The organism is Novosphingobium sp. PhB165 (genome assembly GCF_004341845.1).
GTDB lineage: Bacteria > Pseudomonadota > Alphaproteobacteria > Sphingomonadales > Sphingomonadaceae > Novosphingobium.
Genome location: NZ_SLVB01000001.1, coordinates 275,036 through 331,288 on the forward strand (window position 1 = coordinate 275,036; position 56,253 = coordinate 331,288).

At 65.0% G+C, this 56,253-nt stretch carries 53 protein-coding genes and 1 tRNA gene (2 of these 54 only partly in view); 23 read left to right on the plus strand and 31 right to left on the minus strand.

The window, feature by feature from the left end; all coding sequences use genetic code 11:
- Window positions 1–1,391 carry the 5' portion of an EAL domain-containing protein gene (locus EDF56_RS01445; protein ID WP_243652322.1) on the minus strand. Its footprint begins 307 nt before the window's first position, so the window shows 1,391 of its 1,698 coding nt (coding positions 1–1,391); its start codon is at window positions 1,389–1,391; its stop codon lies off the left edge, out of view.
- A 147-nt stretch (window positions 1,392–1,538) separates the two neighbouring features.
- On the minus strand, window positions 1,539–2,474 hold the full coding sequence (locus EDF56_RS01450) for a 2-oxoglutarate and iron-dependent oxygenase domain-containing protein (RefSeq protein ID WP_132384959.1): 936 nt from the start codon (window positions 2,472–2,474) through the stop codon (window positions 1,539–1,541).
- A gap of 157 nt (window positions 2,475–2,631) precedes the next feature.
- On the opposite strand from EDF56_RS01450, the gene EDF56_RS01455 reads away from it, so the two are divergent.
- The 3 genes from EDF56_RS01455 to EDF56_RS01465 all read left to right on the plus strand — a co-directional run bounded on the left by EDF56_RS01455 (window position 2,632) and on the right by EDF56_RS01465 (window position 3,780).
- On the plus strand, window positions 2,632–3,045 hold the full coding sequence (locus EDF56_RS01455) for an EVE domain-containing protein (RefSeq protein ID WP_132384960.1): 414 nt from the start codon (window positions 2,632–2,634) through the stop codon (window positions 3,043–3,045).
- A 122-nt stretch (window positions 3,046–3,167) separates the two neighbouring features.
- Window positions 3,168–3,350, plus strand: coding sequence for a CsbD family protein (locus EDF56_RS01460; protein WP_132384961.1), 183 nt, complete (start codon window positions 3,168–3,170; stop codon window positions 3,348–3,350).
- 211 nt (window positions 3,351–3,561) lie between these two features.
- Window positions 3,562–3,780 (plus strand): hypothetical protein, encoded by a 219-nt coding sequence (locus tag EDF56_RS01465; protein WP_243652323.1) that lies wholly within the window; start codon window positions 3,562–3,564, stop codon window positions 3,778–3,780.
- Between the two features lie 43 nt (window positions 3,781–3,823).
- On the opposite strand, the gene EDF56_RS01470 is transcribed toward EDF56_RS01465, so the two are convergent.
- Window positions 3,824–5,137 carry an MFS transporter gene (locus tag EDF56_RS01470; protein WP_132384963.1) on the minus strand — a complete coding sequence of 438 codons (1,314 nt, stop codon included), beginning with the start codon at window positions 5,135–5,137 and terminating at the stop codon, window positions 3,824–3,826.
- Between the two features lie 201 nt (window positions 5,138–5,338).
- On the opposite strand from EDF56_RS01470, the gene pgsA reads away from it, so the two are divergent.
- Together pgsA and EDF56_RS01480 are read left to right on the plus strand one after the other, a co-directional pair.
- Window positions 5,339–5,932: a CDP-diacylglycerol--glycerol-3-phosphate 3-phosphatidyltransferase gene (gene pgsA / locus EDF56_RS01475; protein WP_132385728.1), complete on the plus strand. Its 594-nt coding sequence runs from the start codon at window positions 5,339–5,341 to the stop codon at window positions 5,930–5,932.
- A gap of 222 nt (window positions 5,933–6,154) precedes the next feature.
- Window positions 6,155–7,285, plus strand: coding sequence for an MFS transporter (locus EDF56_RS01480; protein WP_132384964.1), 1,131 nt, complete (start codon window positions 6,155–6,157; stop codon window positions 7,283–7,285).
- Window positions 7,286–7,422: 137 nt separating this feature from the next.
- Here EDF56_RS01480 and EDF56_RS01485 read toward each other — a convergent pair whose 3' ends face one another.
- The 3 genes from EDF56_RS01485 to EDF56_RS01495 form a co-directional block, all read right to left on the minus strand.
- Window positions 7,423–8,319: a hydrogen peroxide-inducible genes activator gene (locus EDF56_RS01485; RefSeq protein WP_132384965.1), complete on the minus strand. Its 897-nt coding sequence runs from the start codon at window positions 8,317–8,319 to the stop codon at window positions 7,423–7,425.
- A gap of 160 nt (window positions 8,320–8,479) precedes the next feature.
- Window positions 8,480–9,664 carry a ribonuclease D gene (gene rnd / locus EDF56_RS01490; RefSeq protein WP_132384966.1) on the minus strand — a complete coding sequence of 395 codons (1,185 nt, stop codon included), beginning with the start codon at window positions 9,662–9,664 and terminating at the stop codon, window positions 8,480–8,482.
- Window positions 9,665–9,757: 93 nt separating this feature from the next.
- Window positions 9,758–11,086 carry a hypothetical protein gene (locus tag EDF56_RS01495; RefSeq protein ID WP_132384967.1) on the minus strand — a complete coding sequence of 443 codons (1,329 nt, stop codon included), beginning with the start codon at window positions 11,084–11,086 and terminating at the stop codon, window positions 9,758–9,760.
- Between the two features lie 239 nt (window positions 11,087–11,325).
- Here EDF56_RS01495 and aspS point away from each other — a divergent pair, with 239 nt between their 5' ends.
- The 4 genes from aspS (at window position 11,326) to mltG (ending at window position 16,044) form a co-directional block, all read left to right on the plus strand.
- Window positions 11,326–13,134, plus strand: coding sequence for an aspartate--tRNA ligase (gene aspS / locus EDF56_RS01500; protein ID WP_132384968.1), 1,809 nt, complete (start codon window positions 11,326–11,328; stop codon window positions 13,132–13,134).
- Between the two features lie 241 nt (window positions 13,135–13,375).
- Window positions 13,376–13,612 carry an acyl carrier protein gene (locus tag EDF56_RS01505; RefSeq protein WP_007013838.1) on the plus strand — a complete coding sequence of 79 codons (237 nt, stop codon included), beginning with the start codon at window positions 13,376–13,378 and terminating at the stop codon, window positions 13,610–13,612.
- Between the two features lie 171 nt (window positions 13,613–13,783).
- Window positions 13,784–15,043: a beta-ketoacyl-ACP synthase II gene (gene fabF, locus EDF56_RS01510; protein WP_132384969.1), complete on the plus strand. Its 1,260-nt coding sequence runs from the start codon at window positions 13,784–13,786 to the stop codon at window positions 15,041–15,043.
- A 26-nt stretch (window positions 15,044–15,069) separates the two neighbouring features.
- Window positions 15,070–16,044, plus strand: coding sequence for an endolytic transglycosylase MltG (gene mltG / locus EDF56_RS01515; RefSeq protein WP_132384970.1), 975 nt, complete (start codon window positions 15,070–15,072; stop codon window positions 16,042–16,044).
- A gap of 26 nt (window positions 16,045–16,070) precedes the next feature.
- Here mltG and EDF56_RS01520 read toward each other — a convergent pair whose 3' ends face one another.
- A complete protein-coding gene (locus EDF56_RS01520) occupies window positions 16,071–16,481 on the minus strand; it encodes a sugar transporter (protein ID WP_132384971.1) in 411 nt (136 codons plus the stop codon).
- Between the two features lie 131 nt (window positions 16,482–16,612).
- On the opposite strand from EDF56_RS01520, the gene EDF56_RS01525 reads away from it, so the two are divergent.
- On the plus strand, window positions 16,613–17,155 hold the full coding sequence (locus EDF56_RS01525; RefSeq protein ID WP_132384972.1) for a 2'-5' RNA ligase family protein: 543 nt from the start codon (window positions 16,613–16,615) through the stop codon (window positions 17,153–17,155).
- Between the two features lie 108 nt (window positions 17,156–17,263).
- Window positions 17,264–17,340 (plus strand) — tRNA-Met (locus EDF56_RS01530).
- Between the two features lie 188 nt (window positions 17,341–17,528).
- Here EDF56_RS01530 and EDF56_RS01535 read toward each other — a convergent pair.
- Both EDF56_RS01535 and EDF56_RS01540 read right to left on the minus strand, forming a co-directional pair.
- The gene (locus EDF56_RS01535) at window positions 17,529–19,085 is read right to left on the minus strand and encodes an inorganic phosphate transporter (protein ID WP_243652405.1); all 1,557 of its coding nucleotides are present in this window, start codon (window positions 19,083–19,085) and stop codon (window positions 17,529–17,531) included.
- Window positions 19,086–19,323: 238 nt separating this feature from the next.
- Entirely contained in the window at window positions 19,324–20,301 is a 978-nt protein-coding gene (locus EDF56_RS01540; protein WP_165912080.1) for a rhodanese-related sulfurtransferase, read from the minus strand.
- Window positions 20,302–20,537: 236 nt separating this feature from the next.
- On the opposite strand from EDF56_RS01540, the gene EDF56_RS01545 reads away from it, so the two are divergent.
- Complete coding sequence (locus tag EDF56_RS01545) at window positions 20,538–22,169, plus strand: Na+/H+ antiporter (RefSeq protein ID WP_132384973.1); 1,632 nt, start codon at window positions 20,538–20,540, stop codon at window positions 22,167–22,169.
- A 92-nt stretch (window positions 22,170–22,261) separates the two neighbouring features.
- On the opposite strand, the gene EDF56_RS01550 is transcribed toward EDF56_RS01545, so the two are convergent.
- Both EDF56_RS01550 and EDF56_RS25820 read right to left on the minus strand, forming a co-directional pair.
- A complete protein-coding gene (locus tag EDF56_RS01550) occupies window positions 22,262–22,804 on the minus strand; it encodes a MucR family transcriptional regulator (RefSeq protein ID WP_132384974.1) in 543 nt (180 codons plus the stop codon).
- Window positions 22,805–22,843: 39 nt separating this feature from the next.
- A complete protein-coding gene (locus tag EDF56_RS25820; RefSeq protein ID WP_165912055.1) occupies window positions 22,844–23,446 on the minus strand; it encodes a hypothetical protein in 603 nt (200 codons plus the stop codon).
- Window positions 23,447–23,463: 17 nt separating this feature from the next.
- On the opposite strand from EDF56_RS25820, the gene EDF56_RS01555 reads away from it, so the two are divergent.
- From EDF56_RS01555 to EDF56_RS01570, 4 genes are all read left to right on the plus strand, one after another.
- Entirely contained in the window at window positions 23,464–24,561 is a 1,098-nt protein-coding gene (locus tag EDF56_RS01555) for a DUF5694 domain-containing protein (RefSeq protein ID WP_243652324.1), read from the plus strand.
- A 247-nt stretch (window positions 24,562–24,808) separates the two neighbouring features.
- Complete coding sequence (locus EDF56_RS01560) at window positions 24,809–26,446, plus strand: histidine kinase (RefSeq protein WP_132384975.1); 1,638 nt, start codon at window positions 24,809–24,811, stop codon at window positions 26,444–26,446.
- Window positions 26,443–27,078 (plus strand): response regulator transcription factor, encoded by a 636-nt coding sequence (locus tag EDF56_RS01565; protein WP_132384976.1) that lies wholly within the window; start codon window positions 26,443–26,445, stop codon window positions 27,076–27,078. Before EDF56_RS01560 ends, EDF56_RS01565 begins: the two co-directional genes overlap by 4 nt.
- Complete coding sequence (locus EDF56_RS01570) at window positions 27,075–28,109, plus strand: lysylphosphatidylglycerol synthase transmembrane domain-containing protein (protein ID WP_132384977.1); 1,035 nt, start codon at window positions 27,075–27,077, stop codon at window positions 28,107–28,109. The genes EDF56_RS01565 and EDF56_RS01570 overlap by 4 nt, the downstream gene beginning before the upstream one ends.
- Window positions 28,110–28,261: 152 nt before the next feature.
- Here EDF56_RS01570 and EDF56_RS01575 read toward each other — a convergent pair whose 3' ends face one another.
- The 6 genes from EDF56_RS01575 to EDF56_RS01600 form a co-directional block, all read right to left on the minus strand.
- Window positions 28,262–28,969, minus strand: coding sequence for an HAD family hydrolase (locus EDF56_RS01575; RefSeq protein WP_132384978.1), 708 nt, complete (start codon window positions 28,967–28,969; stop codon window positions 28,262–28,264).
- Window positions 28,966–30,438, minus strand: a complete 1,473-nt coding sequence (locus tag EDF56_RS01580) for an aspartate aminotransferase family protein (RefSeq protein ID WP_132384979.1) — start codon at window positions 30,436–30,438, stop codon at window positions 28,966–28,968. Before EDF56_RS01580 ends, EDF56_RS01575 begins: the two co-directional genes overlap by 4 nt.
- Window positions 30,439–30,609: 171 nt before the next feature.
- A complete protein-coding gene (locus EDF56_RS01585; protein ID WP_243652325.1) occupies window positions 30,610–31,593 on the minus strand; it encodes an FAD:protein FMN transferase in 984 nt (327 codons plus the stop codon).
- 10 nt (window positions 31,594–31,603) lie between these two features.
- Entirely contained in the window at window positions 31,604–32,566 is a 963-nt protein-coding gene (locus tag EDF56_RS01590) for a DUF4198 domain-containing protein (RefSeq protein ID WP_132384980.1), read from the minus strand.
- A 16-nt stretch (window positions 32,567–32,582) separates the two neighbouring features.
- The gene (locus tag EDF56_RS01595) at window positions 32,583–33,059 is read right to left on the minus strand and encodes a DUF2271 domain-containing protein (protein WP_165912056.1); all 477 of its coding nucleotides are present in this window, start codon (window positions 33,057–33,059) and stop codon (window positions 32,583–32,585) included.
- 11 nt (window positions 33,060–33,070) lie between these two features.
- A complete protein-coding gene (locus EDF56_RS01600; RefSeq protein WP_132384982.1) occupies window positions 33,071–33,715 on the minus strand; it encodes a PepSY-associated TM helix domain-containing protein in 645 nt (214 codons plus the stop codon).
- A 354-nt stretch (window positions 33,716–34,069) separates the two neighbouring features.
- Here EDF56_RS01600 and EDF56_RS26565 point away from each other — a divergent pair, with 354 nt between their 5' ends.
- Together EDF56_RS26565 and EDF56_RS01610 are read left to right on the plus strand one after the other, a co-directional pair.
- Entirely contained in the window at window positions 34,070–34,861 is a 792-nt protein-coding gene (locus EDF56_RS26565) for an energy transducer TonB (RefSeq protein ID WP_279389692.1), read from the plus strand.
- A gap of 98 nt (window positions 34,862–34,959) precedes the next feature.
- Window positions 34,960–36,030, plus strand: coding sequence for an alpha-hydroxy acid oxidase (locus tag EDF56_RS01610; RefSeq protein ID WP_243652326.1), 1,071 nt, complete (start codon window positions 34,960–34,962; stop codon window positions 36,028–36,030).
- A 9-nt stretch (window positions 36,031–36,039) separates the two neighbouring features.
- Here EDF56_RS01610 and EDF56_RS01615 read toward each other — a convergent pair whose 3' ends face one another.
- The 8 genes from EDF56_RS01615 to EDF56_RS01650 all read right to left on the minus strand — a co-directional run bounded on the left by EDF56_RS01615 (window position 36,040) and on the right by EDF56_RS01650 (window position 44,418).
- On the minus strand, window positions 36,040–36,474 hold the full coding sequence (locus EDF56_RS01615; RefSeq protein ID WP_243652327.1) for a GtrA family protein: 435 nt from the start codon (window positions 36,472–36,474) through the stop codon (window positions 36,040–36,042).
- Window positions 36,474–38,102, minus strand: a complete 1,629-nt coding sequence (locus tag EDF56_RS01620; RefSeq protein ID WP_132384983.1) for an NAD(P)/FAD-dependent oxidoreductase — start codon at window positions 38,100–38,102, stop codon at window positions 36,474–36,476. The genes EDF56_RS01615 and EDF56_RS01620 overlap by 1 nt, the downstream gene beginning before the upstream one ends.
- A 151-nt stretch (window positions 38,103–38,253) precedes the next feature.
- Complete coding sequence (locus tag EDF56_RS01625; RefSeq protein WP_243652407.1) at window positions 38,254–39,633, minus strand: amino acid permease; 1,380 nt, start codon at window positions 39,631–39,633, stop codon at window positions 38,254–38,256.
- A 140-nt stretch (window positions 39,634–39,773) separates the two neighbouring features.
- Complete coding sequence (locus EDF56_RS01630) at window positions 39,774–40,559, minus strand: SDR family oxidoreductase (RefSeq protein WP_132384985.1); 786 nt, start codon at window positions 40,557–40,559, stop codon at window positions 39,774–39,776.
- A gap of 12 nt (window positions 40,560–40,571) precedes the next feature.
- On the minus strand, window positions 40,572–41,342 hold the full coding sequence (locus tag EDF56_RS01635) for an SDR family oxidoreductase (protein WP_132384986.1): 771 nt from the start codon (window positions 41,340–41,342) through the stop codon (window positions 40,572–40,574).
- Entirely contained in the window at window positions 41,339–42,160 is an 822-nt protein-coding gene (locus EDF56_RS01640; RefSeq protein ID WP_132384987.1) for an NAD(P)-dependent oxidoreductase, read from the minus strand. The genes EDF56_RS01635 and EDF56_RS01640 overlap by 4 nt, the downstream gene beginning before the upstream one ends.
- Window positions 42,153–42,935, minus strand: coding sequence for a carboxymuconolactone decarboxylase family protein (locus EDF56_RS01645; RefSeq protein WP_132384988.1), 783 nt, complete (start codon window positions 42,933–42,935; stop codon window positions 42,153–42,155). The genes EDF56_RS01640 and EDF56_RS01645 overlap by 8 nt, the downstream gene beginning before the upstream one ends.
- Window positions 42,936–42,945: 10 nt before the next feature.
- Window positions 42,946–44,418 carry an aldehyde dehydrogenase family protein gene (locus EDF56_RS01650; protein ID WP_132384989.1) on the minus strand — a complete coding sequence of 491 codons (1,473 nt, stop codon included), beginning with the start codon at window positions 44,416–44,418 and terminating at the stop codon, window positions 42,946–42,948.
- A gap of 159 nt (window positions 44,419–44,577) precedes the next feature.
- Between EDF56_RS01650 and EDF56_RS01655 the strand changes: the two genes are divergently transcribed.
- Entirely contained in the window at window positions 44,578–45,270 is a 693-nt protein-coding gene (locus tag EDF56_RS01655; protein ID WP_243652328.1) for an FCD domain-containing protein, read from the plus strand.
- 190 nt (window positions 45,271–45,460) lie between these two features.
- Window positions 45,461–45,772, plus strand: coding sequence for a hypothetical protein (locus EDF56_RS01660; RefSeq protein WP_132384991.1), 312 nt, complete (start codon window positions 45,461–45,463; stop codon window positions 45,770–45,772).
- Window positions 45,773–45,992: 220 nt separating this feature from the next.
- Here EDF56_RS01660 and ligD read toward each other — a convergent pair whose 3' ends face one another.
- The gene (gene ligD / locus EDF56_RS01665) at window positions 45,993–48,530 is read right to left on the minus strand and encodes a DNA ligase D (protein WP_132384992.1); all 2,538 of its coding nucleotides are present in this window, start codon (window positions 48,528–48,530) and stop codon (window positions 45,993–45,995) included.
- Window positions 48,531–48,533: 3 nt separating this feature from the next.
- Window positions 48,534–49,391 carry a Ku protein gene (locus tag EDF56_RS01670; protein ID WP_132384993.1) on the minus strand — a complete coding sequence of 286 codons (858 nt, stop codon included), beginning with the start codon at window positions 49,389–49,391 and terminating at the stop codon, window positions 48,534–48,536.
- A 283-nt stretch (window positions 49,392–49,674) separates the two neighbouring features.
- On the opposite strand from EDF56_RS01670, the gene EDF56_RS01675 reads away from it, so the two are divergent.
- Both EDF56_RS01675 and EDF56_RS01680 read left to right on the plus strand, forming a co-directional pair.
- A complete protein-coding gene (locus EDF56_RS01675) occupies window positions 49,675–50,478 on the plus strand; it encodes a hypothetical protein (RefSeq protein ID WP_132384994.1) in 804 nt (267 codons plus the stop codon).
- Between the two features lie 168 nt (window positions 50,479–50,646).
- Window positions 50,647–51,759 carry an endonuclease/exonuclease/phosphatase family protein gene (locus EDF56_RS01680; protein ID WP_132384995.1) on the plus strand — a complete coding sequence of 371 codons (1,113 nt, stop codon included), beginning with the start codon at window positions 50,647–50,649 and terminating at the stop codon, window positions 51,757–51,759.
- Window positions 51,760–51,761: 2 nt separating this feature from the next.
- On the opposite strand, the gene EDF56_RS01685 is transcribed toward EDF56_RS01680, so the two are convergent.
- On the minus strand, window positions 51,762–52,886 hold the full coding sequence (locus tag EDF56_RS01685; protein ID WP_132384996.1) for an aminotransferase class V-fold PLP-dependent enzyme: 1,125 nt from the start codon (window positions 52,884–52,886) through the stop codon (window positions 51,762–51,764).
- On the minus strand, window positions 52,883–53,629 hold the full coding sequence (locus EDF56_RS01690) for a tryptophan 2,3-dioxygenase family protein (RefSeq protein ID WP_132384997.1): 747 nt from the start codon (window positions 53,627–53,629) through the stop codon (window positions 52,883–52,885). Before EDF56_RS01690 ends, EDF56_RS01685 begins: the two co-directional genes overlap by 4 nt.
- 132 nt (window positions 53,630–53,761) lie before the next feature.
- Between EDF56_RS01690 and EDF56_RS01695 the strand changes: the two genes are divergently transcribed.
- Complete coding sequence (locus EDF56_RS01695; protein ID WP_132384998.1) at window positions 53,762–54,226, plus strand: Lrp/AsnC family transcriptional regulator; 465 nt, start codon at window positions 53,762–53,764, stop codon at window positions 54,224–54,226.
- Window positions 54,227–54,406: 180 nt separating this feature from the next.
- Here the strand turns inward: EDF56_RS01695 and EDF56_RS01700 are convergent, their stop codons facing one another.
- The gene (locus tag EDF56_RS01700) at window positions 54,407–55,378 is read right to left on the minus strand and encodes a glutathione S-transferase family protein (RefSeq protein ID WP_132384999.1); all 972 of its coding nucleotides are present in this window, start codon (window positions 55,376–55,378) and stop codon (window positions 54,407–54,409) included.
- 159 nt (window positions 55,379–55,537) lie between these two features.
- Window positions 55,538–56,253 carry the final stretch of an autotransporter outer membrane beta-barrel domain-containing protein gene (locus EDF56_RS01705; RefSeq protein WP_132385000.1) on the minus strand. It continues 2,482 nt past the right edge of the window, so 716 of the gene's 3,198 nt are visible here — the last part of the coding sequence; its start codon lies off the right edge, out of view — the gene reads right to left on this strand; the stop codon is at window positions 55,538–55,540.

A 56,253-nucleotide genomic window follows, 5' to 3' on the forward strand; every position in this document is an offset into this window, starting at 1 on the left:
GCAATGCTGGAGACGAACGAGCGGTCGATCTTGATCCGGTCGAACGGCAGGCTGCGCAGCTGCGCGAGCGAGCTGTAGCCGGTGCCGAAATCGTCCAGGCTGATCGTGATGCCCTGGTTCTTGAGGCTGGTGATCAGCGATCGCACTTGCGCCATGTTCTGGTGCAGGCACGATTCGGTGATCTCGATCTCCAGCCGGTGCGGCGGGAAATTGGCGGCCAGCAGGATCTTGAGCAGCTTCTGCGCGAACCACGGATCGCGCAGCTGGAGCGGCGAGATGTTCACCGCCAGCGTCAGCGCCGGATCCCAGGCCTTGGCATCTTCAAGGGCCTGCGTGATCACGCTTTCCGAAAGCTCGGCGATGACGCCGATTTCCTCGGCGATGGGGATGAAGATATCGGGCGAGACGATGCCGAACTGGGGCGAATCCCAGCGGGCGAGCATCTCGAAACCGGTCAGTCCGCCGGTCTGGAGGTCGATCTGCTGTTCGTAGAACGGCACGAATTCGCCGCGCGCAACGCCCTTGCGGATGCCGTATTCCAGCTCGTTGCGGAAGCGCATCTCGTCGGCCATCGGCGCTTCGAACCAGAAGTAGCTGTTCCGGCCCTGACGCTTGGAATGGTACATCGCAATGTCGGCCATTTCGAGCAGCGCGCGCGCGTCCGGCGGCGTGCCGCCCTTGGCGTGGCTGTCGCTGCGGGCGAGGCCGATCGAGGCCGTGACCTCGATGCTGATGGTGTTGATCGTCGCGCTTTGGGCGATGGCTTCGACCAGAGAGGCGGCGATGCCGTCGATCCGGTCAGGACGGCCGCGATCGAATTCGACCGCAACCGCGAACTCGTCGCCGCCGATGCGGCTGACCAGCGATTGCGAGGGCAGGCAGGCGGTGATGCGCTTGGCGCATTCCTGAAGCAGCCGGTCGCCAGTGTTGTGGCCGTTGAAATCGTTGACCTGCTTGAAATTGTCGAGGTCGATCATGATCAGCGTAACGGCGCGGTCGTTGCTCGCGGCGGCGTCATGGACCATCATGTTGACCGCGTCATTGAAGCTGCGGCGATTGAGGAAGCCTGTCAGCGGATCGGTCTCGGCAAGGCGGCGGGCCTGATGCTCGGCCTTCTTGCGCAGCTGGATTTCCTCGCAGAGCTGGCGATAGCGGCTCCAGCCGAAGATGATGATCGCGACGTTCAGCAGGAAGGCGTTGAGGATGAAGTTGTCCGGCCCGGGGCCGTGCCCGAGCAGAGACCGGACCACGTCCGGGCCGACTTCGCTGCCGGTGGCGATGAAAAGAAGGATCGCGGCCGTGACGATGCCAAGCGCAATGATGTCGATCTGGCGGTCGCCATCGAATTCATCGCCGGAATTCTCCGACTGTGCGACCAAAGCAATCTTCACGGGATAAGTCCCCCCAGAACGGCAACCCTTGAGCAGGAAATAGACGGGGGGGCTGAAATTTTGGTTAAGTTTTTCACCGGCGCGATCAGACTAAAGTCTTAAAGACTGTCGCGCCGGGTTCGGAATTTCGCAAAAACGTGCGTACAATCAGGCCTTGAGACCGATTTCGCGCAAACGCTCCTGAAGATAGTCGTCGGCGGTGATGCTCTCCGGATAGCGATCCGGATTTTCGGCGGTGATGCACTGTTCGAGCGTCTTGAACGGGAAGTCGCTGCGAAGATGCAGGAAGAACGGCATCGAATAGCGGCTGTGCGCGGCGCGCTCGCCTTCCGGGTTGCGCACGCGGTGCGTGGTGGAGGGCAGCACGTGGTTGGTCAGGCGTTGCAGCATGTCGCCGATGTTGACGACCACGGCGCCTTCCGGAGGGGCGACCGTCAACCACTCGCCGTTCTTGCCGAGCAGTTCGAGCCCGGCTTCCTGCGCGCCGAGCAGCAGGGTGATGAGGTTGATGTCCTCATGCGCGCCGGCGCGGATGGCACCGCCGGCGCCTTCGCCGACGGGCGGGTAATGGAGCAGGCGCATGACCGAGTTGCCGTCCTCGATGGCCGGATCGAACCAGCGCGCGTCGAGGCCGAGATCGACCGCGATGGCGGAAAGGATCTCGGCGCCCGCCTTGTCGAACTGGGCGTAGAGTTCGGTGAAGGTTTCCTTGAAGCCTTCGATCTCGCTAGGCCAGACATTGGGCGGCATCGAGGCGGCGAGCGGGGAACCCGCGGGCAGGTCGCGGCCGACGTGCCAGAATTCCTTGAGGTCCTTCTCGGTCGCGCCCTTGGCCACTTCGGTGCGGAACGGCGTGTAGCCGCGCGCGCCGCCCTGGCCGGCGATGAAGTATTCGCGCTTTACCGCGTCGGGCAGGGCGAAGAATTGCGCGGTGAGTTCCCAGGCGCGGTCGATCAGGGCCTGATCGATGCCGTGGTCGCGGACCATGGCGAAGCCGAAGGTACGGAAGCTCTCGCCGATGCGCGCGGCGAACTCGGCGCGGTCGGATTCGAGGCTGAGGACGGGGATCTGGGCAAGGTTCATCGTGGTCTTCCAAACAAAATCGGGCAAACAGGATCGGGGGCGGTGGCCCGGCGGCCCTGGAATGGACGCCGAATCACCGATATTGTTTCCACCGATTGAATCGCTATGCGGCCCCCATAGAAGTTTCCGTCCCAAATCGAAATTCGAAAGGCGATTCATGGCAAAGCGCTACTGGCTGCTGAAGTCCGAACCGGATGCGTACAGCTGGGACGATCTCGTCGCGGAGGGCGAGGGCACCTGGGACGGTGTGCGCAACCACCGCGCGGCCAACAACTTGCGTGCGATGCAGGTGGGGGACGAGGCGTTCTTCTACCATTCGAACATCGGCAAGGAGATCGTCGGCATCGCCACGATCAGCCAGTCGGGTCTCACCGATCCCAGCGATCCCGAGGGCAAGTGGGCGGCGGTAAAGGTGAAGGCCGTGCGCAAGCTTGCCCGTCCCGTCACACTCAAGCAGATCAAGGCCGATCCCAAGCTGGCCGAGACGGAACTCGTCAAGTTTTCGCGCCTGTCGGTGGCGGTGGTGACGCCTGAGGAGTGGGATTACATCCTGTCGCTGGCGAAGGGCTGATCTTTCCCCGCGTCGTTTCCGGCGCACGGCTCGGCGCAGGGGCGGAACCTTGGGGCGGTACGGCCGGTTTGCTTGTCGTGAACGCAGCGCAATGGCGCGGCGAACCGCCAAGGAGAACGATCATGGGTCAGCTCAAGGACACCGCCAAAGGCCTCGGCAACGAGATTGCCGGTAACGCCAAGCAGGTTGCGGGCAAGGCACGCAACGACCCTGTGCAGCAGGCCGAAGGCAAGGCACAGGAAAAGAAGGGCGAACTCCAGCAGGGAATCGGCAAGGTCAAGGGCGCACTGGGCGACCGGATCTGACGCTTACCCGAAAGAGACGTCAGGCCTGCGCCAGTTAGTGGCACAGGTATCGCGAAGGGCCGCCTCAGGGCGGCCCTTTTCGCAGGGTTTTCCCACGTTGTTAAAGGTTTGAAAGGCGAGGGGGCGGCGGACCCGTCCCGTTTTGGGATGTACCGATTCGGGCATCTGGCCGGAGAGTAAACAAAACCTTAACCTCGCGCTCATGAAGAACATGAAACGTCGAGCGCTCGTCCTTTCCAGCGAGGCCGCCGGACATCCGTTCCGGCGCTCGCTCCCACCCCATGTCCTCGCGGCGCCGTTCCCGGCCGACGTGGAGGCCGCCGAGAATGCCGAAGCACGCCGGACGTGGCGCCTCAGCGGCAACGACTGGCGCGGTTTCCTCTCGGCCTATTGCGCGTCGCTGGTGGCGATTACGGTGTTCATCACCTGATTGACGGAAACAGCACGCCGTATCCGCGGCGTGGCGGCAGCCCTCAGGCCGTGCGCGCCGCCACTTCGGCGCGGTACAGCAGATAGCCCAGCCAGGCCGAGGCGCCGCAGGCGATCGCCACGACCATCATTTGCTGGACTACGGGCAGGCCCAGCATGGTCATCATGCCGGTGACCAGCGCGCCCACCACCATTGCGCCCGAATTGACGATATTGTTCGCCGCGATCGTGCGCGCCGTCTGTGACTTGTCGACGAAAGTCGTCAGGAACGCGTAAAGCGGCACCACGAACATGCCGCCGCATACCGCGATGCCCAACAGCGAGCCGAGCAGCGGCAGAGCGAGCGGCTGGACCACGAACGTACCCACGTTCATCAGGGTATTGGGGCCGGCATTCCGGGGCCAGATCGCGCAGACTTCCTGGAAAGCGATCAGGAAGACGCCCATGCCGATCACCGAAAGCGGCGACCAGCGTGCGGAAACGGTGCCCTTGAGCAGCGCATTGATCGCCATCGAACCGATCGCCACGCCCACCGAGAAGATCACCAGGAACAGGCTGGCCACTTCCTTGCTGGCGGACAGGATGTTCTTGGTGAGCGGCGGGAACTGGATGAACAGCACGGTGCCGATCGCCCAGAAGAAGCTGATCGAGCAGACCGCCAGGAACACGCGCCGGTCGCTCAGCGTCGTGCGGACGAGCCGGATGGAGGCGCGTACGACGTGGTAATCGAGCGGCTCGGGCGCGCACATCGGCGGCGCCGGGGGCACCTTGCGACCGGCGAGATAGCCGATGATCGCAACGATCACCACCATGACGGCGGCATGATTGACGCTAATCCAGCCCGCCACGATCGTGCCCGCGAGCACGGCAATGTAGGTGCCTGCCTCGACAAGGCCAGTGCCCGAAAGCACCTCACCCTCGCGCAAGTGCTGCGGCAGGATGGCGTATTTGATGGGGCCGAAGAAAGTGGAGTGGATGCCCATCGCGAACAGCGCGAGCAGCATCAGCGGGATCGCCAGCGTATCGAGCGCGACGTGTTGCCACGCCAATGCCAGACCGGTTCCGCCCACGACCATGATCAGGATTTCGCAAAACTTGATCACGCGAATGATCTTCGCCTTGTCGCGCATGTCGGCAAGCTGCCCGGCCAGTGCCGAGAGCAGGAAGAAGGGAATCACGAAGATCCCCGATGCCATTGCGCTGAAACGTGCCTCTGCGGCCTCGGAGTTGTAGACGCCGTAAACGACGAACAGCACCATGGCGTTCTTGAACAGGTTGTCGTTGAACGCGCCAAGCAACTGGGTCACGAAAAGAGGCAGGAAGCGCCTCGCGCGGATGAGTTTGGACGTCGTTGTCATGTCGTGGGAAAAATCGGCGGCCTCGCTCTCTCTGGCGGGACACTTAATGGTGTAAGGCGGTGGCACAACCCCTGATCGGTATTTTGTTGGGTGTTGCAGGATACGCAAGAAGGCCGATGGAGGCCGCGAGGGCGTGTTTTAAGGGTTTGGATGCAGTCCTCCATTCTCAAACGCCTGCTTCGCCGCTATGGCCTTGTCTTGATGCTGACTCTGCCGAATATCCTCACGCTTTCCCGCATCCTGGCGCTGCCGCTGCTGGCCTTCCTGCTGTGGTGGCCAAGGTGGGAGTTTGGCTACGGCCTGGCCTTCGCGCTCTATGCGCTGATGGCCATTACCGACTATTTCGACGGCTATCTTGCCCGTTCGAGCGGGACGGTTTCGAAACTCGGCGTGTTTCTAGACCCCATTGCCGACAAGATCATGGTCGCCACCGTGATCCTGGTGCTGACCGCGCAGGGGATCCTGACCGGGCCTTACGTGGGTGACATGCACGTCATCGCCGGGCTGATCATTCTCGTGCGTGAGATCGCGGTCTCGGGCCTGCGGGAGTTTCTTGGCGGTCTTCAGGTCTCCGTGCCGGTGAGCCGCCTTGCCAAGTGGAAGACGACTTTCCAGTTGATCTCGCTCGGCGCGCTGATTTTGGGCGCGGCGATGCCGTGGTGGAATGTTGACCTGCTGGGACTGTCCATCAATGTGCCCCACACTGTCGGGCTGACGACGCTGTGGGGGGCGGCGGTGCTGACGCTGATTACCGGGTGGGACTATCTGCGCGTCGGCCTCAAGCACATGGATTGAGCGGGGCGGCGCGTATACGAGCGCCCCATTCGTGTGACATTGCAAAAACCTCCACTCGCCGTGTGATCGTTGCGATTGGCTCAAGCGTCTCCGCGCGTAAGGGCGGATCGCGGTCCGGGGGGACATCGTAATCCAAGGATAAGTCCCATTACCGCTTCTCGTCGATCGTTTGCCGCACGGATCCGTACCCGGGAGCCGAAGCCGCGCGTTTTCGGGCGAGGCATGGTCTTCGCGCTGGCGGCCTCGGCCGGCCTGACGGTTGCCAATATCTATTACGGCCAGCCGATGCTGGGCCTGATGGCGCGCGACGTTCCCGGCGCGGCGATCACCTATGTGCCGACCGCGACCCAGTTGGGCTACGCTGTAGGCCTGCTCTTGCTGGTGCCGCTGGGTGACCTTCTCGAACGCAAGCGGCTGATCGTGCTGCAATGCCTTGCGCTGGCGGTTGGGCTGGCGCTGGTGGCGCTGGCGCCGTCCGGTGCGATTGTGCTCGTCGCATCGCTGGTGGTGGGCCTGCTGGCCTCGGTAGCGCAGCAGATCGTTCCGCTGGCCGCCAATCTCGCGCCGGAGGACAAGCGCGGGGTGGTGGTAGGAACCGTCATGGCGGGTCTGCTCTGCGGCATTCTGCTCAGCCGCACTTTGGCGGGCTTCGTCGGTGCCGAGTTCGGCTGGCGGGCGATGTTCTGGCTGGCGGTGCCGCTGGCGCTTGGCACGGCAGGGCTGATGGCCTGGCAGTTGCCGCGCAGCCGTCCTCATCCCGCAGGGATGGGCTATGGAGGCCTGATCGCTTCGCTCTTGGACCTGTGGCGCGAGTTTCCGGCGCTGCGCCTCGCGACGTTCACCCAGTGCACCCAGTTCGGCGTGTTTAGCGTGTTCTGGACGATTCTGGCGCTGCATTTGCAGGAGCCGCGCTTTGGTCTCGGTTCGGAAGTGGCGGGTCTGTTCGGCGTTCTGGGTGCGGCCGGCGTGCTTGCCGCGCCGATTGCCGGGCGTATCGCCGACCGTCGCGGGCCGCACATGGTGATCGTTGCAGCCAGTGCGCTGACATTGGTCTCGTGGCTGGTCTTCGCCTTCTGGACCTCTATCGTCGGGCTGGTCGTGGGCGTGTTGCTGCTCGATTTCGCGATTCAGGCCAGCCAGATTTCCAACCAGAGCATCATTTTCGCTCTGCGGCCCGAGGCACGCTCGCGCATCAACACGGTCTACATGTCGTCGATGTTCCTGGCCGGTGCGGCCAGTTCAGGTGCTGCGACGGTGGTGTGGCACAACTGGGGCTGGAGCGGCGTGACGATGCTGGGTCTTGCCATCGCTTCGGTCGGGCTGGCGTTACAGACCCTGCGCCGTCGGGGGTAAATGGGCCTATCGAATAGATCTTCGTCGCCCCCGCGAAGGCGGGGGCCCCGCTTCCTTCGCGCTACGTCTCAAGAACAAGCGGGGTCCCCGCCTTCGCGGGGACGACGGACGAAATTACGTTGCAGACAGGCGCGACTTCAGCCCGCGCGCAGTTCGTCCGCTAGTAGGCGGAACTCTTCCGAACGCGGTGAATTCTTCCGCCAGACCAGCGCGATCTCTCGGTTGGCATGGGGGGAGATCAGCGGACGCGCCACGACATTGGTGCCGTTGAGAATCCCCGCATCGATTGCCATTTCCGGCAGCATGGTCAGCCCGAGTCCATTGTCGACCATCTGCACCAAAGTATGCAGGCTCGTGCCGATCATGGTGGCCGAGGCGCGCAGTTCGGGCCGGTTGCAGGCCGCCAGCGCGTGGTCCTTCAGGCAGTGCCCGTCTTCCAGCAGCAGCAGGCGATTCTCGTCGATGATGTCGGGGCCGACTTCCTCGGGCGGATTGCGCGGATCGTCGGCCGGGAAGGCGACGAAGAAGGCGTCCAGTTCGATCGTCTCCTTCTCCACTTCGCCCGTGGCATAGGGCAGGGCGAGCAGCACGCAGTCAGCGCGGCCGTGGTGGAGCGATTCGATGGCCGCCTGACTAGGCTCCTCACGCAGGAAGAGTTTGAGATTCGGCCGCTCGCGCCGCAGGCGGGGAAGCATGCGCGGCAGCAGAAACGGCGCGATCGTCGGGATCACGCTCATCCGCACTTCGCCAGAGAGCGGCTTGCCGCTCGACTGGACGAGGTCTGAAAGTTCCTCTGTCTCGCGCAGGACGCGGTGCGCCTTTTCAACCACCGCATTGCCCAGCGGCGTGAAGCGCACGGCGCGCTTGGTGCGTTCGACCAGCGTCACGCCCAGCAATACCTCAAGATCGCGCAGCCCCGCCGAAAGCGTCGATTGCGAGACGAAGCAGGCGTCTGCGGCACGGCCGAAGTGGCCATGCTCGTGAAGCGCGACGAGATACTGGAGCTGTTTGAGCGTGGGCTGATAGACGGTCACGCCCGGGCTATCGCACGAAGAGCCCTGTTTCGCCAACCGTTTGCTTGGTTACCGCCAGTGTGAACGAGATTCAGGCGGAGGCGCGGAGCCCCGGCGGGACACCTCTGCACCTTCACGTCTCTGCGTGCACAAAAAAGCCCGGCTTTCGCCGGGCCTTCGTTCATTCGTCCGCCGGAACATCCTCGACGCGGGTCATCTTGAGTTTGCCGTCCACCACCGCGAAGGCGAGCTTGCCTTCCACGAGGTCGAGCGCGTCATGGCCGAACACCTCGTAGCGCCAGCCTTCCAGAATCGGAAGGTTCTTGCGCACTCCGGCGGCCAGCAGTTCCAGTTCCTCGCTACGCGCGAGCAGGCGTGCGGCCACGTCGATCTCGCGCGAGCGGATCTTGAGCAGCAGCTTGAGAAGGTCGGCAACGAGCGCGCCTTCCTTGCCGAGCGGTGCACCGCGCGGCGCGCGCGGGGGCAGTTCGTCCTCGGGCATGGGCTCGGCCTTGGCGATGGTCGTCATGAGGCGTCTGCCGATGTCATTGTCCTTCCAGCCCTGCGAAAGGCCGCGCACTTTGGCGAGGTCGGCCTGCTGCTTGGGCGGGTGGCTGGCGATATCGGCCAGCGTTTCGTCACGGGCAATACGGCCGCGCGGGATGTTCTTGCCCTGGGCCTCGATTTCGCGCCACTCGGCAATCGCCTTGAGGCGGCCGAGCATGGTGGGATTGCGGCCAGCGGCCTTGATCCGCTTCCATGCCTCGGTCGGGTCGTTGCGGTAGTTGTCCGGATCGGCGAGCTTTTCCATTTCCTGGTCGAGCCACGCACCGCGTCCGGTCTTCATCAGACGCTTGAGGATCTTGGGGAAGATCTTGGCGAGATGGGTCACGTCGCCAATCGCATATTCGATCTGACGCTCGGTCAAGGGGCGGCGCGACCAGTCGGTGAAACGCGCGCCCTTGTCGATGGTGAGGCCCTGCCACGATTCGACGAGGTTCGAATAGCCGATCTGTTCGGACTGGCTGATCGCCATCATCGCGATCTGCGTATCGAAGATCGGGTGCGGGGTGCGGCCTGTGAAGTTGTAGATGATCTCCACGTCCTGGCCGCCCGCGTGGAAGACCTTCAGCACGTCCTCATTGTCGGTGAGAAGGTCCAGGAGTGGTGAAAGATCAAGGCCTTCGGCCTTGGGATCGACGGCGGCGGCTTCCTCCGTATTGGCGATCTGCACAAGGCACAGTTCGGGCCAATAGGTGTTCTCGCGCATGAACTCGGTGTCGACCGTCACGAAATCGGATTTCGCGAGGCGTTCGCACAGAGCCGTGAGCTCGTCCGTCTTTGTAATCAGAGGGTGAATGATCATTGCGTCAGCGGCGTTACGCCGAACCGAGCAGGGGATCAATCTCCCCCGCTGGCCCGGGCCCCAAGTTTTGTCGGAGAAGTTCGACAGGAATGACTATCGGCGGCGGAACAGGCGTTCCAGCAGGCCCGGGCGGCGCTCTTCCTCGATGGCGATGGTCTCGCGATCTACGAAGCGGCGGCGGAGCTGGGTGCCGGTCACGTGAATGCCGGGCGGTGGCAGGTGGAGGGCTTCCTCGTCCTCGACCCCGTTCTCAATGGGCGCGGTCTGGGCGGGGAAACGGACCATGTCGAGCGGAGCGTAGTCCTGCTCCTGGGCAGGGACAGCTTCGACGGAGGGTTCGAACTCCGAATGTTCGAATTCCGGCGTTTCCAATTCGTGCAGGCTGGCGCCCGAGGTTTCGGCTTCAGGTTGCTCAACATCCCAGTCTGTATCGCCGACATACGATGCGGCTGGGAACAGCGGTGCAGGGGCCTCCGGTTCGACGTCCTCCGACTCGTCCGAATCGGAATAGGCTGTGAAGGGGGCTGCTGGCGGAAACGGATTGGCCAAGGGCGGCGGCGGCGCGAAAGGCGCGGCCGGAGAGGGGGCTGCGGCGGGCGCGGTGAACGGCGCGTGCTCGGCATCGAATACCGGCCTTGGCATGGCGGCAAGCTGCGCGCTCAGATCGAGCGGGCGGCGTAGCGGCGCAGGCTCGCGCCCGAAGGCGGCGCGCGGTGCCGCGGCGGCGACGTGTCCCTCGCGAGCCGTCACGGCCGGAGCTTCGAACCACGGATAGGATTCGTTGCTGCCCACCAGCACGGCCATCGCGCGCGGCAGTCCTTCGGTAAGGGCCTTGTCGCGCATGGCCTGATGGATCAGCACGGCCAGATAGCAGGCGCCGACTACATAGGCGCGGCGTTCGTCGGGCGTGGAGGCGCCGCTGAGGCAATGATGCTCCAGCGCGGCGATCACCGCGTTGAGATCGTCGAGCCCTTCCACGCGCAGGGCATCGTCGATGTCCTCGAACGCGCCCTGCCAGGCGATGGTGTTGCCTTGGTAGCCCGCGGAAATGCCGTCGCGGTCGGCATGGGAGAAGCCCCAGGCCTGATCGGTGTAATAGGTCGTTTCGAAGGCGAGCACCGGCGCGGCGCCAAGGCCTGCCTGCATGCCGCATATGTCGATACCGATGGCGGTGATGGGATCGCCCGGGCTGTCCAGTTCGCCGATCCGCTCGACAAGGCGGTCCCAGCCATCGACATTGAGATCGCTGGCGGCGATCGAGCGGAAGTGCGCGGGCAGGGACTGGCCATCGCCGCAGAGCCAGGCGAGTTCGGCCTTGAGGATGCGCGCGGCTTCGTCGGCGCCGCCTTCACGCACCATGGCCTCGATCGCGAGGCGGAATTGGGCTTCCGTCCTGCCGTCGATCGTGACGTCCGCCAGCATTCTCGTTCTCCGTGTGACCCTTTGGGCCCGGCATAGGCTGCAATGGTTGATGCCGGGTTACCGTGCAGTCCTTAGGCTCGATTAATCCCGCGCTCCGGCTGGCTGTCAGCCGCGCGAAAGCGTGGGAGAAGTGACCGCGCGACGCGCCGCGGCAATTCCATGTCTGGAAATAATGCGGCCACTCGACTAGGGGGCACGGCTTGCAACCTGTTTCAGACGAAGAGAAGCGCGAGCCCGCCATGACTCATCCCTATCGCTCCCACACCTGCGGCGCCCTTGCCGCTGCCGAGGTCGGCCAGACCGTCCGCCTCTCGGGCTGGGTGCATCGCAAGCGCGATCACGGCGGCGTGCTCTTCGTCGATCTGCGCGATCACTACGGCATCACCCAGATCGTGACCGACAGTGATAGCCCGGCGCTGGCCGTGCTCGATTCGCTGCGCGTCGAATCGGTTGTCACCATCGAAGGCGAAGTGAAGGCCCGCAGTGCGTCGACCGTGAACCCGAACCTGCCGACCGGCGAGATCGAGGTCTATGCCCGCGCCGTCACCGTGCAGGCGAAGGCTGAAGAGCTGCCGATGCCGGTCGCCGGTGAGCAGGAATATCCCGAGGATATCCGCCTGCGCTACCGCTTCCTCGACCTGCGCCGCGAGACGCTGCACGCCAACATCGTGAAGCGCACCAAGATCATCTCGGATATGCGCCGCAAGATGGAAGGCATCGGCTTCACCGAATACGCAACGCCGATCCTGACCGCCTCGTCGCCCGAAGGCGCGCGCGACTTCCTGGTGCCCAGCCGCATTCACGCGGGCAAGTTCTACGCGCTGCCGCAGGCGCCGCAGCAGTACAAGCAGCTGCTGATGGTCGCCGGTTTCGACCGCTACTTCCAGATCGCCCCCTGCTTCCGCGACGAGGACCCGCGCGCAGACCGTCTGCCGGGCGAGTTCTACCAGCTCGACCTCGAAATGAGCTTCGTCACGCAGGAAGAGATCTGGGAAACCATGGAGCCGGTGCTCCAGAGCGTCTTCGCAGACTTCGCCGAAGGCAAGCCGGTCACCCCGGCAGGTAGCTTCCGCCGTATTCCGCACGCCCAGTCGATGCTGGACTACGGTTCGGACAAGCCCGATCTGCGCAACCCGCTGATCATCAAGGACGTGACCGAGCACTTCGTCGAATCGGGCTTCGGCATCTTCGCGGGTATTGTCGCCAATGGCGGCGTGATCCGCGCGATCCCGGCTCCGGGTGCGGGCGCGGGCAGCCGCAAGTTCTTCGATGACATGAACGTCTGGGCGCGCGGCGAAGGCTACTCCGGCCTTGGCTACATCAACATCAAGGACGGCGTCCCCGGCGGCCCGATCGCCAAGAACCACGGCGAGGAAAAGACTGCCGCGCTGATCGAGGCGCTGGGTCTTGGCCCGAACGACGGCGTGTTCTTCGCTGCCGGCAAGGAAGAGCAGGCCGCCAAGCTGGCCGGTCTTGCCCGCATCCGCACCGGCGAGCAGCTGGACCTGATCGACAAGGACCGCTTCGAGCTGTGCTGGATCGTCGACTTCCCGTTCTACGAATGGGACGAAGACAACAAGAAGGTGGACTTCGCGCACAACCCGTTCTCGATGCCGCAGGGCGGCATGGAAGCGCTGGAAGGGCAGGATCCGCTGACGATCAAGGCGTATCAGTACGACCTCGTCTGCAACGGCTTCGAAATCGCTTCGGGTTCGATCCGTAACCAGTCGCCCGAACTGATGGTCAAGGCCTTCGAAATGGTGGGCCTGACCAAGCAGGACGTGGAAGATCGCTTCGGCGGCCTTTACCGCGCATTCCAGTACGGCGCCCCGCCGCACGGCGGCATGGCGGCCGGCGTGGACCGCATCGTCATGCTGCTCTGCGGTGCGCAGAACCTGCGCGAAGTGGCGCTGTTCCCGATGAACCAGCGCGCCGAAGACCTGCTGATGGGCGCGCCGACCCCGGCCGAGCCCAGGCAGCTTCGCGAACTGCATATGCGTGTGGTTGAGCCCCAGAAGCCGGCTGCACAGGCGCCTGCGCAGGGTTGATGAGAATACAGGGCAAGGCATGGGGCATGGGGCCCTCTCGCCTTGCTTCCGCTCCGGCGGCCACAATTTGCGGTGATTTCCCGGAAAACTCTGGGAATTGCGGCTGAATCGTGGATAAATCGGGCCATGGCGCTTCCGCGTCGTGATCGTATCTTACGTGCGAGGCTTGCCAGCGCCCGCCCCAGACATTAGGGCGACTGGCGAGATTACATCCTCTGGATTTTTGAAGGGGTCTATTCAAATGAGCGATACCGCCGATCGGGTTAAGAAGATCGTCGTCGAACACCTGGGCGTCGAAGCCGACAAGGTGACCGAAGAAGCAAGCTTCATCGACGATCTGGGCGCTGACTCGCTCGACATCGTCGAGCTGGTCATGGCCTTCGAGGAAGAGTTCGGCGTCGAGATTCCGGACGATGCGGCCGAAAAGATCAGCACTGTCTCCGATGCGATCAAGTACATCGAAGAGAACAAGGGCTGATCCGGCCTACGGTCGATTTGGTGTTCCCGGTTACGGCCGGGATACCTTTCGGCTACTCGCGGATTGAAATCGACAGGCTCGACCTCTAAGGGGGCGGGCCTGTTGCCGTTTCTGCCGGCTGGCTTTTCGCCAGTCGTATTTTTCGGCCAATTGCTTTTTCGGAGAGCATGAATGCGTCGTGTTGTCGTCACCGGACTTGGTCTTGTCACTCCGTTGGGAGCTGACGTCGAGACTGCCTGGGCCAACATCCTTGCCAGCAAGTCCGGCGCTGGCCCGATCACCCGCTTCGATGCGAGCGATCAGAAGTGCCAGATCGCCTGCGAGGTGAAGCCGGCCGACCACGAGTATGGCTTCGATGCCAACAAGCGTGTCGACCACAAGATTCAGCGCCAGGTCGATCCCTTCATCGTCTTCGGCATCGATGCCGCCGGTCAGGCGCTCGAAGATGCCGGGCTCACCGACATGAGCGAGGAAGACAAGCTCATGGCCGGCTGCTCGATCGGTTCGGGCATCGGCGGTCTGCCGGGAATCGAAAGCGAATCGCTGGTCCTGGCCGAAAAGGGCCCGGGCCGCGTCTCGCCGCACTTCGTGCACGGTCGCCTGATCAACCTGATCTCGGGTCAGGTCTCGATCAAGTATGGTCTCAAGGGTCCGAACCACGCGGTTGTTACCGCTTGCTCGACCGGTGCCCACTCGATCGGCGACGCCGCGCGCATGATCAAGGATGGCGATGCCGACATCATGCTGGCGGGCGGTGCCGAATCGACCATCTGCCCGATCGGCATTGCCGGCTTCGCACAGGCCCGCGCGCTCAACAGCAGCTACAACGACCGCCCCGAACAGGCGAGCCGCCCTTACGACAAGGATCGTGACGGCTTCGTCATGGGCGAAGGCGCGGGCGTTCTCGTTCTCGAAGAGTACGAACACGCCAAGGCGCGCGGTGCCAAGATCTACTGCGAAGTGATCGGCTATGGCCTTTCGGGCGATGCCTTCCACGTCACCGCCCCGGAACCCACTGGCGACGGCGCTTACCGTTCGATGCAGATGGCGCTGAAGAAGGCGGGGATGACCCCGGCCGACATCGACTACATCAACGCCCACGGCACTTCGACCATGGCCGACACCATCGAACTCGGCGCCGTGCGCCGCCTGTTCGGCGATGCCATCGGCAGCGTCTCGATGAGCTCGACCAAGTCGGCCATCGGCCATCTGCTCGGCGGTGCCGGTGCGGTCGAATCGATCTTCTGCATCCTTGCGCTGCGCGACCAGATCGTTCCGCCGACGCTCAACCTCGACAACCCGGACGAGGGCTGCGAGGGCGTGGACCTTGTGCCGCACGTCGCGAAAAAGCGTGAGGTGCGTGCCGTGCTGAACAACTCGTTCGGCTTCGGCGGCACCAACGCCAGCCTGGTGATGCGCAAGATCGACTGATCGACCGTCAAGAAAGTTCGCAGGCCATGATGTCGCGGCGCAATTGGTTTCTCGTCGCGGCTCTTGGCCTGGCGGCGGTGATCGTCCTGTGGTCCTTCCTGGGCGGGTGGTATGGTTCCGGCCCGCTCAAGAAGGATACTCACTTCATCGTCCCCAACGGGGCAAGTCTTGCCGTTGTCGCGGATCGGCTGGAGAAGCAGGGCGTGATCGGCTCGGCCAACGGCTTTACGCTGCGTGCCCGCGTGTTCGGCGGCGGCAGTGCGATCAAGGCGGGCGAATTCGCGATTCCCGCCCATGCCAGCGCTTCGCGCGTGATGGCGATCATCTCCAGCGACGAGGTTATCCGCCGCTTCGTAACCGTGCCGGAGGGGATGCCCTCGATCATGGTGCATGAGCGCCTGATGGCGCAGCAGCAGCTCACCGGCGATATTGCGGTGCCCGATGAGGGTTCCGTGCTGCCGGACAGCTACGCGTTCGGCGACGGTGAGAGCCGCGAGGCCGTCCTGCGCCGCATGCAGGCGGCGATGAGCCGCACTTTGGCCGAACTGTGGGACAAGCGCGCCGACGGCCTTGTGGTCAAGACGCCCGAACAGGCGATCATTCTTGCCTCGATCGTCGAGAAGGAAACCGGCAAGCCTTCCGAGCGCCGTATGGTCGCCGGTCTCTATTCCAATCGTCTGCGCATCGGCATGCCGCTTCAGGCGGATCCGACGATCATATACCCGATCACCAAGGGCAAGGCGCTTGGCCGCCGCATCCTCGAATCCGAGATTCGTGCGGTAAACGATTACAATACCTACTCGATGGCCGGGCTGCCCAAGTATCCGATCACCAATCCGGGCCGCGCCTCGATCGAGGCGGTGCTGCATCCGGCGGAGACCGGTGCGCTCTACATGGTGGCGGACGGCACCGGAGGCCATGCTTTCGCCTCGACGCTGGCAGAGCATAACCAGAACGTGAAGAAGTGGTTCGCGATCCGCCGCGCGCGGGGCGAAATCTGACAGGGCGGGAAGGGGACTTCCCGTCGTCAATGCAGCGTGCCGTCGGCCTTCTTGCGCCGGGCGTAGACGAGCGAGGCAAGGGCGATCCCGACGATCACCAGCGGGAAGATCGCCGAACTGGGCCCCTTCGCGCCGAGCATGTCGAAATCAAGAAAGCTCCAGGCGAACTGGACGATCACCGCCGTCAGCGAGAGCGCGAAGAAGGCCCAGGCCCATCCGCGCCGCATGAGCAGCAGCATCGCGCCAAACGTCCCGCTCCAGACCGCTACGGCATAGGCGCCCCAGGCCCAGGCGGGCATCTGCATGAAGGCGCGGGCGGTTACCGGGTCGGTCTTCGCCAATTCGTCGAGATCGGCGCTGGCCTGCATGAGATAGGCGGCATCGCCCAGCAGGTTCCACAAGAGTATGGCCGTGGCGATGATCCAGAACGTGCGCATGTTCGTCTCCCTAGGCGCACCACCCGTGGATATGGGTGTCGTGGCTAAGGACTTTGCCGTAGGGCCGAAGATCTTGCAATTGGGCGAGGGCAGGGATGTGAGCGAGTGTCCCGCTACGATGCAGAGGTGAAATGAACCGTGAAGGCGAAGTACTGGCGGGTAAGCGCAAGCCCGGCGCGCCGCTGCTGGTAACGGCGGAATTGCCGGCCGATGTGCTCGGTTGGGCGGACGCGCTGCGCCGTGCCCATTATCCGCCTGAACGCAACCGCTTGCGCGCCCACGTCACGCTGTTCCACGCGCTGCCGTCTTCGGTCGAGGCGGAACTGGTCGATGTGCTCGCCGATCTTGCCCGGACGGCGCCGCCGGCGGCGCGAATCACCGGCCTTATGAAGCTAAGCCAAGGCACGGCGCTCGCCGTGGAGAGCCCGGCGATGACGGAACTTCACGCGCGAATCGCCGAACGCATGCACGGCCTGCTGACCGATCAGGACACGCGCCCGTTGCGGCTCCACGTGACTATCCAGAACAAGGTGCCATCGACGGAGGCGCGCGCCCTTCAGGCCGAGCTGGAGCCGCGTCTTGAGCCCGTGAACTTCCGTTTTCGAGGCTTTGGCCTTTATGCTTGGGAGGATGGGCTCTGGCGCGAAATCCGGCTCGTAAAATTTCGCGGCTGAATGCAGTTTTGGGTGTTGACCGCACGAAAGCTTCCCCCTAGAGGCAGCCACCTGCCCGGGGCGCTCCCCCGGCACCATGCAGAGCCACCCAAGCGGTGGACTTGGTATGGCGGAGTAGCTCAGCTGGTTAGAGCAGCGGAATCATAATCCGCGTGTCGGGGGTTCGAGTCCCTCCTCCGCTACCACCTTTCCAAGCATTTGACCGATTTTACGCGCAAACGCGGACGGTGGCCGAGCGAGATTGCCTCTCCGTCTCGTGAGTTGGATCGCTGCGGCGTACCTCGTCTCCGGCGGTTGTCGGAGGCTTGCGCGAGGCGCTACCCTCAACAGCTGGCAAGCGCTCTCCTGCCAGGCGGGGGCGCTACTATCCCGCTCAGAAGATCAGTCGGAACAGCCAGTAAAGCGTGCCGGCGAGGACGATCGAGACGGGGAGCGTCAGCACCCACGCCACGGCGAGATTGCGGATGGTCTCCATCTGGAGGCCGGAGCGGTTCGCGGCCATCGTGCCCGCCACGCCCGAAGAGAGAATGTGCGTCGTCGAGACCGGCAGGCCCATTGTGTCGGCCGCCAGGATCGTGCCCATCGTCACCAGTTCCGCCGATGCGCCCTGGGCATATGTCATGTGCGACTTGCCGATTTTCTCGCCAACGGTGATGACGATACGTCGCCAGCCTACCATCGTCCCTAATCCAAGCGCAAAGGCGACTGCCACCTTTACCCAGGTCGGGACGAAGCGCGTGCCTTTGTCGAGCGACTGTTTGTACTGGTTCAGCGCCGCGATGTCCTTTTCGGACAAGCCTGCTGCGTGTTCGTTGCTGAGCCGTTTGATCGCCTCTGACGCGAGATACATGTCGTTGCGGACATTCGCGACTGCCGCGGCTGGGACTTTGGCCAGCGAGCCATAACTGCTCACCTGACGATCGATATCGGCGATCAGGGCCACGAGCGCGGGCTTGGTGTCCGGTGCAAAGTGCCGGTCGGCGATGAAGCGGGTGACCGCGGTTCGGGCCTGATCGGGCGACATCGGCACAGGATCCGTGCGAAGCGCGGATGTGGCGAGCGCGGCATTGGCGTGGAACGTCGCGGTGTATTGCGCGGGCACGGCGCGGTTCAGGGCATAGGCCGTGGGAACGGTGCCGATCAAGATCAGCATGATCAGGCCCATGCCCTTTTGGCCGTCGTTTGAGCCGTGTGTGAAGCTCACACCGGTGCAGGTGAAGATCAACAGCGCGCGGATCCATCCGGGAGGCGGCACGCCGGGCTCAGGCTCGCGGTACAGGGCCGGATGGCGGATGAGTGTTTTTGCCGCGAGGTACAGCAACGCGGCCAGACAGAAGCCAATGAGTGGTGAAAACAGCAGGGCCTGGCCGATCTCGGTCGCCTTGGACCAGTCGACGCCGGCCGTGCCAGACTTTCCGACCATCAGGGCATTGGCCACGCCCACCCCGATGATCGAGCCGATCAGCGTGTGGGAACTGGAGGAAGGAATGCCGAACCACCAGGTCGCCAGATTCCAGAGGATCGCCGCGATCAGGAGGGCGAAGACCATGGCGAAGCCCGCCTGCGACCCGACTTTCAGGATCAGCTCGACCGGCAGCAGCGAGACGATGCCGAACGCCACGGTCCCGGTCGACAGCAGCACACCGAGAAAATTGAAGAAACCGGACCAGACGACGGCGACGTGCGCGGGCAGGGCATTGGTGTAGATCACGGTGGCCACGGCGTTGGCGGTATCGTGGAACCCGTTCACGAATTCGAAGCCGAGGGCGATCAGCAGCGCGATGAACAGCAGCACGAAGGGCATCAGCGCAACGGCATGCACTCCCGCCGCCTGTGCGTCCGAATAGACGCTGAATGCGACATAGAGGATCGCCGCTATCACAGCGGCGCCGAATCCGATGAGGCCCACTTTTCCGGGGCCCTGGTTCAGATCCGGCCGAGAACTCGTTGACCGGGGTTGGCCGAGTTCCTGAATACCTAGCGCGCGTTCCATAGCCGGTCCCGTTCTGACAGGCCTAGGGTATGGTCCCCATTTGTGACAGCTTTCTTGCGTAATCCGAAAGGTCATCACGCCCCTGGATCGCCGTCATTCGGACATGCCGTTGTCACGACAAATTGATTTCGTGCTGCCTGAGGATTTCAGGAGCGCGCGACGATTCCAGCCTCGCTCAGTCGGCGCTGTCTTCGGTCCGCTCGATCCGCACCGCGCCGACATGAGCATGGCCCTTGGCGGCGGCGAGTTTTTCCTGGCGGTGGCGTTCGCGGTAGGATGCGCGCTGTTCGTCCGTTCGCTCGGAATGGCATGCCGGGCAGCTTACGCCCTCTTCGTAGAGAGGTGAGGCGGCGTCTTCCGCACTCACCGGGCGGCGGCAGGCGTGGCACAGCGTGTGACTGCCCTCGACCAGACCGTGGCCGATCGTCACCCGCTGGTCGAATACGAAGCATTCGCCGCGCCAGAGGCTGTTTTCCTCGGGCACCGTTTCCAGATACTTCAGGATGCCGCCCTTGAGGTGGAAGACGTCCTCGATCCCTTCCTGCTTTAGGAACGCGGTGGACTTCTCGCAGCGGATCCCGCCGGTGCAGAACATGGCGACTTTCGGCGGCTTGCCCGCGCCGAGCAGCTTCTCGCGCTCACGCCGGAACCATTCGGGGAAATCGCGGAAGCTGGCGGTCTTCGGGTCGATCGCGCCTTCGAAGGTGCCCACCGCCACTTCGTAGTCGTTGCGGGTGTCGATCACGATGGTGTCGGGATCGGAGATCAGAGCATTCCACTCCTGCGCCTCGACATATGTGCCGACGCTGGCGCGCGGGTCGATGTCGGGTTCGCCCATGGTGACGATCTCGCGCTTGAGGCGGACCTTCAGGCGGTGGAATGGCATGGTAGAGGCGCTCGACAGCTTGACGTCGAGATCAGCGCAGTCGGGCAGGGCGCGGATATGTTCCAGCACCTTGGCGATCCCGCCAGCCGGGCCGGCGATAGTGCCGTTGATGCCTTCGGCCGCGAGCAACAGCGTGCCGCGAATGCCGTTTTCGCGGCACAGGGCCTCAAGCGGTGCGCGCAAGTCGGCGCAATTCTCGAAGCGAGCGAAACGGTACAGGGCAGCCACGTGCACGGGCTCAAGGGATTCGCGATGGGGCGTGTGCATGGCCGGCCCCATAGCGCTTAGCGGCGCGCGCGTCAGCAAGCGCGGTGTGTTGACGGCCATGCGGGCGCAATATTGTCCTGCCAGAACAGGTGGCGGTGTCGTTCTGGCCGCCCGCATCTTCCAATGTTTCAAAGTATTTCCGGGCCGCCAAAGGCGATGTGAACAGGGGTTACCGGTTTGCAATCCGGAACCCGGGCCGCCATGGTCCCCCCGGGGTAAATGGAAGGAGTTCAGGTTTGGAGTCAGTTTCGGTCGTACTTTTCCTGCTGCTGGCGGTGGTCGTCAGCGGCGCGATATCGAGGATGCTGCCATGGTCGGTGCCGACGCCGCTGGTGCAGATCCTGCTGGGCGCGGTGGTCGGTCTTTCGACCTCGTATAGCGTATCGCTGAACCCCGAACTGTTCCTGCTGCTGTTCCTGCCGCCGCTGCTGTTCCTCGACGGCTGGCGCATCCCCAAGGACGAATTGTTCAAGGACGTCTCGACCGTTGTCGAACTGGCGCTGGGGCTGGTGCTGACGACGGTGATCGGCATGGGCCTGTTCATCAACTGGATGATCCCGGCGATGCCGCTGGCCGTGGCCTTCGCGCTGGCCGCCGTGGTTTCGCCCACCGATCCGATCGCGGTTTCCGCCATCGCCGCGCGCGTGCCGATCCCCAAGCGCATGATGCACATCCTCGAAGGGGAATCGCTGCTGAATGACGCTTCGGGCCTTGTCTGCCTGCGCTTTGCGGTGGCGGCGGCGCTGACCGGGACGTTCTCTGCCGGGCAAGCGGCGCTCAACTTCCTGTGGGTGGCGGGCGCCGGGCTTGCCATCGGCGTGGCCGTCACCATCGTCGTCTCGCGCGCCAAGGCCTGGGTCACGCGCCACTGGGGCGAGGATACCGGCTCGCAGATCCTTGTCAGCCTGCTGATCCCGTTCGGCTCCTACATGCTGGCGGAACACTTCCATGCCTCCGGCATCCTTGCCGCAGTGGGGGCGGGCGTGACGATGACGTTCGCCGAGATCTCGCGAGAGGCGATGGCCGTCACCCGGATGCGCCGCAATTCAGTGTGGGATACGATCCAGTTCACCCTGAACGGCATCATCTTCGTGCTGCTGGGCGAGCAACTTCCCGCCATCCTTGCCGAGGCGAAGCGGACCGTCGCCGTGACCGGGCATACCGAGACCGGCTGGCTGGCGCTCTATGTCGTGGCGATCGTGCTCGGCCTTGCGGCGCTGCGCTTCGTGTGGGTCTGGGTCTCGTTCAAGTTCACCATCCTGCGCCAGCGACAGTCGGGCGTCAGTGCACGCAGTCCGAACTGGCGGTTGGTCGCGGCGATGTCCTTTGCGGGTGTGCGCGGTGCGATCACGCTGGCCGGTGTGTTGACGCTGCCGCTGGTGCTCAACGATGGCGCTCCGTTCCCGGCGCGCGATCTGGCGATCTTCCTTGCGGCGGGGGTCATCATTGTCTCGCTGGTGCTGGCCAGCATTGCCCTGCCGGTGCTGCTCAAGGGGCTGACCATGCCGAGCGAGCCGTCGAAACAGGCCGAGGAGGACGCCGCCCGCGTGGCCACGGCCGAAGCGGCAATCCGGGCGATCGAGCGCCACCAGCACCGGCTGGCCGAAGACCATGGCGATGCCGACCGCTATGCGGCCGCCGGCGGACGCGTGATGGACCTCTACCGCGACCGCCTCGATGGGCTCAGCGAGGATGAGCAGGATGCGGTGCGCGCGCAGGAGCGGCTGTTCCGCGATTTCCGCCTTGTCGGCGTGAAGGCCGAGCGCGCGGCCTTGGCGGAACTGATCCGCCAGCGCAGTGTCGGCAGCCAGACTATCCGCAAGCTGACGCGCGAGCTTGACCTGTCGGAAGCCCGTTTGCGCGGGTGACCATGGCCTGAAACGAATGCAGCGCGGCACCGGGCCGCGCTGCGTTATTCATCTTATACGGGGCGGTTCTGCCGCCCCGTATGAGTGTCCGGTCAGTCGAACTTGACGCCGAGCGTGTTACGGCCCCGGCGCTTGCTTTCCAGCGTGGGGGCGGCCTTTTCCGGGGTCGCCCCGGCCGTTACCGGGCTTTTGGGGGCGCTCTTCGGAGCCGACTTTGCCGGTGCCTTTGCGGGTGCCTTCTTGCGACCACCCTTGCGGCCAAGGCCGATCTCGATGGCGAGCGCCTTGCGCCGTGCCGCATAGTCGGGCGCGATCAGCGGGTAGTCGGCCGCAAGGTTCCAGCGGGCGCGATATTCTTCCGCCGTCAGGCCATGCTCGGTGCCGAGGTGGCGCTTCAGCGTCTTCAGCTTGGCGCCGCATTCAAGGCAGGCGATCGCATCGGATTTCACTGAAGCGCGGATCGAGACGGCGGGGGTCCGTTTCTCCTCCACGGCTTCTACCGGCTGGCCCAGCTTCGCGAGCGAGCCGTAGACAGACTGGATCAGTAGCGGAAGATCGGCCGTCGAAACGGGATTATTGCTGACATGTGCGGTGACGATGTCGGCCGCGAGTTCGAGAAGTATGTCGTCTGCCATCTTTTTTGCCTGTTGCCCGAATTTTTTTGTTGAGTGCGATTACACAGAACAAACATTACGGGCAGGATTGCGCAAGTCTTCCGGCAGGTTTTCGACCATATTTCTTGCCGATCGTTCTTTTTTGAAACAGGCTACACCCCTTTTGTGTGCATGAAATACCGCGCTATTTGGCGGTTTTTGCAATGTTACGACAGCGTTGAAGAAAGAACTTGGATGTTCGATCATCCGAAAGTCGTAAACGACCCATGGCCAGATTCTATCGGGGCTCCAAATCTCACTATTTGATGCATTGAAGTACCTTGTGGGACCTTTTTTCTCCCAGACACAAAAAAACTGAGGGAGAAGCGGACATGGCGCGGGCCGTCGCGCTGTTGGTTGCGGGGCTTTTGCCGGCGATGCTGCGAATTTCGCCTTCGGAGATTTTCCAGACAGTCTTCGACTGATGGCGAAGCGTCCGGTCGAGGTTTCACGGTTGTCAGCAGGGCATTGCTGCTTCGGCAACGACAGGCCTGACAGTCCATACTCATCCTCGATGAATTCGTTGTGTCGTTGACCGTTCAAGGCTTTCTTGCGGCGCGGTAGGCCCAATAGAGTGCAGATATTGTCGCGATGAGAGCCCGTTGCTAGCACCGCAGCCGTCATATCTTCGGGGGTGTTGGATGGTCCGCTTGCGCAATCTGTTTCTTGCCTGCGGTTTTTGTCTGGCGGCCGGACAATTCGGCAATGTGGCGGACGCGCAGGACTATCATCCGGTATTTCATCCCGGCGAACTCAAGGGGCCTCCAGCGGGCTGGCCGAACGAGGTCATGGTATTGGGCACGCCGCATCTGTCCGACATGCCCGACACTTTCCGGCTGGAATTGGTGGATCCGGTGGTCGCCCGGTTGGCGGCATGGCGGCCTACCGCCATTGCCACCGAGGACATGTCCGGCCTCCAGTGCGATAGCCTGCGCCGCTATCCATCGCGCTATGCGGAGACAGTCGAGGCATATTGCCCGGATCCGACCCTTGCGGGCAAAGCGACCGGGCTCGATGTGCCCGCCGCCAATGCCGAGGCCGAGCGCCTGCTGGCGGCGTGGCCCACTTTACCCTTGTCGGCGCAGCGTCGGCATCTGGCGGCAGTGTTCCTCGCCGCTGGGGAGCCGGGATCGGCGCTGGTACAGTGGTTGCGCCTGCCGGAGGCCGAACGCCGCGAGGGTGACGGGCTGACCGTCGAACTTGCCGCCAAGCTGGACAAGCGCAAGGACCAGCACAATGAGACGAACCTGATCGCCGCGCGGCTGGCGGCAAAGCTGGGGCTGGAGCGGCTGTGGAGCGTTGATGACCATTCCGCCGACATGCCCGAATCCGCCGATCCGAAGGCATACGATGCGGCGATCTCTCACGCCTGGGACAATCCCGCCACGCACCAGCGGGAGGCCGACGGCAAGAGGCTGAACGCCGGGTTGGACAAGCCCGACGGCCTGCTCGCGCTGTACCGCGCCTACAACGATCCCTCGCAGGCGCAGCTGGTCTATCGGTCGGACTTCGGCGCTGCACTGGTCGAGCCCTCGCCGCAGGGGTTCGGTCGCAATTACGTGGGGTACTGGGAGACGCGGAACTTGCGCATGGTGGCGAATATCCGCGACGTTCTGGGGCGCTATCCCGGTACGCGCCTGCTCGCGATCGTCGGCGCCTCGCACAAGGCCTATTACGAGGCCTATCTCGATCAGATGCACGACGTGAAGCTGGTCGATGCAGAGGCCGTGCTGCGATAGATCCCATCTCGAAATAACCGGAGCGATCCCCCCAAAGGCGAGGGAGGTCCACCAATGAAGCCCGAACAATCGGCGGCGCCGTGTTATCGTGCCGAGGTCAGGCGAAAGGCTCGGGGGGCGGGCCGCGCTGGCGGAGGCCGGGGCATTGGACAGTCGGGCGGTGAGCAGTCGGGAAGACGTCAGAGGATTAAACAGCAGGCCGGGCAGCAGGCGGGCGGGCGGCTTTTCGTACTGGACATTCCCCAGCTTGGCAGCCGCGCGCAACACGCTGCTGATTACCGATCCCAATCGTCTGATCGCCCTTGGCCGTCTGGTCACCGCGTGTTTCGCGATTCTGGCGATCTACCTCGATCCCACCCGCCCGGGCCGCTTCCTGCCCGAGGCACGGCATGTGCTTGCCTTTTATCTCGCCTATGCGCTGGTTCTGGTGGTCGCGCCGGTCCGCCGCCCGGTCGACAGCCCGGTGCATTTCCTGTTCCATGTCGCGGATACCGCGATCCTGGGCTGGCTGGCGTTCCTGACCGATGAACTGACGAGCCCGTTCTTCTCCTTCCTGCCTTTCACGCTCATGGCGATGACGGTGCGCTGGGGGTTCATCGGTGCGATCATGGGCGCGTTCCTGCTGGAAATCGCACTCTTCGCGATCGGCATTCCCGATACGCTCGACGGCGAATCCGAACTCAATGTGCTGATCGCGCGGTCTGTCTATTTCCTGCTTTCGGCGCTGATGCTCGGCTATTTCGGGGCCTACCGGGAAAGCAGCCGCGAGCGTCTGGCCCGGCTGGCGAAATGGCCGATGGAGCGCGCTTTGGGCAGCCGCCGCGCCTGGCTGGGCGAACTGTGCAGCCATGCGGGAGACGTTACCGGGAGCCGCCACATGATGGTGGTCTGGCGCGAGCATGACCGGCCCGACGGTGTCGTCGCGGTGTGGAATGGAGACGGCGTGGAGCTTGCCGACCTTGAAAACTCGGTGCTCTGGGACCGTGTCGAGGTGGACCGCGCCGGCATCTTCGACCGGGGCGAAGGCAGGGTGCTGACGCGCGGCGAGGCCGATGCTTTCGCCATTCTGCTCGATCATCTGCGCCTGCCGCTGGTGCCGGTGCGCGATTTCGCGGTGATGGCGGGGTTTTCGGGCCTGCGCTTTCGCGGGTCGATCCTGATTGCCGATCCCGATTGCCGGCCGGAGGATGCCGCCTTGCTATGCGACATCATCGCCACGCGCGCGGGCTCGGAACTTGAGCGGATCGACCTCGTCGCCCGCCACTCAGACAATGTCCGCGCGGAGGAGCGCAACCGGCTGGCGCAGGACCTGCACGACAGCGTGTTGCAGGACCTGACCGCCACAAGCCTGAAGCTGCGGGCGCTCGCCGCGCGTGCGGGCTCGCTGACGCCGGAGGAGGCAGGCGGACAGACGCGCGAGATCGAGGACCTCGTTACCGAACAGCAGCGCCGCATCCGCCGGTTTGTCGAGGACCATCGCGAGGCGCGCGCCGAACGCGCGGTAGACGTTGCGGATGAGCTGCGCCGCCAGGCCGAACTGCTTCAGCGCAAGTGGGGCGTCGCCATGCCGTTCGATTGGGAGGGGGCGCCGATTCATCTGCGGCGGCGCACCGTCGAGGACATCGTCCAGCTTGTGTCGGAAGCCACCTCGAATGCGGTGCGGCATGGGTCCGCCTCCAGCGTGCGCTTGCGGGCCGGGCATACGGGCGGGGCGATGCATCTGACGCTTGTCGACAACGGCACCGGGCTTTGCGCGTCGGGGGGGCAGGGGTCGATCTCTCTCCGTGCGCGGGTGCTGCAACTTGGCGGCTCGATGTTCCTTGCCGGAGGCACGCCGGGGCTGGAAGTGACGATGGTGATCCCGGTCGGGGAGCTGGCGGCGTGACCCGGCGCGTTGTCGTTGCCGACGATCACCCGCTGCTGCTGCGCGGCCTTGCCGACCTGCTGCGCGCGACCGAGGGCATCGAACTGGTGGAGGCGGCGGGCAGCGGCATTCGCGCACTAAGCGTGATCCGCGACCAGCGGCCAGACATTGCGATCCTCGACGTGACGATGCCGGATGTCGGCGGCATGGCGATCCTCAAGGTCATCCATGAGCAGGACTGGCCGGTGCGGGTGATCTTCCTGTCGGCGACGATGAGCGGCAACCAGATTGCCGAGGCGCTTTCGCTGGGTGTCTGGGGGCTGCTGCTCAAGGACTATGCCGCCCATTCGCTGGTAGCCTGCCTTGGCGAGGTGATCGCCGGGCGCAAGTGGCTGCCCGAGGATCTCGTGGCCCGGGCGCGCGAGGAGAGCGGCATCGACGTGGCCAAGGCCATCGCCAGTCTCACCCCGCGTGAGCGCGAGATCAGCGAACTCGTGTGTCGAGGCTTCTCGAACAAGGCGATCGCCGCCACTGTCGGTTCGACCGAGGGCACGGTCAGCATCCATTTGCACAACATCTACCGCAAGCTCGGCATTTCCAGCCGAACCACGCTGGCCACGCTGTTCGTGCGGCATGTGGAGGAGCGTTTGTGAGCGTGGCCGGGCTGGAGGCGTCGCCGCGCCGGGACTGGTTGCGGGATTCATTACGGATTCTGCCGGGACTGGTGCTGGGCGGGGCGTTTCTTGCGCTCTTGTGGAACACGGTGGACATGGCGCGGGTGGCGGCACTGATGGCGCAGGCGGCATGGCCGCCGCTGCTGCTGGCGCTTATTGCCTATGCGCTCGATTTCGTGCTGCGTGCGGCGCGTTTTCGGTTCCTGCTCGATCCGGATGGTGCGCGCGGGCTGACCCTTCGGGCGACGGTTGCGCCTTTCATCGCCAGTTTCGGCATCAGCGACGTGCTGCCGTTGCGGCTTGGCGACGTGTTTCGCATTTGGTGGTTCCACCGCCGCTTCGGGCTTCCGGCAGGGCTGGTGGTGGCGGGGATGATCGTCGAGCGCGTGCTGGACCTCGTAGCCATTCTGGCCATTGCCGCTGTGGGACTATGGCTGGTCGATGCGCCGCTTCCGCATGAGGCGATGATGCATCTGAGACTGGCGGCGGGCGCGGCGATGGTGTTGAGCATTGGCGTGCTGGCCATGCCTGCCGTGCTCGCGCGGACCGGAGCAGTTGTCGCGCGGCGCTATCCGCGGGGGGCGGTACAGCGCCTTGCCGCAGCGGCGCGTTCGGTGGCCGATGCCGTGCGGGCGATCGGACAGGGACGGCGAATGGCGCGGATGCTGCTGCTTTCGGTCGGGCTCTGGTTGTTGGAGAGCCTCGTCATGTTGGGAGCATGGGTCAGCCTGGGCGGCGATCCTGCCGCCTGGCTCAAACCGCTTACGGCTTTTGCGGTGGCGACGCTGGGGACATTGGTACCTGCTTTACCTGGCCATTTCGGATCGTTCGAGGTGTTTGGCGTGCTGGTCTTCGTCGCGCTGGGGGTTCCGGCCGAACCGGCCACGGCGATCATCCTTGTCGCCCATCTTCTGCTCTGGCTGCCGACTGCGCTGTTCGGGATCGGATGGCTCATGGTGACCCGTATGCGGGGCGAAGCGCGGCTGGAAGCGGCGGGCGTTTCGGCCTGAAAGTTTTCAAATGGATTCGCGCGGAGGCGCGGAGGCGCGAAGAGGTCGCCCCGTGAGGCGAGCGAAGTCTCTCAATCGCATGTTTCGGTGAAAGAGCGGCGTTGCCGCCCGGCTTCTCCGCGTCTCCGCGCCTCCGCGCGAACCCATCCGAACTAGGCAAATCCACGCAGGAGCGGCGCAAATACCGGCTCTTCGTAATGCCGAAAACTGGGGGCGCGGCCATGCGGACGTTGCGCGCGGAGCAGGGCGCGCGTGCCGGCGGCGGTGGCGGCGCGAATGTCGCGATCGATCCGGTCACCGATCAGCAGAGTCTCGCGCGGAGTGGCGCCGGCGCGCGCCATTACCGCGTTCAGTCCGGACGGGTCGGGCTTGAGCCGCCCGACACCTTCGTCTCCCGCCCAGATTTCGTGATCGGCCACAAGGCCGAGCGCGGCGAGCTTGGCGGTCACGGGAAAGTCGGACCAGACCGCGATGGTCCGCCCGCTCGCCCGGATCGCGGCGAACAGGCGGTCGATCCCGCGTGCCTTGAAGCGCGGCAGATGCTGGAGCGGACGGCGCTCCATCCATTCCTCCACCAGCGCACGCACTTCGCGTTCGGGGCGGCGGCTTAGCTCTGCGGTCAGGCGGTATTGCTCGGCGGCGAAATCGCCATGGTCCTTCAACGCCGGTCCGTCGCCCAAGAGTTCGCGCACCTGCCGGAAGTGGCGCAGCGTGCGCAAGGTTTGCGTGCTGCGGCGGCTGAGGCAATCGAGCCCCAGTTCCCGCGCCATCGCAAGGCGTAGCGGCGGCTGATCGTAAAGCGTCCCATCAAGGTCGAACACCACCAGCCGCACGTCGGCCCAGGCGATGGCAACCGTCATCGGCGCAGCACGCGCCTGACGTTCTTGTACACGAAGCGCACCGTGGCCTCGGCAATGCCGCGCCCCAGCACGTCATCGAGCGCGGCAATCAGCCGGTCGATCTGCTCTTCGGTCACCACGTAGGGCGGCATGAAGTGGATGAGATCGCGCGCGCCGGGCTGGAAATGGGCGAGAATGCCGTGCCGCTCGAACAGGTCGCGGGTGAGCGAGCCGACCAGCACCGTCTCCCAGGTGACGAAGAGCTGGTTCTTGCGAATATCGAGGAATTTTTCCGCCATGAACTGGCCGAAATTGAGTTCGATAGCCTGAAAGCAGCCCTTGCCGCGCAGCGAGGCGATGCAGCGCGGATACTTGGCCTGAAGCCGTTCGAGCCCCGCGCGCAAGTAGGCACCCATGGCTCCGGCGCGCTCGATCAGGCGCTCCTCGTCGAGTACATTGAGCGTTTCGATGGCGACTGCGCAACTCTCGCCCATGCCGGAGAAGCTTGAACTGTGCAGGTTGCAGTCCTGCGTGTTGCCATAGGCCTTGTCGAATAGCGCCTGCGAGGTGACCATCGCGCCCATCTCGCGCTTGCCGCCGCCCAGCGTCTTGGCCAGCGTGACCACGTCGGGCACCGCGTCCTCGTGCTGGAAGGCGCAGAACAGGCCGGTGCGGCCCATGCCGACTTTGACCTCGTCGAAGATCGTCAGGATGTCCGCCGCGCGGCAGGCCTCGACCAGTTCGGTGAAGTATCCCGGCGGCGGGGATTCGCAGGAAGTGCCCCGCAGCGTCTCGATCATCACCGCGATGATGCCGTTGTCGGCGCCGCCCTCGCGGGCAATCGCCTCGCGGACCGAGGCGATGTCGCCGTAGCGGCAGAAAATCACATTCTCCCTAGGCACGCCCATCAGGAAGCCGGTCTGTACGTCGGTGGCGGTGGTGACCGAGAGCGGCCCGTGGGTCTTGCCGTGGAAGGCGCCCTGCATGCAGAGGAATTTGGTCTTGCCCTTGGGAGTCTGCACGCGTTCGCACAGCTTCATCGCCGCTTCGTTGGCCTCGGCGCCCGAGACCGCGAGGAACGAGACGTCGAGGGGCTCGGGCAGGAACCGCGCGATATTGTAAGCTAGCGCGCCTTGCAGCTTGTGCGGGGCGATCTTGATGCAGTCGAGCACCAGTTCGTCATGGCAGCGCCGTTCGGCAGCGATGATCCGGGGATGGTTGTGGCCCAGCCCCAGCACCCCGAATCCGCCCGAGTAATCGAGGATCCGCCGCCCGTCGCGCAGCACGATCTCGCAGCCCTGCGCGCTGACGATGTCCATGTTCCGCAGGCCGAGGATATCGTAGACCTGCAACATGTAGCGGTTGAGGTGCGTGGCGTAGAGTTCCATGGCCCGCGCGTTGTCGAGCGCAAGACTCTCATCGAGCGTCAGCAGTCGGCGGTCCAGTTCACGGTCGCGCCGCGGAGCCTCGATCTTCGAATAAGCCGTCACCCGCCGCGTCTCCCAGTTTTCTGCACCGACCAGGAGACTAGCCGGAACGGCGCTTCGGCAGAATCTACAGGACCTTATAATCCTGAATCGTCCACGCAGGGAGGGATGTTCTCCATTGGGCTGAATCCCAAGGGGAAAGGGGTAGCACGCGGATGGTATGCGCCGAGCGGTTCAGTCCGCCAGCAAGGCCTCCAGCGCGGAGGTGAGGATTTCCTGCACGGCATTCTCGCGGATCGTCACGAAGCGCGCGGCAAGGCCGTGTTTGGCGGCAAGGGCCGGTCCGTGCTCCGGTCCCGCCACGGTGAGTGCCGAGGCCCAGCCATCCGCCAACATCGCGCTCGGCGCGATGACGCTGACCGATGCGAGGCCGTTTTCGGTTGGCCGTCCCGTGCGCGGATCGATGGTATGTTCGCCGCGCCGGTAATTGCCCGAAGTGGCGACGGCGATGTCGTGCAGAGCCAGACGCAGCGACAGGTCGGCGCTGGTCGCGATGCCGGGCGGCGTTTCAAGGTCCACCCACCATGGCTCGCCATCGGGACGCACGCCGCGCCCCGCCAGTTCGCCGCCGATCTCCACCAGCATATGACGCATGCCCATGCCCGCGAGGAGGTCCGCGACGACATCGACTGCATACCCCTTGGCGATGCCGGAAAAATCGAGCGCGAGCCCGCCTGGCTGGCGCAAGCGGCGTGTGGGGGCGTCCCATGTCAGGCGAGTCCAGCCGGAAGCTTCGCGTGCGGCGGTAACGGCAAGCGCATCCGGCACTGGCTTCGGCCCCGGCGGCCCGAAGCCCCAGAGATCGACGAGACGCCCGATGGCGGGATCGAAAGCGCCCCCACTGGCCTCGGCAATGGCGAGCCCGGCGCCGATCACTGCTGCGAAATCGTCAGGGAGGACGGCCCAGCTTCCCGCAGGCGCCCGGTTGAACCGGCAGAGGAGCGATTCCGGCTCCCAGTGGCTCATCTCGGCAATGATGGTGGCAAGCCGGGCTTCCACGGCCGCGCGGATGGCGGGCACATCGGTGCCTTCGGGCGCGGCGAAGCGAAGGCTCCAGGTCGTGCCCATGGTCTCCCCATGCAGTTCGCCGACTGCGATCCGGGGATCGCAGTCGGCGAAGGCATGGGCATCTATATGCGCGGGAAGCGCAATGCGCATCGGAGATCCCTTAGGGTGCGGGGACTTCGAGCGTGGTGGTGTAGCTCATCCGGCGTTCAGCCGCGCGCGAATCCGAGGCGTGGTTGTCGGTCGCGGTGACGTTGAGCCAGTAAACTCCGGCGAAGGGCCACTTGACCTCGACCGTGCCGTCGGCGCCGGTGGTGAGGCTCAAGGCATGCTCGCCGTCGCGGAAGCGCTTGCTGCCCGGAATGACGGTGACGGTGAGGCCAGCAGCGGGCTTGCCGTCGATCAGGAAGCGGAAGCGCGCGGGCTCGTTGGAAACGAGATCGTCGGGGTGGGTGACCGGATCGAACTCAAGGCCCTTGCCGGTGGGCGCGAGAACGGTCTTGGTCGGTTCGCCCGCAGTCACGAAGAACTCGTTGCGGCTGATCGATTCGGTGAGCTTGATGTCGGTGGCGCCGGCCGGAATCTCGGCCACGCTGGCAACCGACTTGGCGGGCGCGAAACCGCCTTCACCGCCGGGGCGCGGACCACCTTCGCCGCCGGCAGGACGAGGAGCGCCCTCGGGACGTGCACCTTCCGGGCGAGCGGCACCGGGACCGCCGGGGCCCATGCCGGCCGCACCGGGCGGCGGACCGCGACGGGCGCCAACGCGCCAGGTCTCGCCATTCAGCGAGAACGTGCCGCCAAGATTGCTGGAGAAAGTGCCGATCTTCCACGTCCCGGCCTTGTCCACCTGAACGTCGAACATCGAGCGATAACGCCCGGTTGCCGCGTTCTGGATCCGGCCCTTGCTGCCATCGGGCTGGGTGACCTGGATCTGGTCGGTCTGCATCGGGAAGTGGTCGGGATCGAACAGGTCATTCGAAACTGCCGCGTCCACCGTCACCCAGCCGTCGGTCCCGGCCAGCGTCGTTACCGAGGGCAGCAGCCACTGGCGGTGCGCCGAAGCGGCGGTGGGAAGCGCAAGAAGCGCAGCTGCGGCGAGCAGCCCGGTTGCATAAGCCTTCATGTCTGGAAAACCCCCGTTATCGAGAAAGCGTGATGGTGCCGAGTTCGGCCTTGCCGCTCGACTTGGCATTGGCGGCGGGCACCGTGATCGGCACGGTGACGAGTTCGCGGCCACCGGTTTCGCGCGCGGCCTCCACATTGAGCACGTAGCTGCCCGGCTTGAGGTCGGCAGGCAGCGGGATCGTCTGCGCACCGGGGCCGCGCGTGGGGCCGCTCACGCCATCGGCGGGAAGCGCCATGCTGCGCCCGCCCTTGCGCCACCAGGAGCGCAAGTCCGCCAGCCACTTGGTGCCGGGTTCGTTGCCCTTCTTCTTGACGTCGTACCACACCGCGATGGTGCGGGCCGGTCCACCGGCTGTCGGCTCCAGCCAGACTGCAACGTAGGGCTTGTGATATTCGGCAACCTTGAGCTGCGGGATCGTCACGGTGACCGTGGCGGCAGAGGCCGGCACGGCGACCGCGCCGCCCAGCAGGATCATGGAAGTCAGACGCATCGGTGGATCCTTCAATGGATGAAAACGAGGGCGAGCACGACCGGAAGGACCACGCCGGCAAGCACGATGGGCCAGGTCGAGGGCCGGTGGCGCGCATGGACCTGGAGCAGGAAAAGGCCGGTCACCGTGAAGAGAATGCAGGCGACCGCGAAGACGTCGATGAACCAGAACCACGTGGAGCCCGAATTGCGGCCCTTGTGGAGGTCATTGAGGTAAGAAATCCAGCCACGATCGGTGACTTCGGCGCTGATCTTGCCGCTGGCGCGGTCGATGCTCACCCATGCGTCACCGCCGGGGCGGGGCAGGGCGACATAGACCTCGCTGTCCGACCATTCGCCCGCCTTGCCGGAGGCATCGAGCCCGACTGCCGCATGCACTGCCGCCGCTACGGGAGCGGGCAGGGGGGCATCGTTGCTCTTGGCTTTCAGCGTTGCCAGCAGAGTGGGCGCAAGCTGTCCGCTGCTGTCGGTAACGACGGGCTCGGCGGGAATCGAGGCGGCATGGTTCAGCGTGATTCCGGTGACCGCGAAGAACAGCATCGCCGCAAGCGAGATCGCGGCACTGATCCAGTGCCAGGTATGAAGCTGCTTGACCCACCAGTTCCGCCACTTGCGGGACTTCTTGCGGGGGAAGGTGCGGATCTCGGGAGCGTTCACGGGGAAGGGCCTGGTCAGGAAGGAACTATTCGGAATGGGTGCGAAATGCCGGTTGTTGCGAGGCATTAGCAAGAAGGCCCTTAACACATCGGACCGATTGCGCCAGAGCCTTCTTGCGCGCTGAGCCATAAGCCTTTCGTTCGGCCCGATCGTCAGCTCTGTCGGTGATGTGAGGCTAGCCTTGGACTGACGATGCCTTCGCCCCATTGCCGCGTCTTTCGTCCGGCTTGCCGAATGCCTTTCTCATCGTCCGGGCGCCTGTTGCGAAAGGATCTCGACGGGCCGAACTGTTACAGCTATGAGAATGACTCGCAATAGCTGGGACGGGCGGTCCGTCCCCAGGGGGATTCCACGTTGACTGGACTAGCTACGATCCCGCAATCGGCTCCGATTTCGCGACCGGAATCCGCTCCCCAACGCGCCGTCGCGGGGGGTGAAGTCGTCGCGATGCCGCAGTTCGGCAGTGCGCCATGGCAGGCTTCGGGCCGCTACGGCGAGGAGCGGCGCGCGAATCTGCCCGCCGTCGCGGCGTCCCTGGCGATCGTGGCAGGCATGCTGGCAACGATTCTGGCCATGAATGTTGTCAGTGCAGAGAAGGTGAAACGTCAGCATGTGTCGGTCATCGATCTCGACGTGACGCCGCCGCCTCCGCCGCCCGAGCAGGCGAAGCCGAAGCCCGTGATCCCGCCCCCGGCCTCGCCCATCGTCGCGCCGCCGCCACCCATCGTTCTGACCAATACGCCGCCGCCCATCGCCACCTCGCCGGTGCCGGTGCCCGTTCCGGCGGTGGCTACCGTGGCTGCCGCGCCTGTGGTGTCGCAAAGCGCCGCTCCGGCCGCGCCTGCACCGGCGCCGCGCGTGGAGAACGCGGGCGATCTCTCCTCGAAGATGATCTCGGCCACGCCGCCGCGCTATCCGATCGATTCGCGCCGCAAGCACGAGCAGGGCACCGTGGTACTGACTCTCCTGCTCGATCTCGACGGCAAGGTTGCGGACATTTCGATCTCGAAGAGCAGCGGGTTCGATTCGCTCGACCGCGCCGCGCTCTCCGCCGTGCGCCGCTGGCGCTGGCAGCCTACTCGCCGCGATGGCGCGGCAGTCATGGTGCGCGGGCTTGTCGAGATCCCGTTCGTCCTCCAGACCTGATCGGGTGCGCCGCATCGGCGCCCGGTCCTGTCTTAGGCGCCTGCCCCGAGGAGTTCACCCTGTCCCGCCTGCCGCCGCTTGCCGCGATTCCCGCCGACGTGCGTTCGCTTGCCGATTACGAGCGACGCGCGCGAGACCATTTCGCGGCCGATGCCTGGGAGCATGTGCAGTCGGGCAGCGATGCCGAACTGACGCTCGCCGATAATCGCGCCCAGTTCGACGGCCTTCGCTTCGTGCCGCGCATGTTGCGGGACTTGTCCGGGGGCTCCACCGCGCTCGAATTGTTCGGCCGCCGCTATGCCGCGCCAATCCTGCTTGCCCCGCTCGCCTACCACGGGCTGGCCCATCCGGCGGGCGAACGGGCCAGCATGCAGGCGGCGACCGCGCTCGATACGACCATGGTGGTGAGCACGCTTTCCGGTGTGCCGCTGGAGGAGATCGCGGCCACCGCGCGCGCGGCCGCCAGCGAACTGGACCGCCCGCTGCCGCCCTTGTGGTTCCAACTCTATTTCCAGCCCGACCGCGCACATAGCCTCGAACTCGTGCGCCGCGCAGAAGCGGCGGGTTACGAAGTGCTGGTGGTGACGGTCGACGCCGCGATCAAGCGATCCGAATTCGCGCTGCCGGAAGGCGTTTTCGCAGCGAACCTCACGGCCTTCCCGCGCACCACGCAGCGCGCCGAGCCGGGGGGCGGCCAGATTGTCTTCGGCACACCGCTGGCCGATGCGGCGCCGACATGGGCGGACATCGCATGGCTGCGCGGCGAGACGCGCTTGCCCATCGTCATCAAGGGCCTGCTGTCACCCGAGGATGCGCGGCTCGCTCTGGAGCATGGCGCGGACGGCATCGTCGTCTCCAACCACGGCGGCCGTGTGCTGGACGGCCTCACGACGCCGATGGCGGCGCTGCCGGGCATGGTAGACGCGGTAGAGGGGCGGGTGCCGCTGCTGTTCGACGGCGGGGTGCGGCACGGGACCGATGTGCTCAAGGCGCTGGCGCTGGGGGCCAGCGCGGTCATGGTCGGGCGCCCGCAACTTCATGCGCTGGCGGTCGCGGGCATGACCGGCGTCGCGCACATGCTGCATATCCTGCGCGCGGAATTCGAACTGGCCATGGCGCAAGTCGGCTGCAAGCAGCTCGCCGATATCGACCGCCGCTTGCTGGCCTGAGTTACGCCGTCAGGCGAAGGCTGCGGGGCGGCGGAAGACGATCCGGCGGCGGATTAGCCAGCTCGTGAAGAAGCTGAGACCAATCGCCAGAGCCTTGGTAATCGCGAGGTGCATGCCGAACATGGCGCCCGCGCTGACCACGCCGGTGGTGATCGCAAGTCCGGCCAGGGCGGACAACACGAACAGCGCTTTCTGCCGTGCGCGCGCCATGCCGCCTTCGGCCACGTCGCCCGCGAAAACCACGCGGCTGGCGATCAGCCAGTGGGCAACGATCCCCGCCGAATAACCCGCCGCCGAAGCCGGGCCCGCGGACACCGCAAGCTGCACCAGTAGCCAGAAACAGGCGATGTCGACGCCGAGCGCCAATGCGCTCGCGGCGAGATAGCGCAGGAACGTGTCGCGCATGAGGCGGACGACGAGAGGGTGTTCGGCAAGCATGCGCATCAGGCCGCCTCGCGCTTGCTGCCACCTTCGCTGGATCCGGCGATGCGCGCGGGCACCTCGCGGACCGAGGCGAGCGCGGCGGCCTGATCCGGCGTTGGCGCGCGCGATCCGGGGGCGGCGGGCAGTGCCTTGGTTTCGCCTTCGTCGCCGGCCTCGTGGTATTCGGCGTCCTCGTTGACGCACCAGGTGTCGTAGATGCGCTCGCCGGCGAGAATGTTCTCGACCGTGAGCATCGCGGTCATCATCGCGTGGTCCTGGTTGTTGTAGCGATGCATGCCGTTGCGGCCGACCAGATGGAGCGAGGGATGGCGCGCTTCCAGTTCTTCGCGCATCGCGGCGACATTGGCGGCATAGTCTTCGTCATAGACCGGGTAGGCCTTTTCCTGACGGACCACGAAGCCGCCGGTCACCTCGTCGGCGCGGCACAGGCCCAGCGTGACCATCTCGCGCGTGGCAAGGGCGACGAGATCGTCGTCCGCCATCGACCACAGCCCGTCGCCTTCGAAGCAGAAGTATTCGAGGCCGACGCAGGCCATCTCGTCGTCGGGCACCATTTCCGGCGACCACGAGCGGAAGTTCTGGATACGGCCGACTTTCACCTTGCTGTCATGGATGTAGATCCAGTTGTCCGGGAACAGGTCGTCTGCACGGATCTTGAGAGCGACAGTGAGGAAGTCGCGGTATTTGAGCTCGCTGGCTTGCAGAGTGGTCTGCGGAAGCGGATGCAGGCGTGCGGCCAGCTCGCGCATCGGCGCGGAGCTGATCGCATGAGCGGCGCGAATGGTCACGTCGCCCTCGCCGGAATCGGCGGTGAGGCGCCAGCCGCCCTGACCGTCGCTGGCGAGCTGGCGCAAGGCGTGGCCCATCAGGACTTCGCCCTTGCCGCTCTCGACGATCCGGTCGCGCGCGGCTTCCCACATCATGCCGGGGCCGAGGCGCGGATAGCGGAAGGTTTCGAGCAGGGTCTTCACCGCCTGCCCGTCGTTCGGGCGCTTGTTGAGGCCAAGGCTGCGCCGGAGGCCGTCCGTCACCGCGCCCCAGAGCGAGAGGCCCTTGATGCGCTGGGCGGCCCAGTCGGCGCTCATCTCGTCGCAGGGCATGCCCCAGACCTTCTCGGTATAAGTCTTGAAGAAGATCGAATAGAGCTTCCAGCCGAACTGGTTTGTGGTCCAGTCCTCGAAGCTTTTCACGGTGCGGCGGGGGAACAACTGGGCCTTGGCGAAGCTCGCCATGCACAGCGTCGAGCGCCAGATGCCAAGGTTCCACAGCGCTTCGAAGGCGCGCAGCGGGTAGGAGTAGAACTTGCCCTCGTAATAGATGCGGCTCATCCGCGGACGCTGGATGAAATCGTCGGGCAGGATCTCGTTCCACAAGTCGACGACCTGCTGGCTTTTGGAAAAGAAGCGGTGGCCGCCGATGTCGAAGCGATAGCCTTCATGCTCCACGGTACGGCTAATGCCGCCGACGTAGTGCGGGTCTTTCTCGACAATGGCGACAGTGAGGCCGGCTTTGGTGAGCAGATAGGCCGAGGTCAGGCCTGCCGGCCCGGCTCCGATGATGGCAACATCGACGGCGATCTCGCCATCTTTCGCTTCGCCGGTAAAGTCGGCTGCGCTTGAAAATGACATCTCATGCCCCCCGTAGTAACACGGGGAGGAATGGAAGAAATTGGTTTATGGGCGGTTAAGGCGCTCTTCGTACTCGATTGTGTGTCTGTAAGAACAACAACAGGCGGCTCGCGCCCCACGTACCGAAATCGATACGCGGGGCGCTCAAAACTCAGGCGCGTGCGGCCTTTTCGCGCAGCAGGCCGGTGACCGTGTAGAGCGCGAAGCCGATCACATTCCAGACGACGAAGAATTCGATCGTGCGCAGTTGCAGGCTGGTGAAGAGGTAGGCGCAGCCGAGAATCGTGGCGGGACCGACGAACCAGACCAGCGGCGTCACGAACGGACGCTCGATTTCGGGCGAACGGCGGCGCAGCACCATTACCGCTACGGCCGTGGCGATGAAGGCGGCGAGCGTACCGGCATTGGCGAGCGAGGCGATCTCGTCCAGCGGCATCAGGCCAGAGATCACCGCGGCGACAAGGCCGGTCAGCACGGTGACCGCCACCGGCACGCCGCGCTTGTTGACGGTCGAAAGGCGCTTGGGGAGCAGGCCGTCGCGCGCCATGGCGAAGAACACGCGGCTCTGGCCGAACATGAAGACCATGATGACCGTGGGCATGGCGATCACGGCGGCCATGCCGATCAGCGCGGCAGCGGCGGGATGGTTGAGGCTCTTGAGTACGAAAGCCAGCGGTTCGGGGCTCGGCGCGAAGAGCTGGAAGGGCACCGCACCCAGCGCGGCGGCGGCGACGCCGACATAGACCAGCGTGCAGATTACCATCGAGCCGACGATGCCGATGGTTAGGTCCCGTTTCGGATTCTTGGCTTCCTCGGCTGCGGTCGAGATCGCGTCGAAACCGTAGAAGGCGAAGAAGATGATGGCCGCGGCGCCCATCACGCCGAACTTCTTGCCGTCGATATCGGTGGCGCCGAAGCCGTAGGGCGCGAAGGGATGGAAGTGCGCAAGGTCGAAAGAGGGCAGCGCCAGCGCCACGAAAGCGGCCAGCGCGATCATCTTGATGATGACGAGGATGAAGTTCAGCGTCGCGCTTTCACGCGTGCCGGCCAGCAGCACGCCGGTGACGGCAAGCGCAATGAAGATCGCGGGTACGTCGATCACGCCGCCCGCCAGAAGCGAGTCCGGTACGCCCCAGCCGGCCTGCCGGATAAGGCCCGAGGCGTAGCCGGACCAGCCCACGGAAACCGCCGAACAGACCAGCGTATATTCGAGGATCAGGCTCCAGCCGATTACCCATGCGAGCGCTTCGCCCACCGCGACGTAAGAATAGGTATAGGCACTGCCGGCCTGCGGCGTCAGGCTCGCCATTTCGGCATAGCACAGCGCTGCGCAGGCGCAGACCGCACCGGCAATCGCAAAGGAGAGCACGACGGCAGGCCCGGCAAGACCGGCGGCGACGCCAGTCAGCGTGTAGATGCCGGTGCCGATGATGGCGCCGACACCCAGCGCCATGAGGTGCGGCCAGCCGAGCGACTTCTTCAGCCCGCTCCCGGTGTGCCCCTGCGGCACCAGCGGCTTGCGCCGGGTCATGAAGTTCATCGCTACAGCCTCTCAACCATGATTTTGATCGGCGGCAGGCAGCAGGATTCGTGGCGGAAGGCAAGGCGTGATTGCGCTCCCGCCACAATTTGTTGCGTCAAGTTTGTCTTTTGTTGCGCATCTGGAATATCTTAAGGGCGCATCACCCAGCCGCCGTCGACATGGATGGTCTGTCCGGAAATCCATGCTCCAGCCTGCGAACAGAGCAGCAGCGCGGTGCCGACCAGTTCGTCAGGTTCGCCGCGCGCGCGCAGGGCGCAGGTCATGTTGAGGAACTGGATGAAGGGCGAATCGTCCGGAACCAGCATCTTGCCCGCGTCCGAGGTGACATTGCCCGGGGCGATGGCGTTGCAGGTGATGCCGTCCTTGCCGAACTGCTTGGCGAGCGTGGTGGTCAGGCCGACCAGTGCCAGTTTGGTGATGCCGTAGAGCCCGGTTGCCGGGAAGGCACCACCCGAGGTCTGGTTGATGATCCGGCCGCCGCCGCGTTCGCGCATTGATGGGACAACCGCGCGGGCGCAGAGCAGGGCGCCGTTGAGATTCACCGCGAAGGCCTTGTTCCAGGCGTCGAGGTTGACCGTCTCGCAATTGTCGTAGCTGACGTCCACCATCAGCGCGGCATTGTTGATGAGGATGTCGACGCCGCCGAAAGCCTCCTTCGCGGCGGCGCCCATCGCGAGGGTCGATGCCTCGTCGGAAACGTCCACCTGCACGCCTACGGCCTTGCCGCCCGCCGCCACGATCTCTGCGGCGACGGCCTTGGCGCCATCGCCGTTAAGATCGGCCACGACTACCGAGGCGCCTGCATTGGCAAGGCCCAGCGCATAAGCGCGGCCGATGGAATTGCCGCGTCCGCCGGCGCCGGTGACCACCGCGACTTTGCCGTCGAGGCGGAATTGATCGAGAGTAAATGCCATTGTCCTGTCTCCTCAGCCTGCCGTGATGCCCGCGTCGAGCGAGAGGCAGGCGCCATGAAAGCCCCGTCCGGCCGGAGAGGCGAGCAGCACCACAAGGTCTGCCACGTCCTCCACCTCGACTTGCCCGCGAAGCCCCGAGAAGCGCTTGAGCAGTTCGAAGTCACAGCCTTCGGGCGGCGTGAAGTTGGTCGCGATATTGGTAATCATGCCGCCCGGGGCGACGGCGTTGATGCGGATGGGTTTCTTCTGGAATTCCATCGCCATGGCCTTGGTCATGCCGACAAGGCCCCACTTGCTGGCGCAATAGGCAGCGGCATAGGCCTCACCGATGTAGGACGCGCAGGAGGCGACATTGACCACGGCGCCGTTCACTTCCAGCAAGTGCGGGATCGCGGCTTGCGACAGGAAGAATGGGGCGTTGAGATTGACGTCGATGGTCCGCTCATACTGCGCCTGCGGCATCTGCGGCGTATTGGCGAGGTAGATCAGCCCGGCGACATTGCAGAGCGCGTCGAGCCGGCCGAATTTCTCCACGGCATGGACGATGACGGCCTGACATGCGGCGGGATCGGACAAGTCGGCAGTCTCGCTGCCTACCTGGCGGCCGTGCGGGGCAAGCAGGTCGGCCGTTTCGGCAAGCCCCGCTGCGTTCACATCCACTAGCCAGAGATCACAGCCCGCTTCGGCCAGCTTGAGCGCGGTCATGCGGCCAAGGCCCGAAGCCGCGCCCGTGACGACGGCGGCCTTGCCCGTCATGTCGAGGCTTTTGAAGATCACGCTCATTTCGTCGGTTGCTCCGTTGCAGCCAGGGCCGCGTCGAGAAAGGGATCGGCGGCCAGCGCCAGTGCATTGTCAGGCCCGGCAATCGCGCCGAGCAGGTCGACGTCCTTGCGCAGCAGTTTGCTACCGTGGGCGAAAGCACCGGGCGAGGGCAGCCGGGCGTAGACCTCGAAACCGAAGCTGCGGCCGCTGGAATGCTTGATGAGATCGGCAAGGGCGCCTCGGTCGATGCCGAGTTCTTCGCCCAGCGACAGCGCGGCATGGGCAAGGCCCATATTGGCGGCCATTAGGGCATTGTTGACGATCTTTGCGCGCTGGCCGGAGCCGACCGAACCCAGCAGCACGGTCTTCCCCGCGAAGCTTTCCATTACCGGCAGTGCCTGTACGAAGGCCGCCTCGCTGCCACCGCACATTACGGTGAGCGTGCCGGTTGCCGCGCCCGCGCCGCCGCCGCTGACGGGGGCATCGAGCAAGGAAATGCCGCGCGCATCCGCTTCCTGCGCCAGCCGTTCGCAGGTCTGCGGCAGGATCGTGGAGTGGATGACCAGCACGCTCCCCGGCTTCATCGCCGGTAGAAGCTGCGCGCAGATATCCTCCACGCCCGCATCGTCGACTACGCAGACGCCCACGTGGTCGCAGGCAGCGCCAAGCTCGGCGACTGAGGTGGCACGCGTAGCACCCTTGGCGACGAGATCGTCCGCCGCCTCGGGACGGCGAGCCCAGACGGTGAGGGGGTACCCCGCGTCCAGCATCCGCTGCGCCATCGGCCCGCCTTGCGAGCCGAGGCCGATGAAGCCCGTTCGGGCCTTGTCCTCAGCCATGCCAGGGAAGCCCCTTCGCCACCTTGTCGGTCATTTCCAGCACCACGGACTGAATGCGCGAGGCCTTGGGCCATCCGGCATGCGTGCCGTATTGCAGGCAGAATTCGCGCATTTCCTCAGGCGAGCAATTGCCGCTCGCCATGGCCGCATGGATGTGGCTGCGGATCGGGATCTCGGCCCCGGATTCGCAGACGCCGACCAGCGTGATCCAGCGGCGCGAAGGCTCGTCCAGACCGCGACGGCACCACATCTCCCCGAAGACGAAGTTGTTGATCCCTTCGAGATAGGGCGTCGACGGAGGCCCGGGCGGGAAAGTCATGACTTGCGCGAATTCGTCATGTCCACGCTGGCTGCGCACGGCAGGGTCCCATGGTTCGGGGCAGACCGGCGGGACAGTGGCGGGCGGCAAGCCCAGTTCGTCCGCCACGCGCGTCACCGCGCGGTCGAGCTTTCCGCCGTTGCCCCAGCCGGCATAGACGGCAAGGTGCAGTGCGGCCTCACGCAGTTCGGCCAGAGAGAGCGCCTGCGTGGTCAGCGCGCCGCGCACGAAGTCGTCGATCTGGCTGTTTTCAAGACCGCACGTGACGGCGCTGGCGATGGCGACAAGGAAGCGCGGGCGGCGCGGCAGGCCGGGACGGGTCCAGACTTCGGCGAAGACGAAATCGCGCCACGATTCTTCCAGGAGCGTCGCCGGCGTGTTGGAGGGGCGAGCCGTGACTTCAGCCTCGGTGGCGAGGCCGCGCGCGGCGCGGTCGGCGGGGTCAAGCAGTGCCATCGGTATCTCCTCAGTCCTGCAGGTTGACCCAGACGTTGCGGACCTGCTGGAACTCGCGCAGGCCCTCGATGCCGCCTAGACGGCCGTGTCCGGAATGCTTCATGCCGCCGAACGGCACGCAGGGGGTCATGGCCTCGCCCGATCCGTTGACCTGCACCTGCCCGGCCATCATCTGCCCTGCCACGCGGTGCGCGCGGGTGAGATTGGTGGTGTGGACATAGGCGCCGAGCCCGTAATCGCTGTCGTTGGCAAGCGCGACGGCCTCTTCTTCGCTATCGAACGGAGTGACGACCAGTACCGGACCGAAGACCTCGTTCTTCGCAATCTCGCTTTCGGGAGCGACGCCGGCCAGCACGGTCACCGGGTAGAAGTACCCTTCGCCATGATCGCCATCCATGCGCGCGCCGCCGCAGAGGACTTCACCGCCTTGCGCCACGCCGCGCTGGACCATGCCGTCGATCCGGTCGAGCGCGCCTTGCGAGATCACCGGACCCATGAACGTGTCCATCGCGAAGGGATCGCCCACCTTCACATATCCGGCCATGGCCTTGAGCATCTGGAGATAGGGCTCGTAGACCGCCCGCTCGACCAGCAGGCGCGTGCCGTTGACGCAGCCCTGACCATTGGCGCTGACGGCGCCGGAAAGGCCGCGTTTGGCAGCGGCCTGAAGATCGGCGTCGGCGAAGACTACGACCGCCGATTTTCCGCCCAGTTCAAGGCCGACCGGCTTCAGACTGGCGGCAGCGCTGGCGAGAATCTTCTTCGCGGTGGCGCCGCTACCGATGAATTCGATCTTGTCGATGCCGGGATGCTCGACCATCGCCGCGCCGACATCCGGCCCGCCAGTGACGAGGTTGACCACGCCCGCCGGGAAGCCTGCTTCGTGGATGGCCTCCATCAGCTTCATCAGCGACCAGGGCGCCAGTTCGGGCGCTTTCAGCACCACGCAGTTTCCTGCCGCGAGGGCAGGGGCCATCACCATCGTCGCGGCGAAGAGCGGCCCGTTCCACGGTACGATGATGCCGAGCGTGCCGTAGGGTTCGTACATCACGTAATCGTGCGCAGGGCCGCCCCAGGTGGAGACGGTGCGCCCGTCGATCTTGTCCGCCCAGCCGCCGAAATAGCGGAACTTCTGCGCGGCATCGAGGCTCATGTGGCCGCCCGCGATCAGGATCGAGCCGTTCTCGGCCGTGAGCAGCGGCGACATTTCGGCCGCCTTGGCCTCGATGACCGAGGCGAGGCGAAACATCAGGTCGCGGCGCTTGTCGCCCGGCAGCGCACGCCATGCGGGCTGCGCGGCCTTGGCGGCGGCGACGGCGCGATCGACGTCGGCCGGACTGGCCAGCCGGACCTCGCGCGTGACGCGGCCGGTGCCGGGGTAGACGTGGTCCCACAGGGCGCCGCTGCCGCCGCTGGCGCGTTCCTCGCCGATGACCAGCGAGATCTCGGGAAATGCCGAAATATCCGGATGTTGGAAGCCCATCCTCGTACCATTCCTCTCCAATGGCGGCGCTTGTGACCGCTTCAGTTCGAGGCGAAGGGTATTGAGGCAAATATGAGCGGTCAATTGACTTGATTTCACCGAAATTGGGGTGAAAATAGACCTTAATCGATAATAATACGCCTATTAATGGAGAGTGCGATGACCGGAACGGCGGGACGGCGAAAGGGCACCAATCTGGTGGCGCGCACGGCGGGAACCCTGCGTGAGCGGATCTTCGCGCAGGCGCCGGGCACGCTGCTTGGCTCGCTGCACGAATTGGCGCGCGAACTGGAAGTGGGCATCGTGACGCTTCAGCAGGCCGCGCGCGTGCTGGAGCACGAGGGCCTTCTGGAAGTGCGGCGCGGTCCGGGTGGCGGTTACTACGGTGCGCGGCCGGACGATGCCGCGCTCGAACGCGCGCTCTCCTCCTACATGCGCATGAATCCGGCGGGCTATGAGGAAGCGCTCGACATGACCTCGCTGCTGTTCACCGAACTGGCGACAGCGGCGGCGGGCTGCACCAGCACTTCCTTGCGGGCGCGGCTGAAGGCGCTGGGGGAAGAGGCCGGGCAATGCCGCGACATGGCCGAGTTCGGGCGTTTCGAGGAAGCGTTTCAGGAACTGCTGTTCCAGATGGTGCGCCGCCCGTTGTTCGAGATGCTAACGCGGGTAACGCTCCACCACGCCGCTCTGGAAGGCGGGACGGTGACCGATGTCGCGGGGATCGGCGTGGAGAACTGGCGCGATGGGAGGAGGCGGATCATTGCCGCGATTCTGTCTGGCGATCCCGATCTCGCGCGGTTCGAGGCGAACCGTCAGAACCGCGCCGTCGTGATGGCGCAGAGGGCCTGAGTTTTCCATTTTGGGACAGGGAACCGTTCCGAGTCGCGGATTGTTACGTAAGGGCAGGCCAAATCCTCCAACCCCGCCAGCCGCTTGCGAGTTTGGGAAAAAATCTTTGGGCTTAGCCAAAATATAGCGTTCTCCCTTAAGGGAAATCAGTTAAAGTGGTTTGTGCAGCAGAACAGGGGTCCTTTGGCTTATGTCAAAAGATGCACGTATATATTCGATCGACGGCGGCGCACTTCCTGCACAGTCCGACGCAAAAAGCTTGACCAATCAACTCGATGAAATCCTTGGCCTGCTTCATGCAGAGTTTCCGGAAGCGGCGGCCATCACCCTCGATTTCAACGGCAAGCTTCACGTTCATATGGATGTCCGCAAGGGTGAGGATGTACCCCTGCTTGAGGAGCGACTTTCGCTGCTTGAAGAGGGGATGTTCACGCAAGTTGGGCGTGGGGCGACCCCGGGTCATCCGTTCTCGCACCGCATCTCCGCGCTGATCGCCAGGTAAGCTTCGGGATAACGCTTAAGCGACTGACGGGCGCCGCAATCAACGACGGCGTCTGAACGAGACAGGGAGATGCGAGCGAGACGCGCCCTTCCAGAAAGTGGAAGGGAGGATGCCTGCAAGGCAACATCGCCGTTCCGCCAGAACCAGATCACATCGCCGGCTGAAGCTGATCGGGAGCCATGGTGCGGGCTTTCGGTGCGCGGGAAGGTGCGATTTCGCGTCAGAATTCCGGCAGCTTCTGCGCCGCAAAACCCCAGCCGCGCAGGATTTTCGCGCGCTCCAGAAGCTTTTGCGCATCGTCTATCGAGAAGGGGTGGGCGTCCTTCATGTCGCCAAGTTCGTCCCAGTCGATCGGCACGGCTACGGGCGCTCCGGCACGGGCGCGGGCAGAATAGGGCAGCACGGCGGTACTGCCGCGCTGATTGCGCAGCCAGTCGATGAAGATCCGCCCCTTGCGCTTGGCCTTGCTCATGGTGGCGACGTAGCGATCCGGATGCGCCTGGCTCATGGCCTGTGCGAAGCGCTGGGAAAAGTCCTTGTGCGCGTCCCAGCCATGGTCGGGATCCAGCGGGACGACCACGTGCACGCCCTTTCCGCCCGAGAGCATCGCGAAGCTGACAAGCCCCAAATCGGCAAGCTGGCGGCGAATTTCCTGCGCGGCCTTGCGGCAATCGGCGAAATCGAGCCCCTCGTCGGGGTCGAGGTCGAAGACCATCCGGTCGGGCTTCTCCACGGCATCGGCGCGGGCGCCCCAGCCGTGGAACTCGATCGTGCCCATCTGCACGCATGTCAGCAGGCCGTCGGCATCGTCGATGTAGAGGTAGTCCTCGGTGCCGCCGTCCTTCTCGCGGATCGGCACGTGGTGCACGTGCGGGCCGAAGGCGCCGCTGTCGTGCTTCTGGAAGAAGCAGGCCTTGGCGCGCCCTTGCGGACAGCGCACGAGGCTGACCGGGCGGCCGGCGGCAAACGGCAGCATGAGCGGGGCGATGTCGACATAGTAATCGGCCAGCTGGCCCTTGGTGCGGCCGCTTTCGGGAAAGATCACGCGGTCGCGATTGGTGATTGCGATTGCCGGTTTCGCCTTGGGCATTGGCCGTGCCTTCTCCTCGGTGACCTCTGGTGCCGTCTTGTCGCTCCGCAGGCCAACGAAACTGGCATGGCGCACGCGGCCCTCGGCGGTCAGCTCCGCAAAGGCGACTTCGGCCACGAGCTTCGGCGTCACCCAGCTGGCGCCGCGCGCGTCCGCCTTGTCCACTTCCAGTGCGGGAGACTTGCGCTCCAGTCTGGCCAGCCGGGCGGCGATATCGTCCAGCAGCGCCCCGTCGAACCCGGTGCCGACCTTGCCGCGATAGACCAGATGCTTGCCTTCATATTGCCCGAGCAGGAGCGAGGAAAACGGGCGCCCCTTGGCGCGTGAGCGCGACCAGCCGACCACCACGAATTCCTGCCGGCGCGAGCACTTCACTTTGACCCAGCCGCGCGTTCTGCGTCCGAGGTATGGCGCGTCGATGCGCTTGGCGATCACGCCTTCCTGTCCGGCCTCGCACATCGCCTGGTAGAGCTTTTCGCCTCCACCGATCAGATGATCGGCCACGAAGATCGGTGACTGCGCGTCGGCAAGCAAGGCTTCGAGCCGTTCCTTGCGTTCGATTTGCGTGCGAGGCGCCAGATCCTCGCCATCCAGTTCGAGGAGGTCGAAGGCGTGGAATTCCAGCGCGTCGCTTTCCCCTTGCGCACCGTGACCGCGCTTGAGAACTGCCTGTAGCGCCGAAAAGTCCGGATTGCCGTGCTGGCCGCGCGCGATGATCTCGCCGTCGATCAGGCAGGGCGGCAGGTCCAGCGCACCCATGGCCTTGGCGAGCGGCCCGAACTTGTCCGTCCAGTCGAGTCCGCTGCGCGTATAGACCGCAACGCCCCCGCCCGAGACGGCGAAGAGCGCGCGATAGCCGTCGAACTTGATCTCATGCATCCAGAGATTGCCTGCGGGAACCGCATCCACGAGCGTTGCGAGTTGGAGCTTGCGGAATTTCGGAAGCGGCGCGGCGCGGGTGGGTTTGGTACTCGGCTGGGCACGCGATCTGGCCTTGTTCTCGGTGTGCCTTGCCGCTTCTGCCATGCTCTTGGCAAAGTCCGCGCCGTGCTTGCCTGCAAGCGACTGCGTGCCCGCCTTGTCGGCCTCGATCTCGGCCATGGTGCGGCCCGTGAGCACGCTGGTCAGGCCTTTCTCGACCAGTTCGTCTCCGGCGGCGTCGTGGCCGTCCGCCACTTTGCGCAGCAGCCAGTTCTCGCGCTTTTCGCCGGGCCTGCCTTTCATGCGCACCAGCAGCCATTCGCCCTGCATGCGCTGGCCATAGAGCCGGAAGTGGAGATGTCCCTCGTCCAGATCCTTGGCGCTCTTGCCTTCAATCGGCTCCCAGATCCCCCGGTCCCAGAGCATCACCGTACCGCCGCCATATTCGCCTTTGGGAATACGCCCTTCGAACCCGCCATAGGCCAGCGGTTGGTCCTCGGTGCGCACGGCAAGGCGCTTGTCATCGGGATCGGCGCTCGGGCCCCGCGTCACCGCCCAGGACTTGAGCACGCCGTCCACTTCCAGCCGAAAGTCCCAGTGCAGCCGCCGCGCCGCGTGCTTCTGGACGATGAAGAGATTGCCTTTGTCGCTGGCCCCGCGCTTGCCCGCAGGCTCGGCCGTTTTCGCGAAATCGCGTTTGGCGTTGTAGCTGGCGAGGGGATCTGAAGGGGCCTTGCGCGCCGCCATGGCTCAGGCTCGCTTGCGGCTGCGCGGGGAGGCGGTCTTCTTGGCGGGCGCCTTCTTCGCGGTGCTGCCACTATCGCCCACCGATTTGCGCAGCGCCGCCATCAGGTCGATCACGTTGCCCTTGCCGCCACTGGCGGGCTCCTCGACATCCTCGAGCACGCGCTTGTTCGATTTCGCCTTGGCCTTCTTGTCGATCAACCGGTGCAGCGCATCGACATAGCGGTCGTGGAATTCGCTCGCATCGAATGGCGCGGTCTTCTTGTCGATCAGGGTCGTGGCCAGCTCCAGCAGGTCCTTGTCGGGCTTGGCATCGCCCACGTCGCGGAAATAGTTCTGCGCCTTGAGCACTTCATCGGCATAGCGCAGCACTTCGAGCACCATGCCGCGCCCGCAGGGCTTGAGCGAGACCAGTTGCTCGCGCCCGCGCACCGCAAGTTGGCCGATCCCGACCTTGCGGCTGGCGCGCAAAGCCTCGCGCAGAACCGCATAGGCTTCCTCGGCCAGATCGTCGGCGGGGACCACGAAGTAGGGCTTTTCGTAATAGAGCACGTCGATCTCATCGGCGGCGACGAACTGTACGAGTTCCAGCGTGCGGCGGCTCTCGATCCTGACCGCCTCTATCTCCTGCTCGTCCAGCAGCACGTAACTACCTTTCGAGATTTCGTAGCCCTTGAGGATCTCGTCGCGGTCGACCGGGCCGATGCCGGGGGCGACTTTCTCGTAGCGGATGCGCTTGCCGCTGGGCTCGTGGATCTGGTGGAACTGGATCGCGGCGCCCGACCGCGTTGCCGGATAGACCTCGACCGCGATCGAGACGAGCGCGAGCCTGATCTGTCCCTGCCAATATGCGCGTGCGGCCATTGCCCAGTCCTTTCGGCGAGATCAGTCCTTTCGCCGGGATAAGCCGTCAGAAGGGGCAGGGTTCCCATGCTCTCCGGCGAAGGATTGTCGTCGAACCATCATCAAACGGTGATCGATCCGTCATCTGACTGAATTATCGGAAGGTGATGGGCGGCCTGTTCCTGCCGGGACGCAACTTGACCGACGAACCTGTCCGCCTTTACCCCGGTGCCATGCGCGACTGGACCATTCCCAACGACCGCTATGGCCGAACGGTCTATGCTGGCATGCAGGCGAAATTCTGATGAGCATGTTCCTTCTTCTCGCCGCCGCACTGACTTCGGTTGCTCAGACTCCTCAACCGCCGCTCGCCGCCACGGAATTGCGCCGCATACCCGCCGAGGAAGCGCGGCAGGGCGCGACGGCCGGGCACGGTTCGGTCTATGCGATCGATAATCACGCGATCGGCCGATACGACGCGAACACGGGCAAGCGCGTGGCCCACTGGGAGGGCGATCCGGCCCGGTTCCCGCATATCAATTCCTGCGAACTCTATGGCCGCGATCTGGTCTGCGCAGCGTCGAACTATCCGCATGTGCCGATGAGCAGCGAAGTGCTCTGGTTCGATGCGACAACGCTGGAACTGCGCCGCACGGAGTCGCTTGGCCACGGGCACGGCTCGCTGACATGGGTGAGCCGTCATGGCGGCGCATGGTACGCCTGCTACGCCAATTACGACGGCAATGGCGGGGAGCCGGGCCGCGATCATCGTTACACCACGCTGGTCCGCCTCGACGACAAGCTGCGCGAGACCGGGGTCTGGACGTTCCCTGATAGCGTGCTGGAGCGGTTCTCTCCGCGCAGCGCCTCGGGCGGGGCCTGGGGCGACGATGGGCTGCTCTATGTGACCGGCCACGACCGACCGGAGATGTACGTCCTGCGGGTTCCCACCAGAAGCGGCGTGCTGGAACACGTGACGACGATCGCACTGCCCACCGATGGACAGGCGATCGGTTGGGAGCAGGGCGAAAACCGTGTGCTCTGGTCTATCGAGCGCAAGAGCACCGAACTGGTCGCCAGCCGGGTGCCTCCGGTACTCACCCGATAAATTCCGCGCTGCCGTCCGGATCACTCCGGATAAGCGGCAGCGGCGACGTCATGGGTCTGCGGCTCGCGAGTGCGAGGGCGTAACCGAACTGACGCCGTTTCATCATCACGTCGTCAAGCCGGTGGCCTAGCGCGCACGCGGGCGGAAACCCGAATGTGGGGAGCGACGATGTTGGAATATACCGGTCCGGGGGAATCTGCGGGGGCGCAGACTACTCTTGAGGCAACGAAGAACCGTGGTGGGCGGACGAGCAAGGCGCATCTTGCGGCAATGTTCTTCGCCATGGCGATTGTGGTGGGGCTGGTGGTGGATGCGTTCCTCAGCCAGCCGGCCGTCGCGTTGCCGGCCACGGTAAACCCGCTTCCGGCCGGGATGCGCGGCGATCTTTCGGTCATGACCTACAACGTCAAGGGCCTGCCATGGCCGCTGGCGAGCGGGCGTCCGGAGGCGCTGGCGGCAATCGGCCAGCGATTGGCGCAATTGCGCCGGATGGGCCGCCAGCCGCAGGTCGTGGTCTTGCAGGAAGCCTTCATTCCCGAAGCCAAGGCGATTGCGCGCGAGGCCGGATATGCGTTCGTGGCCACGGGCCCGCAAGGCCGCCCGGCACCGAATGAGGATCAGGCGGCGACGCGGGCATGGACACTGGGCGAAACCGGCGAGGCCCATGTCGATAGCGGTCTGGTGCTGATGTCCGACTTGCCGATCCGCCGCGCCGAGCGTGCGGCATTCCCGGCGGTGGCCTGCGCGGGCTATGACTGCCTTGCCGCCAAGGGCGTGTTGGTGGCCGAGCTTGCACTGCCCGGCGGCGGCACGGTGCGGGTGGCGACCACGCATCTCAATTGCCGCAAGGCTTCGGGCACGAGTTCGCAGCGCAGCGACGCGGCCTATGCGCAGCAGGCGGCCTTCCTGAGCAATGTGCTGGCCCGCTCACGCGCCGATGGCGTGCCGACGATCCTGGCCGGAGACTTCAATCAGGGCCAGCGGCCCGACCGGATCGCCATGCTCCATGGCGCGCTCGACAAAGTGCCGGGCGCCGAGCGCGAGGATGCGCTGAGCCGCCGGTTTGACGCCGACCCTGCCGGGATGGCGCGTCTCGCCGGCGCGCAGTGGATCCGCCACAAGGCCCGCGACATGCAGTTCACGTTCGACGGCAGCCCCGCGCGGCTGATGCCGGTGGGGATCGAGATCCCGTTCGGCACCGAACCCGATGGTTCAATGCTCTCGGACCACATGGGCTATACGGTGCACTACGCGATCCGGCGCGGCAGCCAGCGCGCCTGAGATCAGCGGGCGGGGGTCAAGGCAACTCCCGCCTCACACAGGGTGCGCGCAAATGCCCGGGCTTCCTCCGGCCGGTTCCAGCCGTGGAACGAGGCGCGCAGGATCGCCCCGCGGAAATCGTGCGCGAAACCGGCTGCGCGGAGCGCCTGCGTTGCAACGGTGGGATCGTCGCAGGTGAGGCACAGCGTTCCGCCTCGCGCGCTCCAGTCGAGCGATTGCCCGGCTTCCTCCTCGAAGGCGGCGATGCAGGCGCGGTTGTTCGCCAGCAGTGCGTCCTGTCCGATTGCCAACACGGTGCGGATGCCCTCGGCGGCCAGCGCGAAAGGAGCGACCGAGGGCGTGCCGCCCTGAAAGCGCCGCGCGTCGGATGCGTAGCGGAAGTCGTGGATGTCGAAGGCGAAGGGGGTCTCATGCGCGAACCAGCCGACATCGAGCGGTTCAAGCGCGGGAATCCGTTCCGCGCGCACATGCAGATAGGCCGCGCCGGGGCCGCCGCAGAGCCATTTCACGCAGGAGCCGATCATGGCATCGACGCCCCATTCGCGCGCGGCAATGGGCAGGATCCCGGCGGACTGCGCGACATCGAGGATGGAGAGCGCGCCGTGCTTGCGGGCCAGCGCGGCGATCTCGGTGACCGGAGAGACCAGCCCGCTGTTCGAATGGACATGCATGGCGATGATTGCGGCGACCGAGCCGTCGCAATGGCGTGCCCACGTCGCGGGATCGGATGGGTCTTCATGCGCAAGGATAAAGCGCGGCGTCAGCCCGAGGCCGGCCAGCGGCGCGAGCACGAAGCCGACCGTCGGGAAGGCCTGTTCGCTCAATAGCACCACGCCTTTGCCGGGTTCCGGGCGCAGACCCGAAAGCAACGTGAACAGCGCGGCCGAGACGCTCGTTTGCGGAGCTACCGTCGCGGCATCGACGCCCAGCAAGGTCGCTACTGCCGAACGGAAGCCCTCGATGGTGTCCAGCCAGTTCGCCCAGGCATCACCGCCAGCCGTGCGCCACGGGGCGAGCATGCCCGCTTCCAGCGCCGGACCCGCCGAGCGCGGCAGGCAGCCTACCGAATGGGCGAGCAGATAAGGTCCGCCCTCGGGCAGATGGAACAGGTCGCGCGTTTCGGTCATGCCGCGTCGGCTTTCCCGATGCTTTCACGCACGCGGCCGTAATCGTGGCCCCAGTCGTCGGTCATTTCCACGCGCACGTCCCAGAGCGCGGGGAAGAAGCGGTGCTTCGCGCCCGCCTGCAAGAGATCGACCGAGCGGCCCTTGAGCGAGGCGGAACCCATGCCGATGGAGCGGTGGATCAGGAAGATGTGGTGCCAGCGGAACTTGCCGAACAGTTCGTCCAGCTCGATCAGCGCTTCGGCGAGGACATAGGCCTCGTCATGGGCAAAGCCCTGATCGTAGATTTCGCGCACGGTGCGTCCGGCGCCGGAGACATAGGCTTTGTCGAACGTGTGCCACAGCTCGGGAACGATGCGCAGCAGCACGCGGAAACCGGGCGATTCCTGCCCACTGCCATTGCCGAGCTGGAGGCGGATTTCCTGATATTCGCGCGGGGACATCGTTTCCAGCAGGTCGAGTTGGGCGGTCATCAGCCGCATCAGCCGGTGGCAGCGACCGAGCAGCGTATTGGCGCGCAGGGCCTGCTTCGCGGCGATGCACTCGTCGATATCGAGCACGGTCGAGGCGATCAGCTTCATCCAGAGTTCCTCGACCTGATGGACGATCTGGAACTGCAACTCGTCGGCATTGCACAGCGCGTCCCACGGTTTCTGGCAGGCGAGCAGGCTGTCGGTCTTCAGATAGACCTCATAGTCGAGCGCGGCGGGCGCCCCGAGCTGTTCGTAAACCTTGGCGCGATCCATGACCTCTCCCCTTATACAAGAACGAGGACGATAGCAGTGTACGGCCGAAACATTGGTCTTGATTGGACGGCGATTGCGGGCGTTCGGGGAACGGAATAAGGAGATTTGATAATTCTGGAGAACAATCGTTCCATGCCCGATCTCGATCCCGTCGATATGCGCCTGCTCCGCGCTCTGGAACACGACGCGCGGCTTTCCTTCGCCAGCCTTGGGGAAGTGGCGGGGGTCTCCAAGACGCCGAGCTGGAAACGGGTGCAGGCGATGGAGAAAGCGGGCGTGATCGCCGGCTACCGCGCGGTGATCGACCCGGCGGGCATCGGGCTTTCGACGAGTGCCTTCGTGCAGGTCTCGATCGAGTTCGACCGGCATGAGGCTTTCGAAAGCGCGGTGCAGGACGAACCTGCGGTGCTCGCCTGCCATGCGACCGTGGGGGATTTCGACTACCTGCTGCAAGTCGCCACGGCGGGGGTTCCCGAACTGGACGACCTGTTGCGCAACCGCCTGCGCAGGTTGCCGGGTGTGCGTCATTTCACCACCACTCTTGCCATGCGCGACGTGAAGCCGCGCGCTTATCTGACGGATGCGGCGAAGGGGTGACGGGGGGCATGACGCCCACACCGCTCCACGGAAAACCCGAATAATCCTCGTCATTGCGAGCGTAGCGAAGCAATCCAGAGGGGCGTGCCAAGCCGCTCTGGATTGCTTCGCTACGCTCGCAATGACGAGAGGGGTGGGCGATTCGAGTTCCCTCCGAAATGCCAGAGCAGAGGGCCCCGCTCACCCCCGTCCGTGCGGCGTTTCGAGGTCCAGAATCGGCCCCACCGGCACAATCCCGGTCGGATTGATGGTGCGGTGGCTCTGGTAATAGTGCCCCTTGATGTGCTGGAAGTTCACCGTGCCCGCCACGCCCGGCGTCTGGTACATGTCGCGCAGGAACCCTTGCAGGTTTGGATAGTCAGCGACGCGGCGCAGGTTGCATTTGAAGTGGCCGACATAGACCGCATCGAAGCGGATGAGCGTGGTGAACAGGCGGATGTCCGCCTCGGTCATGGCTTCGCCGACAAGGAAGCGGCTGCGTGACAGGCGCTCTTCCAGCCAGTCGAGACTGTCGAAAAGCGGACCCACCGCATCCTCGTAGGGTTCCTGCGATGTGGCGAAACCGGCCTTGTAGACGCCGTTGTTGACGGTGTCGTAGACTCGCGCATTCACCGCATCGATCTCCGCGCGCAGGGCTTGTGGGTAGTAATCGCCCGCCTTGGCGCCGAGGCCGTCGAACGCCGAATTGAGCATGCGGATGATCTCGGAGGATTCGTTGTTGACGATCGTCCCCGTCTGCTTGTCCCACAGGACCGGCACGGTCACCCGGCCGGTGTAGGCAGGGTCCGCCTTGACGTAGACCTCGTAGAGATTGCGTGCGTGATTGACGCTATCCGGCACGACGCCCGGCGCCGGATCGAACGTCCAGCCGCGCTCCAGCATCAGCCAGTTGACCACCGAGACGTCGATCATCGCCTCCAGCCCCTTGAGCGCGCGCATGATCAGCGTGCGGTGCGCCCATGGGCAGGCAAGGCTGACGTAGAGGTGATAGCGTCCGGCCTCGGCTTTGAAGCCGCGTCCGCCTTCCTGCGTGGGCGCGCCATCGGCGGTCACCCAGTCGCGGAAAGAGGAGTCCTTGCGCACATAGCGTCCGCCGGTCGATTTCGTATCGTACCAGACATCCTGCCAAACGCCGTCGACCAGCTTGCCCATCGCCTTGCCTCGTTCCAATCGGGGGGGAGGGGCAGCATCGGCCATTGGCAACGGGCTGTAAACCGGCCCGGTCAGGAGAAAAAACGGAAAAAGGTGCGGCGCGCCGACGCAGGGGTGGGGATGACGTCGGCGCGCCGCGGCGGCACAATGGGGACCGGCTTAGAAGCCGATCGCCACCGAGCCGCGCAGGGCAAGATTGGTATGGCCGTGGCGATCCTCGGCCGAGAGTTCGCCCAGCATCGTCAGGCCCACGGTGCCGCCGATGGCACGCAGGCGCGCGAACCAGCCGCTCGTCGCGTCGTCGCCTTCGAGGCGGAAGTCCTGTCCGCCGTCGAAATGCGCGGTGGTCGCGCCAAGGCCGCCGCTGACGATCTCGCGCCAGCCGCCCTCGGTTTCCATGCGGAACCAGTTGTCGTCGCGGCCCGCCGCGGTCATGAAGTCCACGCCCACGGTCATCGCGCCGTTGACGCCCAGTTCGTCGCTGGTGCGCGAGGCCACGGTGAGGTCCAGTGCCTTGCCGCCGCCGGTCTCGGTATAGCCGTCTTCCTTGAGGCGGACGTAATCGACCGAGACGTTCGGGCGGAAGTAGAGGTACTGGCCGCCGCCCTCCCACGAAGCGCCGCCGGCGAAGGTAACGAAGTTGCCGTTCCAGTTGCCGTCGATCGTGCGGTTGACGGTTTCGCTGCCGGCCGTGCCGCTGAACTTGCGCGCGCTGTCATAGCTGCCGAGGCCGACCGAGGCGCGGGCATAGCCGGCCAGGGGGCCGCTCTGGCCGCGCCAGTGACCTGCGAATTCCCATGAGTTCGACTTGATCTCGCTCGCCGGTCCGCGCGTGTAGCGATTCCACAGGTAGGAGAAGGTGCCGCCGAAATAGC

Coding starts and splice junctions, on each gene's coding strand:
- EDF56_RS01450 (WP_132384959.1), bottom strand. CDS start 2,474: ATGAACCTTGCCCAGATCCCCGTCCTCAGCCTCGAATCCGACCGCGCC.
- EDF56_RS01455 (WP_132384960.1), top strand. CDS start 2,632: ATGGCAAAGCGCTACTGGCTGCTGAAGTCCGAACCGGATGCGTACAGC.
- EDF56_RS01460 (WP_132384961.1), top strand. CDS start 3,168: ATGGGTCAGCTCAAGGACACCGCCAAAGGCCTCGGCAACGAGATTGCC.
- EDF56_RS01465 (WP_243652323.1), top strand. CDS start 3,562: ATGAAACGTCGAGCGCTCGTCCTTTCCAGCGAGGCCGCCGGACATCCG.
- EDF56_RS01470 (WP_132384963.1), bottom strand. CDS start 5,137: ATGACAACGACGTCCAAACTCATCCGCGCGAGGCGCTTCCTGCCTCTT.
- pgsA (WP_132385728.1), top strand. CDS start 5,339: ATGCTGACTCTGCCGAATATCCTCACGCTTTCCCGCATCCTGGCGCTG.
- EDF56_RS01480 (WP_132384964.1), top strand. CDS start 6,155: ATGGTCTTCGCGCTGGCGGCCTCGGCCGGCCTGACGGTTGCCAATATC.
- rnd (WP_132384966.1), bottom strand. CDS start 9,664: ATGATCATTCACCCTCTGATTACAAAGACGGACGAGCTCACGGCTCTG.
- EDF56_RS01495 (WP_132384967.1), bottom strand. CDS start 11,086: ATGCTGGCGGACGTCACGATCGACGGCAGGACGGAAGCCCAATTCCGC.
- aspS (WP_132384968.1), top strand. CDS start 11,326: ATGACTCATCCCTATCGCTCCCACACCTGCGGCGCCCTTGCCGCTGCC.
- EDF56_RS01505 (WP_007013838.1), top strand. CDS start 13,376: ATGAGCGATACCGCCGATCGGGTTAAGAAGATCGTCGTCGAACACCTG.
- fabF (WP_132384969.1), top strand. CDS start 13,784: ATGCGTCGTGTTGTCGTCACCGGACTTGGTCTTGTCACTCCGTTGGGA.
- mltG (WP_132384970.1), top strand. CDS start 15,070: ATGATGTCGCGGCGCAATTGGTTTCTCGTCGCGGCTCTTGGCCTGGCG.
- EDF56_RS01520 (WP_132384971.1), bottom strand. CDS start 16,481: ATGCGCACGTTCTGGATCATCGCCACGGCCATACTCTTGTGGAACCTG.
- EDF56_RS01525 (WP_132384972.1), top strand. CDS start 16,613: ATGAACCGTGAAGGCGAAGTACTGGCGGGTAAGCGCAAGCCCGGCGCG.
- EDF56_RS01540 (WP_165912080.1), bottom strand. CDS start 20,301: ATGCACACGCCCCATCGCGAATCCCTTGAGCCCGTGCACGTGGCTGCC.
- EDF56_RS01550 (WP_132384974.1), bottom strand. CDS start 22,804: ATGGCAGACGACATACTTCTCGAACTCGCGGCCGACATCGTCACCGCA.
- EDF56_RS25820 (WP_165912055.1), bottom strand. CDS start 23,446: ATGACGGCTGCGGTGCTAGCAACGGGCTCTCATCGCGACAATATCTGC.
- EDF56_RS01555 (WP_243652324.1), top strand. CDS start 23,464: ATGGTCCGCTTGCGCAATCTGTTTCTTGCCTGCGGTTTTTGTCTGGCG.
- EDF56_RS01575 (WP_132384978.1), bottom strand. CDS start 28,969: ATGACGGTTGCCATCGCCTGGGCCGACGTGCGGCTGGTGGTGTTCGAC.
- EDF56_RS01585 (WP_243652325.1), bottom strand. CDS start 31,593: ATGCGCATTGCGCTTCCCGCGCATATAGATGCCCATGCCTTCGCCGAC.
- EDF56_RS01590 (WP_132384980.1), bottom strand. CDS start 32,566: ATGAAGGCTTATGCAACCGGGCTGCTCGCCGCAGCTGCGCTTCTTGCG.
- EDF56_RS01595 (WP_165912056.1), bottom strand. CDS start 33,059: ATGCGTCTGACTTCCATGATCCTGCTGGGCGGCGCGGTCGCCGTGCCG.
- EDF56_RS01615 (WP_243652327.1), bottom strand. CDS start 36,474: ATGCGCATGCTTGCCGAACACCCTCTCGTCGTCCGCCTCATGCGCGAC.
- EDF56_RS01620 (WP_132384983.1), bottom strand. CDS start 38,102: ATGTCATTTTCAAGCGCAGCCGACTTTACCGGCGAAGCGAAAGATGGC.
- EDF56_RS01625 (WP_243652407.1), bottom strand. CDS start 39,633: ATGACCCGGCGCAAGCCGCTGGTGCCGCAGGGGCACACCGGGAGCGGG.
- EDF56_RS01630 (WP_132384985.1), bottom strand. CDS start 40,559: ATGGCATTTACTCTCGATCAATTCCGCCTCGACGGCAAAGTCGCGGTG.
- EDF56_RS01635 (WP_132384986.1), bottom strand. CDS start 41,342: ATGAGCGTGATCTTCAAAAGCCTCGACATGACGGGCAAGGCCGCCGTC.
- EDF56_RS01640 (WP_132384987.1), bottom strand. CDS start 42,160: ATGGCTGAGGACAAGGCCCGAACGGGCTTCATCGGCCTCGGCTCGCAA.
- EDF56_RS01645 (WP_132384988.1), bottom strand. CDS start 42,935: ATGGCACTGCTTGACCCCGCCGACCGCGCCGCGCGCGGCCTCGCCACC.
- EDF56_RS01650 (WP_132384989.1), bottom strand. CDS start 44,418: ATGGGCTTCCAACATCCGGATATTTCGGCATTTCCCGAGATCTCGCTG.
- EDF56_RS01655 (WP_243652328.1), top strand. CDS start 44,578: ATGACCGGAACGGCGGGACGGCGAAAGGGCACCAATCTGGTGGCGCGC.
- EDF56_RS01660 (WP_132384991.1), top strand. CDS start 45,461: ATGTCAAAAGATGCACGTATATATTCGATCGACGGCGGCGCACTTCCT.
- ligD (WP_132384992.1), bottom strand. CDS start 48,530: ATGGCGGCGCGCAAGGCCCCTTCAGATCCCCTCGCCAGCTACAACGCC.
- EDF56_RS01670 (WP_132384993.1), bottom strand. CDS start 49,391: ATGGCCGCACGCGCATATTGGCAGGGACAGATCAGGCTCGCGCTCGTC.
- EDF56_RS01675 (WP_132384994.1), top strand. CDS start 49,675: ATGAGCATGTTCCTTCTTCTCGCCGCCGCACTGACTTCGGTTGCTCAG.
- EDF56_RS01680 (WP_132384995.1), top strand. CDS start 50,647: ATGTTGGAATATACCGGTCCGGGGGAATCTGCGGGGGCGCAGACTACT.
- EDF56_RS01685 (WP_132384996.1), bottom strand. CDS start 52,886: ATGACCGAAACGCGCGACCTGTTCCATCTGCCCGAGGGCGGACCTTAT.
- EDF56_RS01690 (WP_132384997.1), bottom strand. CDS start 53,629: ATGGATCGCGCCAAGGTTTACGAACAGCTCGGGGCGCCCGCCGCGCTC.
- EDF56_RS01695 (WP_132384998.1), top strand. CDS start 53,762: ATGCCCGATCTCGATCCCGTCGATATGCGCCTGCTCCGCGCTCTGGAA.
- EDF56_RS01700 (WP_132384999.1), bottom strand. CDS start 55,378: ATGGGCAAGCTGGTCGACGGCGTTTGGCAGGATGTCTGGTACGATACG.